Here is a 57,671-nt window from a genome sequence, read left to right as displayed (position 1 = left end):
CGGCCGCTGTTGGTGATATCGCCGGTGGTGATGCTCAGGTCGCCGTCGCTGAGCAGTTCACCGCCGTTGTCCAGGCTCGCCACATTGAGGATCAAGCCCTTGGCGCTGGCCATGCGATCGCCGGCCTTGAGGGCCAGTGCTTGGTCGCTCTTGTAGGTGAGTACTTCGTTGAGTTGCACACGGCCCAGGCCATCGACTTTACCGAATGCCCAGTCGGCGCTGCCCATGCCCTGAATATTGCCCTGGCTGCCGGAGAGGCTCGCGGTGTTGAGGTGGAACAGGCCGGTGCCAGCGTGTTGCAGCATCCCGTTCTGGTTGTTGACGCTGGCTGCGTCAAGGCTGAAGGCCTGGCTGCCGAATTCGAGGGTGCCGTTCTGGTTGTTCAACGCACCGCTGAGGTTGACGCGGCTGCTGGACCCGCCCAGCACACGCAGTTGCCCGTTGGCGCTGTTATCCAGGTTGCCGCCAGTGAAAGTCAGGCCCTGGTTGGCTTCGATCAGGCCGCCCTGGTTGGTGAGGGTGTCACGTGAGGTCAGGCTGATCTGGTTGCCGCTGAGCTGGCCATTGGCGCTGTTGTCGAGAGTGGCGCCGCTGACGGTCACTTGTTCTTTGCCGAACAGTTTGCCACCACGATTGTTGAGGGCTTCGACGGTCAGTTGCAGATTGCCGACCAGGCTCGCCATCAGGCCGCCGCTGCTGTTATCGGCAGTGTTGGCGGTGACGCTCAGGCTGTCACCCTGCACGGTGCCGCCCTGGTTTTGCAGGCGGCTGGTGGTCAGTACGGTAGGGGCGCCGCTGCTGAGGATCAGGCCCTTGCGGTTGCTCAGGTCCTGGCCGCTGTAGCTCACGCCTTCGGCACCGGCCAGCAGTTGGCCGTTGTCGTTGTTCAGTTGCTGTGCGGTGATGTCCAGGCGCTTGCCGCGCAGGGTGCCGCCAGTGTTGTTGAGGGTGGTGAGTTGCTTGACCAGCACGCTGCGTTCGCCCGCGTCGATCTGGCCGCCCACGTTGGTGAGCAGGTCGCTGACCTTGAGCACCACGTCGCCGCCATCGCTGACCAGCGCGCCTTTGGCGCTGTTGTTGAAGGTCTGCGCGGTCACGTCAACGGTCTGGCCCAGCAGGATGCCGGCGCTGTTGTCGAAGCGCTCGCCTTGCAGTTGCAGCAGGCCTTCGCTCTGGATACGGCCTTGGGCGTTGAGCAATTGGCCCGGGCCTTTGAGCAGCAGGCTGACGCCTTGGGCGCCACCAGCCAGCAGGCCGGCGTTGCGGTTGTCGAGGCCGGAGGCGCGCACGTCGAGGTGGTCGCCCAACACGCGTCCGGCGCGGTTGTCGATGTCGCCACCGGCCACGTCGAGCAGCAGTTGTTTGCCGACGATCACACCGCTCTGGTCATCCAGGTTTGCCGCGTGCAATTCAATATCGCCCTGCCCGGCCTGCAGGCGACCCTGGGCATTGCTGAGCTGTTGCGCGGCGGTAAGGGTGAGTTTGCCGGTGTCGGCGCTCAGTACGCCGCCTGCGTTGCTGCTGAGGGTGCCGGCGGTGACGTTGAGGTCGGTGCTGGCCTGGGCGAAACCCTGGTTGTTATTGAAACCGTTGGCAACGTTCAGGTTGAGCGCGCCGCCGTCTGCCTGGATCAAACCCTTGAGGCTGTTGTCGAGGGCGTTGGCCTTGACGGTGGTGGTTTTGGCCACCAGCACGCCATTCTGGTTGTTCAGGTTGCCGGCGTTGACGGTCAAGTCGTTGGCGATGACTTGCCCGCCGCTGTTGTTCAGGTCGGCACTGGTCAGCACCAGGCTGCCGCCGGCCATTTCGATACGGCCTTGGCGGTTATCCAGGGATGCGCTGTTGAGCGTGGCGGCCTGGCCTTCACCGAAGCGAATCAACCCGCCGAGGTTGACGATGGCCGGCGAGTTGAGCGCCAGGCTCTGCTCGCCGAACAGGCGTGCGCCGGCACCCTGGTTGGTGAGTGTGGCGCTGCTGACGTCGACGGTCTTGGCCTGGATGATCGCGCCCTGGTTGGTCAGCGCTTGCGCGGCAGTGATCGCCAGCGCCCGGCTGGCCAGCAGGTTGCCGCTGGTGGTGACGGTTTGTGCGTTGACCACCAGATCGCCGGTGGCGTTGCGGCTGTTGTCGGCGGCGACACCGGCTTCGATGATGCCGGGGTTGGTGACGCTGGCCGCGTTGATTTCGATGCGCTGGCCGGCGGCGATGCTCTTGCGGTTGACCAGTGCCTGGGCGCTGGAGACCTGCACGTTGCCGTTGGCGTAGACCTTGTCGGTGAGGTCGACAGTCTGCGCGGTGACCTTGACGTTGCCGGTGGCCGCCGCCTGCGCCATGCTCAGGCGCCCATTGGCATCGAGCTGGATATCGCCGCCGCTGGCCGCCAGGGTGCCGTCGAGCTTCACGCCCACACCGGCTTCGGTGCCCACCAGTTTGATCGCGCCGGCGTACATGCCGCCCAGGGCCGAGGAGTCAATCGCCAGCTCGGGTTTGGGGCTGCCGTCGTCGGCACGTGCGGTGGCTTTCAGGCTTTGGGCGTCGACGTCGTTGCGCCCGGCAACCACGGCCAGCTCGCGGGCGTTGATTTGTGCGTTGATCTTGGCCGAACGGGTGATGATCTCGAAGCGGTCGACGTTGCTGGCGTTCAAGCCTTGGCCATCGATGGTCACGGCACCGCCGTCGACTTGGTAACGCTGCAGTTGGCCGTTTGCGTCGATCACCGGTTTACCGGTGGTCAGCGTGACATTCGGGGTGTTGATAAAACCGCAGCCGCTGCAGGTGACGCCATAGGGGTTGGCGACGATGACTTTGGCCGACTGCCCCGCCACTTCGGTGTAGCCGCGCAACTGGCTCGGGCTGCCGCCGTTGACTTCGTTGAGGATGACGTTCGCCGCGCCGCCCTTGAGGTTCGGGTTACCGACGATGTAGCCGCCCAGCTGGGTGTTTTGCACCGCGCCGGTGGCGTTGTTGAGGATGACGCCGTTGGCGCCGACGTTGTAGTCCTTGAACTGGTTATGGGACAAGCCTGCGCCATTGGGCGTGGCGATGTTCACCACGGGCACGCCATTGCCGGCCTGGCCGACGCTGGTGGCCGGGTTGCTGACCACAATGCCTTCGGCCTGGGCCAGCAAGGGCTGCCAGAACAGCGCGTTGGCCAGGATCAGCACCAGGCCGCGCTTGGGCAAGCCAAGGAACGAATCGCGCGGCTTCAGCGCAGCGGAAGGTTGGCGGGCCAGAAAGGCAAAGTGGCGAACATCCATTGTCAAATTCTCGATGTAACGGGCGTTGAATTACAGGAAGAAGTCCATGCGGAAGTAGATCGGCGCTTCGCGCTCGGTCACTACTCCCGGTCTTTCCAACGAGTGGGCAAAGGTCACGCTGGTGCTGACGTATTTGCCACGGGCGAACAGTTCCACGGAGTTGCTTGAGACGCGGCCGTGGTTGTCGCCGTTGTATCGGTCGTTGCGAATCACGCCCTGGTCGTAACCGAGGCTGGTGCCGTATTCGGCGAAGGCCGGGCGCAACCATTCAAGGGTGACCGGGCGCGCCCAGCGCACTTCATTGCGCCAGTAGCCGCCGCTGTCGCCGGACAGTTGCTGGTCCTTGAAACCGCGCACCGACGACGAGCCGCCGAGGCTGATGCGTTGCGGCGAGAACAGCACGTCTTCACTGCGCTGCCCGGTGGCCAGGCTGGTGAAACTGAACGACTCGCCCCACAGGCTGAACGGCTGCAAGTAGCTGACGGTGGCCGTGTATTTGCGGTAATCCGGGGTAGGCGTGAGGTTGCCGAACTGATCGCGATGCTGGTCGTCGCGCTGAGCATCAAAGGCGCCGATGCCGTTCTGCACGCCCAGGTCGACGTTGACGAAGGCGTTGCCGATGCGTCGGCCGTGGTTGATGCCAAACTGCAACTCACTGAGGCGGTTGCTGCTCACGTCGACACGGCTATCGAGGATGTAGTTGTTGGTGCGCAGGTGAGCCAGGCCGACGTTGAGCGAGGTCTTGCTGACGTCATCGCGGTGGATCACCCGTTCGGCACGCAATTGGTGGTTTTGGCTGTCGCCCGACTGCTTGAACTTGAAGGTGTCGGAGTAACCAATGGTGCGGTAATCGCTCTCGCTGTAGGTGTAACTGAAATTCCACCAACCCCACGGCACGTTGTAATAAAGCATGCTGTTTTTCGAGGTTTTCTGGTGGTCGCTGATGGCGTCGTGGCCGCCGCGCAGCACCAGTTGGTCGGCCAGGCCCAGCGGGCTGTCCCACTCCAGGCCCGCGCCCCATTGCTGTTCACCGGTGCTGCGTTGCCCGTCGTTATTGCGCGACAGGCTGGCGCGCCAGGGCTTTTGCGGGGTGTTTTTGACCACCACGTCGCTGCCGCCGATCTGCTGACCGGGGGTCAGTTCCATTTGCGCCTGTTTCGACGGCAGGCGGTTGAGCTGGTCCACCAGTTGCTCGACTTCGCGCAGGTTCAGCGCTTGACCGACCTTTCCGGGAAACGCCATGGCCAGTTCGCGGTCGGTGACGTTGCTGCCGGCTGCGCTTCGCACCGCTTCGAGTTTGCCTTCCACCACCAACACCTGGAGGTGGCCGCTGGAGAGGTCCTGCTGCGGCAAGTAGGCGCGACTGGTGACGCGGCCTTTGGCGATGTAATAGTCAGTGATGACCTTGAGCAATTCATTGAGCTGCGAGACGCCCAAGCATTGGCCGACATAGGGTTTGACCAGCAGTGTGCGGTCGCTGGCGGACAGGCTGTCGGCGCCCTTGAGTTCGATGTCTTTGATCGGGAAGCAGCGGGTGTCCGCAGGCGTGGCCGGGGCCTGGGGCTTGGCCTCTTTGCCGGGCAGGTCCTTGAGTTCTTCAAGGCGTCGCTGCTGCTCTTCGAGCAGGCGATTCTGCCGGTCGCGGATCAAGTCTTGATCGCCCGGCGTGGGGGCGGCGGTGGCGCTGTTCAGGCTCAAGTAGGCGAGCAAGACAGTGCACAGTAAATACCGAGTCCGTGGTAACAAAGACATGTTCGATCCATCGAAAAATCAAGGGGCGGCAAATTAACATCGAACTTCCAGCGTTCAAAGACACTGGGCTAGTTGCACATTCGCCCGCGTTAAACCTGCAACCCATTGATTAATAACAATTAAAACCAATAAAAAATCAAACATGCCGATACCGTGAAAGATTATTCCGACAGGTGGCTGATCTTTTGATGGCGATAAGGCGAAGAACCGATTAGTTGCCATTATTAGGCCACTAAGCTCTTGGCGCGTTAGGTTAGTGCGAGGGTTTTGGGAAAAGTTCGCGGGTATAGTGTGAATTGGATCCCATTTATCGGACTCACCCACCGACTGCCCCCACCGCTTTTTTGTAGGAGCGAGCTTGCTCGCGAAAAACTCACAGGCACCGCGCCCCTTCAGGAAGCACGCGTTATCGTTGACATTTTTCGCGAGCAAGCTCGCTCCTACATATTACCGGCGCCTTGGTCTTTTGGCTGGCCGGGCACCAGGGTCAGCGGCGGGCGTTCCACATCACGGGAAACGTGGGGCTTCACTTCCCCCACGCCACCCTCTTCGTCGTTGTGGATCACCAGCACACCCGGCTTGCGCAATTGTTCCAGGTCGCCTTCACCCAACTTGAAACTCTCAATCAGAAGCTTGTCGCTCAGGGCATTCGCCTCGGCGCGGCGCTGGGCGAATTTGCGGCCCTTGCGTTGTTGGTAACGCGCCCAACTGATCAGGATCAGCGCGTTGAACACCGCGATCCACAGGTACACCTGCAAGGTATTGAGTGCGGCGAAGATCGGCGCTTCCAGGCGTGGGCCGCCATGGGTTTCCAGCATGGCGCTCATGCCGCGCGCCAGCAGCCAGACCAACCCGGCCCAGGCCGCCAGGGTCAACAGCACATCGATGAACCACATCACGGCGTTTTGCCGGGTTCTGACCAGTTTCATGCTCACGCCTCCTCTGGGCTGGGTTTGATGCCGCGATCCGGGCTGACCCAGCGTGCGCGCTTCTGGTGTTGCTTGAACAACACCTTGGGAAAGCTGACCAGCGTGGTCAACAAGCTGACCAGCCAGAACACCATCGGGTACCACACGGTCCAGAACAGGGTCTTCCACAGGTCTTTTTCATAACGCCGGTCAATCAGGATGCTCACCGCAAACTGCAACAGGCACACCATCGCCAGCACCAGGCCGGTAAACGCCGGGGGCACCAGCGAGTCCACGGCAATCGCCGGTGGCAGCACGATGAATTTACCCACGGCCCAGAAAATCACCGAGAGCAGGAAGGTGAAGGCCCAACCGGTGGACAGGCAGTATTCGAACAGCAGCGGCCACAGGTAACGATGGCGCCATTGCCAGATGCCACGGATGTTCTTGAACAGCACTTCGGCGCCGCCCTGGGCCCAACGCAAGCGCTGCTTCCACAGACCGCCGACGGTTTCAGGCATCAGGATCCAGCACAGGGCACGGGGCTCGTAGAAGATGGCCCAGTGGTCGAGCTGCAGCTTCCAACTGACATCGATGTCCTCGGTGATCATGTCGGTACTCCAGTAGTCGATGCGGTCCAGCGCCTTTTTACGGAACGCCACCACCACCCCCGACACGGTGAAGATCCGCCCGAACACGCGCTGGGTACGCTTGATCAAACCGATGATCGAAGAGAACTCGCCCACCTGCACCCGGCCAATCAAGGTGGAGCGTGTGCGGATGCGCGGGTTGCCGGTCACGGCGCCCAGGCGCGGGTTGTCGAGCATTGGCGCAACCATGTAGGCGGCGGCATTTTTGTCGAGCAACGCATCGCCGTCGATGCACACCAGGTATTCACTGCGGGCGGCCACGGCGCCCATGCGCAGGGCCACGGCCTTGCCTTGGTTCTGCGCCAGGTGCAACACGCGCAGGCGCGGGTTTTCCAGGGCGAGTGCGTCAAGCACGGCGGCGGTGTTGTCGCTAGAGCCGTCGTTGACCGCGATCACTTCGATATTCGGGTACCGCTGGTCCAGCGCCGCGTAAATGGTCTCGGCAGCGTTATCGCCCTCGTTGTAGCAAGGGATGATGATCGAGATCATCGGGTTGCCGGCCAGGGTCGGCGCCGGGGTGTCTTCCTCCCAGGCCCAGTGGCGCTCCCAATGCAGCCAGAAGTACAAGCCACCGGCAATCCACAGCCCCGACATGAACAACGGGTAGAAAAACACGAAGTCCATCAGGAACTGCCCGGTGACCAGGAAGATCAAGCCCAGGGGCACGCCCAATACCAGTGCCAGGACGAATAAAGCCAGGATTCTGTCGAACATGATCAAGGATTCCACTGGTTGGAAAGGGCCGGACGCACGGTTTTCAGGTCCGGTGAGTTTTCCAGGAAGTTGTCCGGGTAATAGCCGAAGCTCTTGACCCCCTGGCGTTTGAGTACCCCCATCCATTCAGCCATTTGCGCACCGTTGATGTCGGTCGCCTCTTTAGTGCGCCAGTCTTTGGCTTGCAGCTCGAACACCGTGCGTTCAAGCGCGCCGGGGCGGGCTTTGACCGTGGCAACCAGTTTCTCCAGCCAGGCATTGGAGTTTTTCTGCGTTTGGCCTTCCATCAACGGCATGGCCATCGGCGCGGTCCAGTCATAGGTCTGGAGGAAGTCGTCGAGGTTCTGCGCAAACCAGGCTTCGCTTGGCGGGTTAAGCATCGGCTCGGCGAAGATATTGCGCGCGGTCAGCACCTGCGGCCCGCCAATGGCGCGGACCTTGGCCGTCAGTTCATTGGTGAAGTCAATCAGGTAGCGGCTCTTGAAGCGGGTCCAGCGTTGCATCACCGCAGGGTCGGCGCGCAGGGCCGCGATGCTGCCGGGCAGGCCGTTGGCGGCATAGGTCTTGAGCGCAGCGGGGCTGGCGTCTTCGAAATCCGACAGCACCGCATCATCGTGGTACAGCACGCCGTCGATGGCACTGTTGCGCGCCAGGTCCTCATAGAGCTCACCGATGACCTTGCGCACCTGGGGATCAAACGGCGACAGGCGCTTGTATTGATCCGGGTCGAGATCGACCTTGCCGGTCTGCGGGTCCCAACGCGTTACGCGGGGCAACTTGGGGTCGAGGGCGAAGCTCAGCACCGGCATCCACGCATAGACGCTGGCATGGGCGCGGGTATGCAACTGCCAGGACACGCGGTTGAACAGGTCGGCGCGCACCGGCAGGTGACGGTTGGGGAAGTACAGCGAACGCACCAGGCCGTCACCCTTGGGGTCGGCGAAGGCTTGCAGGAAGACGGTGCCCGCGCCCATGTCCACCACGCGCTGCACCAACTGGTCGAGGTTGCGCGCTTGTTGGGCCGGGTCCGGGTCATACACGTTATCCAGATCCACGTGCAGCACGCGCAACGGCGCCGGGGTTTGTACCGCGACGATGCTGTTGGCGAAGTGTTCGCCATCCGGGTCGGAGGCGACGAGGAAGCGCGGGCTGTTCATCAGCTTGCCGAGGTCATCGATGCCGTCGTCCAGGGTCAGCGCCATCTGGTAACCCTGCTCTGCGACGAGCGCCAATGTAGTGCCCTTGGCCGCACCGTACGGCCACACCCAGACCCGTGGCGCCTTGCCGGTGACGGTCTGGATTTTTTTCGAGATGGCGGCGATATCGGCACGCATCCGCGCATCGAACTGCGCCTGGGTTTCATAGCGGCCCGTGGCCGGGTCAAAACGCAGGCTGGTCGCGGCCGGCTCCAGGTTGCCCTGAGGGTTGGCCAATATGCCTGTGTGGCTGGCGTCAGTGTGTGCGGCAATCTCCACCAGCCCGGACTGGGATACTTCCCGGATTTGCTGCCAGGTGAGGAATTCTCCGCGCGGCCGTGGCATCCCGGCGAAATCCACCGGCTGATTCATCGGCGTATCAATCCAGTAGCCTACCGGCGCCAGCAACGCCGGCCAGTGGTAGGCGCGCAGGATCGGCATGACCCGCGTGTAAAAGCTGGAATAACCATCATCGAAACTGAGCATGACAGCCTTGGGCGGCAGTTCGGGGCCGCCCCGGCGCGCCGCCAGGATCTGGTCGACGGAAACCGCCTGATAGCCATTCTCGCGCAACCACGCCAACTGCTCGATCAAACGCTCGGTACGCACCGCCACCACGGCCTGGTCGGGGTCGCGGTCGTTAACGTCGTGGTAGGCAATACCCAGGAAGTGGTTTTTCGGCCACGGCGCTTCGTTGGGCGCTATCGGCCGTTCGGCGGGCGGGGTGTAAGGCGCGGGTTGCTGGGCGCAGGCGCCGGCCAGCATTACACCCAGGATCAACAAGCAATGGCGGAGGACGGTCATGGTCGGCTCTTTCTAGAATCGGTAAGTGAGGTCGACGAGCAGACGCAGATCGCGTTCTCGGTCGCCGTCGTAAGGGCGGCTGATCAGGCTCAGGTTGGCACCGACCTCCAGCACATCGTTCCAGAGCAGGCGCTGGCCGTAGCCGATCAAACCGATACCGCCGGTGGAATAATCGCGCTGGCTGTAGGTACCGACACCGACCTGGAATTGCTGGCTCCACTGGGTTTCATAGCGGTGGTAGAGCACATGATTGACCGTGACCGTGGGCAACACGGTGAAGTCCGACTTGGGGTTGAAGTACACCGTGTCGCTCTTGGTGTTATGGCTGGCGCCGACTTCCAGGCCCAGGTCGACTTGCACATGGGGCGAGCGGTAGAGGCCCTCGCGGCCCGTGAGCAAGGCTTCGAGACGGTCGTTGCCGTCACTGAAATGGGACGGGCTCACGGCCAGCTTCCACTCACGGCTTTCGTTGGCACGCCAGCGGATGAAACCGCTGCCGCCATTGGCGGTGATGTCGGCATTCAACGCCCGCAGCGGCGTCGTGGCCAGGAGGTAGCCGAGGCTGCCGCCGTATTGCCAGTTGTCGTTGATGTCGCGAGCAATCGACACGCTCGCGCCTTGTTTGGAACCAAAGCCGTAGGAGTGGTTGGACACCTCGGCTTGCAGGGTCATGTCGCGGGTACGCCGCTCCACGCCGACACGTTGCCAACGGTGTTGGCCGGTGCCTTCGCTGAAGTCGGCAGTGGCGTAGCCGGCCCCTGCAAACAGGCGCCAATCCTCATCGATGGGCGGCGTATAGATCACGCTTTCGATGCCCCAGTCGCGGCTGCCGGTCACGGCGCCAACGTCGCCATTATTGCCGCCGCCGTAGCTTTTGCCGGTGTAGGCTTCCACGCGCAGCTCGGCCATGTGGTGCACATTACGCAGACGGTCAAGGCGCTGTACCTGGCGGTTGTCCGGGTTGCGCGCCAGCACGTCGTCGGTCAGCGCATCCATTTGCCGCCACTCTTGCAGGTCCATGGCGGTATAGGCCTGGGACACTTCCAGGCCGATATCTCGCGGCGCCTGGGCTTCGGTTTCCTTGAGCGCCGCCTCGGCGCGGCGCGGCCAATCGCGGGCACGGTACATATTGGCTTGGGCCAGCTGCAGGCTGACGTTGCCGGGGGCTTTTTGCACCAGTGCTTCAAGGCCGGCTTCGCTGTCCGGCAGGTTGCCGGTGAAGGTGCTGGCCTGGGCGGCCAGTTGTTGCGCGTCCATCCAGTTGTCGTTGGGGTTGCCGATGGGCAAGCCTTTGAGTTCCTGGCGAGGGCTCTGGCTCTTGGCCAGGTTGTTGGCGACGTCGCGGGCCTCCAGGGCTTTGTCACTTTCCACCAGGGCGTAGAACAGCGCGGTGCTGTCTTCGACACGGTCGGCCGGGTCGGCATCCGGCGCAGCCAGTGCCTGGCGGTACAGCGGCTCGGCTTTTTCCGGCTGGCGCTGGTCGAGGTAAGCGGCGGCGACCCAACGGATGGCGTACGTCGGCAATTGCACGCCCTCGCCTTGCAGGGTTTGGTACTCGCGGATCACTTCGGCGGTGCGTGCCCGCGCCTTGAGGGCTCCCAGGCGGTCGATGCGCCAGCCCACCACATCGTCATGGGCACTGGCGTCCGGCGTCCAACGGGCCAGCAGTTGGTCGTAATCGTTGAGGGCACGGTCAGCGATCACATAACGCTCTTTCTCGCTGCGCGTGGCGAACTCGGCCATCCGCACGCGCTCGGCGGCGAGATCACCTTCCAGGCGACGCTGGGTCACCGCATCCAGCACCCCCGGATGCTTGGCCGACAGGCGCAACGCCGGCTCCGGCAAGCGGGCCCTTTGCAGGGCAACCATGTATTCGCGGATCACCTCAGGCTTGCTACCTGCGAGCACGAATGCCTTGTCGAACTCATTCAGGGCATCGTAGTTCAGGCCGGCGCGGGTCAGCGCGTAGCCCAAGGCCATGCGCCGGTTGGCGTCATCCGGCTTGGCGGCCACCAGCGCACGGGTGCGCAACAGCGCTTCGTTGGTTTGGCCGGCGTCGGCCTGGGTCAGGGCCTGGCCCAGTTTCAGGTCGACATTATTCGGCTCGCGCAGCAGCGCCTGCTGGTAGACCGCCAGGGCCTGCGGCCACTGCTTCTGGTTGCGATAAGTACGGGCCACCGTGGCCAGTGCCTGGGTCGTCAGGTTGCGATGTTTGCCTTGGGCTTCGTACACCTTCAGCACTTCGGCGTCTTGCCCGGCCCAGCCGGCGATGACCAGGTGATCGCTGATCTGCCCCGGCGTCTGTCGCTCGACGGGCAGTTGGCGCAGTTGGGTCAGGGCGGGCGTGAAGTTGCCGTTACGCGCTTGGATGATCAGCGCATCGTAGGCCGGATCGGCGAATGCGCAGGCGGGGGTGAGCAACTGGCTGCACAAAGCGGCGCCGATAAGCAGACGTAGACGGCCTGGCGCACTGAGAGGGAGGTTTCGCAGCATGTCGTGAGCTTCCTTACACACGGAAAGCTACAACGATAGGTGGTCCTGAGCGGTTTGCATCAGGGTGTCGGCGTCTAGTGACCCGACCTAGCTTTCCTGTAGGAACTATCCATCAGAAATGTAAGGAAAAGACCTGGCAGGAACAATTGTTCAGAATTAGCCGTGCAGGTGGGAGGGGGCTTGCTCCCGATAGCGGTCCTCCAGTCACCAATGCACTGGCTGAGCTACCGCTATCGGGAGCAAGTCGAATCGTCGCACCGCCCCTCCCACATTTTTTTTACCGTGCTCGCAACCTGTAAGGTTATTGAGCGCGGTTGACGGTGCCGAATTTAGCCATGACAAAGCCGATGAATTGCTCGACGGTCATCTTCTGGCCGTTGAAGGTCACTTCATTATTGGCGTAATGCAGCTTGGAGACTACGTCGCTACCGACCACAGTCGCCAACTGAAACCCAACGGCCGCGCCACTGACCGTTTCGGCCGTCATCTGCGATTGCTGTTCGATGGTTTGCGGGTCAGTGACACCGCCCAGCTGGGCCTGCAACGCCGCCACGTCCGCCACCATCGGCTTGGAGAGGGTCAGGTTGGCATCCAGCAAGGCCACCATCTGCTTGCCCAGTTCAACCGGCGGCAGTTCCATGGAGGCCGGTTTGGCCAGGTCCACGACCAGGTTGAATTTGCTTTCGCCGTGGGTGGTTTTCAGTGACAGGTTTTCCACCGCCAGTTGTGGCTTGGCGGCGAGCACCTGGTTGACGTTGGTTTCAGCCAGGGTCTGCTCGGCTTCGGTCAATTGCAGTTCAGGCACTGGCTGGCCGGCAGCGGCGGCGGCTTGCACCGGCTGCATCTTGTCCTGGTAGAGCTTGGTCAGCACCAGCATCGCCGGGATATCGACGTTCTTCATACTCAGGGCCATGGCCGCCGAACCAACAGGTTTGCCCTGGTAACCGATCTCGTCGATTTTGTAGTCGACACGGCCGGCCAGGTTGTTGTCCTTGGTTTCGCTGGTGTCTTTCTGCTCGAAGCCCTTGAGGGTCAGCACGGCTTTCTGCGGGCCGAAGGTGACTTTGGTGTCGGTCAACTCAACCGTGTTTTGCCCGGTGTAGAAGCCGAAGGTGGACTTTTGCAGGTTGCTGGCCACGGTCAGGCCGGCCAGCTCGGCTTCGAACGGCTCGCCATTGCCGTCGATGGCGCTGACCTTGAGGCTGTTCATGTAGCCGTTGGCCTTGACCTTCTGGCCTTCGGCGGTGCTGTCGAAGTCCAGGTTGGCGCCGGAGAAACTCACCGAGGACTTGTCGTCCTTGATCTCCAGTGGCAGCAACTCGAGGTTACCGCTGACCGAACGGCTGTAGCCGATATTGGCCACGCCTTTGAGCGGCGACACGTCTTTGCTGGCAGCGAACCATTTTTCAGTGGTGGCGTTCTTTTCCAGAGCGTAGTGACTGGTCGCCATGACCGGCAGCCACTTCAGCGTGACCAGGCGCGAGAACGGCAGGGGGCCGTGTTCGATATGGTCAACGAACAGCAGCTCGGGGTTCGGGTTGTCCTGGCCGAATACCGTGCCCTGCCCCTTGAGGCGGTAGTGCGCGGTGCTGCTGAACACGCCGCGCTCCAGCGACACCAACTCCAGGCTCACGTTGCCGTCGACGCCGGCCATGGCGGTCTGCAGTTCCTTGTTGGCGTTCTGGATCGCGGTTTGCAGCACCGGCTCCAATTGCTTACCGGTGTACCAGGCACCGCCTGCACTGACGGCACCGATCGCGACAACAAGACCCAAGAAAACAACGGCTGGCTTATTCATGAAGTGACCTGATCAAATCCTGTGAGAAGTGGGCTGTCTTCCTTGAACCCCGCAGGGGTTGGCTCAAGCCCGCCGAAAACGGGGGAAGATTAGCACTGGCGGCCGCGCACGGCCCAGTTTTCTCAGAGCGATCAAGTCCGCACTTGGTTCAGGAGTACTCCATATCGATCTCATCGAGTTGGTGATCAAAGCTCTTCAGGCGCGCCGTCCAGGTGTAGACCAGCACCTCGAATTCACGGTGGATCACAGCATTGCCCGGGGTGTCGACCTTGGGATCACAGAAGTCCAACTGGTAGCGCTCGCGGGCCATCTGGTTGGCCACGTCCGATAGTTCCCGGGCGTTCTTCAGCCAATGCCTGCCGTCGGCGACCTGCCGGTCGAGGACCACGCACTGTTTTTTCAGGGCTTCGAGGCTTTTTTCCAGGGGCGTGCCGGTGAGTTCGCCCATGACTTCCTGGAAGGTGCGCCCAGGCTGCCAGTAGCTGCCCCAGAAATAGCGGTCGAACACGGTTTCGACGCGGCGCAGGGCGACTTTGGTGTCCCAGATCGCCACGCGGGTCTTACCCTGTTCGAGCAGTTTTCGCTTCACCCGTTGGCCTTGGTACGACGCCCAGGCCACCACGCCGATGGACAACGTGCCGATCACCAGGCAGGCGCTGTCGAGGAACACCATGGCCTTGTCGAGTTGATGCGCGAGCATGACACCGTAGAAATAGGCAGCCGATAACAGCACCAGCGCGAAGAGCACGCACCAGAAAGCGGGAGCATAAGGGTTTTTCATTATTGGAATCCCCATGAGCAAACGCGAGCAGTGAGCCGCGGACGCCCCTGGTTGGAAAACCACGGGGGCCCGCCTGTCAAAGCATAGCTATTTGCTCAGGGTTTGCTGGCTGGCGCCGCTTGCGTTCGTCCGCTTTCCCAACCACCGCCCAAGGCCAGGAACAGGTCGATCTGGCTCATGGCAACTTGAGTGTTCGCCGCCGCCAGTTGCGCCCGCACGTCGGTGTAGGTACGGGTGGCTTGCAGGTCCGCGAGGAACGATGCACGACCGGCCTGGAAGAAGCGGTGTGTCTGCTCCGAAGCCACCTTGGCCGACGCGCCGGCATCGGCCAACGCGTCGCGGCGTTGCAACTGCGCCGTGTATTGCGCCAGGCCGGTCTGGGTTTCGCGGATGGCGTTAAGCACCACACCGTCAAAGTGCGCAAGAGCGCCCTGGGTGGCGGCTTCGGCCTCGTGAATGCGCGCCCGCGCGCCGTTGGTCGGTACCGTCCAACTGATCAGCGGGCCAAAGCCCCAGCGGTTGGTGGGCGCCGTGCCCAGGTCATCCAGAATACCCACGGTGCCCACGGTGGCACCGATGCTGATGTCCGGGTACAGCGCGCCGGTGGCCACGCCGATCCGTGCGGTGGCGGCGGCCAATTGGCGTTCGGCCTGGCGGACATCCGGGCGACGCTTGAGCAGCGCGGCGCCGTCGCCCACCGGGAGCAACTGGGCGATGTGCGGCAGCTCGGCGCACGTGGCGGTGCCGGCCGGCAATTGGTCCACCGGCTTGGCGAGCAACATCGACAAGCGGAACAAGCCCGCCTGCCGCGCTGCGGTATAGCGCGGCATGTCGGCGCGCAGGGATTTGTATTGGGTCTGCGAACGGGTCACCTGGGTTTCATCGCCACGCCCGGCGTCGCGCAGGCGCTGGGTCAGCTGGGTACTTTGGCCCTGCAGGTCGAGAGATTCGTTGGCAATCGCCAGCTCTTCGTTGGCGGCACAGACCTGGGTGTAGGAACGCACCACGTCGGCCACCAGGGTAATGCGCGCGATATCGGCGGCGGCTTGGGCCGCGTCGGCGCTGGCTTGGGCGCTTTCGATGCCGCGTTGCAGAGTGCCGAACAGATCAAACTGATACGAGGTGGTGATACCGACGCTGCCGATGTTCGACACCGGGACTTTTTCCGGGAGCAGAAACGCCTCGCCGGACTCCTGCAAGCGCTGTGCCTCGGCCTTGACCCCGGCATTCCAGCCACCGGCGGATTCAGCCTCCTGGGTCTGGTAGCGAGCACGCTGCAGGTTGGCGGCAGCCACCCGCAAGTCGGTGTTGGAGGCCATGGCCTGGCGCACCAGCTCATCCAGGCGCGGGTCTTTGTAGAGTTTCCACCAGTCGGCCGGCACCGGCGCCGACACCACGTTGTGCCCCTCTCCCGCGAGCGGTCCTTGCAGGTCGCTACGGTTGACGGCCGATTGTTCCGGCAGCTTGTAATCCGGGCCTACCGCTTGGCAGGCCGACAGCAGCACCCCCAACGCAGCGGTTGCCAGAAGCTGCTTCATGGCTTGGCTCCGTCTTGAGGTTTGTCACCGATGATCGACACCGTGGCCGTACGCCCGGCGATCATGCGGAAATCCGCCGGTACGTCATCAAAGGCAATCCGCACCGGAATTCGCTGGGCCAGGCGCACCCAGCTGAACGCCGGGTTGACGTTGGGCAGCAGGTTGGAGCCGCTGCTGCGGTCGCGGTCCTCGATCCCGGCGACAATGCTCTGCACATGTCCGCGCAGACGGGCGTTGTCGCCAATCACGCGGATATCCACGCCCATGCCGACGTGGATGCCGTCGAGCTTGGTCTCTTCGAAATAGCCATCGATGTGGAACGAATTGCTGTCCACCACCGACAGCACCGGGCGCCCGGCGGTCACGAACTCCTGGGTGCGTGGCGCCCGGTCGTTGACGTAGCCGTCGACCGGGCTGCGGATCACCGAGCGGTCGAGGTTGAGCTGTGCCGCGTCCACGGTCACTTGAGCTTCGGCCAGGGCCGATTGGGCGCGGGCGACGCGGGACTGGCTTTCTTCCAGTTGCTCGCTCGGCACCAGGTTGCCCAGGCCGCGGTTACGTTTGTACTCGCGCTGGGCCTGGGCCAGGGTCTCCTGGCGGTCGGCCACGGCCGCCTGGGCCTGGCGCAGAGCCAGTTTGAAACGGTCCTGGTCGACAGCGAACAGCACCTGGCCCTTGGTCACCAGTTGGTTGTCGCGCACGTCGACTTGCTGGATCAGCCCGGACACGTCCGGAGCGATCTGCACGATGTCGGCACGGATATGCCCGTCACGCGTCCAGGGTGCAAACATGTAGTACATGACCATGCGCCACACAACGACGACCGCAAACGATACGATCAACAGCGTCAGGACTACACGGCCGATGGTCAAAAAAGGTTTTTTCATGTCATCAGGTATCGACTGAGTGAGTCCACGGCGCCCAGCAACAGCGCGTAGAGCCCCACATTGAACAATGCCCGGTGCCAGACCAGGCGATAAAAGTGGACACGGTTCAACAGCCCGTGCACCACCAGGAACAACCCATAGGTAATGCCCATCAGCACCAGTAGCGTGGGCAGAAACACCCCGCTGATATCCAGATCACCGATCATAAAGGCGCTCCATCAGGCAACGGCGCTTGCATTTCGCTGCCCCCAATAAATTCCACGCCAGGCAGCAACGACAGGCGCAAGCCGGCCAGTGCATGCAGCAGATGCAAGCGGGTGTCGTCTTCGTCCTGCAGGCCCTGGCCGTTGAGGGCGCGGCGCGTGCGGTCCAGGGTCATCAGCAGACCGCTGGGCGCGGGCAAGCGTTCACCGGCCTTCAGGCATGCCTTGAAGTAACCGCCCACGCCTTCCACCACCTGGTTGAGCAACACCCGGGGTACGCCATAGACACGCGGTGCGTAGGCCAACAGGTCGAGCAGGTTGAGGGCCACGCGCAAATCGCGCAGGGCGGTGCCGGTGTCCTGGTTGATCAGGGCCAGGCGCGGCAAGTGCTGCATCAGGCGGTCGAGCATTTGCACGGCCATGTGCCGGTGTTCGGCCAGGGTCGCAGGCTCGGTCAGGCTGACGATGTCGCGCCAACTGAAACGGGTCAGGCGCTTGGCCGCCAGTTCGGCGCCGAAGGGCCGTGCGATCAGCGTCCACACAAAGGCGAACAGCAGGCCCACGGGCCCGGCCAGGTTGACGTTGGCGAAGTTGAGGAAGTCCGCATCATAGGCGCCCTGGATGCTGATGAACGACGAGGTGTTCACCAGCGTCAACAACATGCCCAGGTAGAAACGCGGTTGCACCGTCAGCGTGCCGATGCAGATGAATGGCACGGCAAACGCCAGCACCAGCATCGGGAAATCGTGCAGGTTGGGCAGTACCAGAAACAGATAGAGGCTGGCGAACAGCACCGACATCGCAGTCCAGAAAAAGAACCGGTAGATCTGCGGCGCCGGGTCGTCCATCGAGGCGAAAAAGCTGCACGCCACGGCGGCCAGAATCACCGCGCTGCCGCCGTCGGTCCAGCCCAGCAAAATCCACAGCACAGAAGCGACGATGATCGCGGTGACAGTGGAAAACGCCGAGTAAAACATCAGGCCACGGTCCAGAAACGGCGTGAGCCGGCCCAGGCGCCAGTGGCGGTACACGGCGCGCCAGGGCTCCTGGCTTTCGCACTGGATGGCGGCTTGCAGGCTGCGGCAGTCCTGCCACAGGTCGACCCACTCGGCCAAACGATACAGGGCGTTGGAGAACAACAACGAGTGCCGGTCATCCAGCGCGTCACCCTGGGGTTGCTGAGCGTCGATCCGATCACGCAGGGCGCGCCAGCTTTCCATGGGCGCGCTTTGCTGGGTGGTTTCCAGCCATTGGCGGGCCGCTTCAAGCACGGGCGTGAGGCGCTCGAGAAACTCCGGGGCGCGATGTTCGATGGCATACAGCGCGTCATCCAGGGCATCCACCACCGGCAGCAGGTGGATCATGCGCCCACGCAGCTCCTTGGTGTTGCGCACCGTCTGCGGCCGCGCGCCTTCGTGGGGCAGCTGGCCGATCATCAATTCAAGGGTGTTGAAGGTGGCAACCATACCGCTGCGCAAAGTACTGATCTGTTCGGGATCCACGTTGCGTGTCAGAAAACGCTGGCTATAGACCTGGGCGTCGGCAAACCACTTGGCCACCGAACCATCGAACACCGGCATCAGGCGACGCGGCCAGAACATCGCGCCCACCACCGCCGCCACGGCGATACCGAGGAAGATTTCTTCGGTACGCGCCTCAGCCACGTCCCACACCGCCAGCGGGTTATCCACGACCGGCAAGGCGATCAGCGGCAAGGTGTAGCCGGCGAGCATCAACGCATAGTTATTCGCGGTACGCAGGTGCATGGACAGGAACAGCAAAATGCCCGTCCAAAGCGCAATCACCACCACCAGCACATAGGGCGACTGCACGAACATCGGCACAAAAAACACGGCCGCCGCGGCCCCCATCAAGGTGCCGATGGCGCGGTACAAGGCTTTGGAGCTGGTGGGGCCGACAAACGGGCTGGAGACGATATACACCGTGGCCATCGCCCAATACGGACGCGGCATTTGCATGAGCATGGCGATATACAGCGCGATCATCGATGCCGCGAACGTACGTACCCCGTAGAACCAATCGCGGGCCGGCGGCATGCCAGTAAAAAATCCGTTCAAAGCGACGCCGCCTCAAAGGCGCGCAGCACTCGCAGCGCGGCTTCCAAGTCACTGTGGGGAATATCGGCCAGTACGTCATGGCGCAGGCGAACCAGTTGCGCTTCCACGGCTTCCACCAACTCACGGCCACGCTCGGTGAGGCTCAACGCCTTGGCGCGGCGGTCGTGGATGTCTTCGGTACGGCACACATAGCCGCCGCTGCACAGCTGGTCGAGCAGGCGCACCAGCGACGGGCTTTCCATACCGGAGGCCTGGGCGACTTTGACCTGATGCACACCGTCACCCAGGCGGCCGATCATCAACAGCGGCACGGCGCAGGCTTCGGAGATGCCATAGCTCACCAGCGTGGTCTGGCAGATTTTGCGCCAATTACGGGCGCCCACCACCATGCTGCTGCTGAGGTTCATCTGGAGTTGTTCGAGGGCTTGGGACACTGGATAGTTCGCATACTGTTAGTTTGCTAACTATCAATATGGTGGATCATTCGAATGTCGTCAAGTTTTGATACAAATTTGCGGATGGGTGGCGAGCCTGGTTTTTCACGTTACTCAGTTTTCTGCACCCATCGCCCACCATGCAGCAGAACGTTCAACTCATCCACCACCTCAGCCCAATCCGCATCATCCAGAATTTCGCTGCGCAGAAATTGCTTCTGGTTGTCGGTCCAGAAAAACGCATCTTCCAGTCTCTGGTCGCGCTTGAGCGGCGAATGCACCGCCACGAATTTCTCGATACTCACCGGGTCATCCGGTAGCCCAAGTTGTTTGAACAGTGACGGCAAGCTGTGCACTGGCGATTCCATGGGAGCCTCCTAAAAAGACGATTCCCCAGAGTCTAGTTCAGGCGCAAGCCACGCCAACAGCCGCTCGACGCACTGTTGCGCCGACAGCACGCCGGTATCCAATACCAACGAGGCGTGCAACGGTTGTTCGTACGGCGAGCCAACCCCGGTAAACCCAGGCAACTCCCCACGCCGTGCACGGGCGTAATGCCCTTTGGGGTCACGCCCTTCGCACACCGCCAGCGAGGCGCTGCACCAGACTTCCCGATAATCGGCAGCCAGGCGTTCGGCAAACACCGCACGCAGTTCGGCCAGAGGCGCGATCATCGCAAGGATCACGATTTGCCCGTTGTCCACCAGCAGCGCCGCGAGTTCGCTGGCGCGGCGGATGTTTTCCAGGCGGTCGCTGTCGGTAAAGCCCAGGTCTTGGTTGAGGCCACCGCGCAAAGCGTCGCCGTCGAGCACCAGGCTTTGTTTGCCTTGTTCGAACAGCGCCGCTTGCAGGCCCTGGGCCAAGGTGGATTTACCCGATGCCGGCAGGCCGGTGAGCAAGATCGCCACACCGCGATGCCCATTGCGCGCCTCACGTTGACGGCGCGTGATGCTCGCCGTCGGCGCCACCAGGTTACTGGGCGACGGCACGCGGCACCGGCGTCGTGATGTTGCCCGCAGCCCAGGCTGACTCACGGCTGGCCAGTGCCGTAGCGATGGTTTGCACGCGGTCGGAGTCCAGCTGCTCAGGCAGCGGGTCAAGCCCGGCGCTGGCGAAGATCTGGCCGTAGGCGTTGCGCAGGTCAGCGTAGGCCAGGTCGCGACGCAGGTCCGCCTGCAAGGTGTTGAGTTCGCCCTGGATCAGGTCAAGTTCGCCCAGCCCTGCGGCCTCATGTCGGTTGCGCAGCTGGGTGAGGATTTGCCCATCAATGTTGGCCAACTGTTCGTTGGTCTTGAACTGGCGTACCGCGTCCTGATAGTTGGCATTGGCCACGTAGATCTGCGCCAGCACCGCGATGGACATGGCCTGGCGTCGTGCGGTGGCGACTTCCTCACCGGCCTTGGCCACATCGATGGCGGCAGGTGCGGAGATCACGTTGAACAGATTCCAGGTGACCTTGGCGCCGTAGTCAGCCCAGCGGTTGTCGGTCAGGAACGAGTTGCTGTCGTAATGCCCCCCGGCTGAAAACTCCAGGCCCGGCAGCAGGCGCAGCATGGCTTTGCGGGTTTCGGCGGCGCTGATACGGGTCTGGTAGTCCTGCTCGCGCAGTTCCGGGCGGTTGGCCAGGGCTTCCTGTTCCAGGCTGGCCAGGTTGACCTTCAACTGCGGCACGCTGTAGTCGTCCGGTGTGGCCAGCTTGAGCTCGCTGCCCATGGGCAGGTTGATCAGCGTCGCCAGTTCGGTCTTGGCCAGCGACAACGCGCGGCGCTGCTCCTGCAACTGGCGCGTGGCTTCGATCAGCGAGCGCTGGTAACCCAGCGCCTGCACCGGGTCGCCGATACGCTGTTCGCTCATGCTCTGGCTGTTGGTCTGGGCCTGGTCGACGCGTGCCATCAGGCTGTCGATCTGGGTCAGCAAGCGTTCGGCCGCTACCGCGCGCCAATAGGCCGAGCGCACATCCTGCACGATGGTGTTGATCACCTTGCGCCGACGCTCCTGGATGATCAGGCGCTGGTCGCCCTGCTGCTTGGCGCTGATATAGCTGACGCCAAAGTCGAGCACGTTCCACACCATGGTCAGGTCGGCTACGCGGCGGTCGCGGTCCTGGGAAGTCGACGGCTCCAGGGATTGGGTGCCGGTGCGCACACTCTGGCTGCTGGAGGCGTTGGTGTTGTTGCGCCCGGCATAGCCTGCGGACAAGGCCATGCGTGGCAGCATGTCGAAGCTGGAGAGGTCGGATTGGCGTTTGGCCAGCGCCTCTTCCATCACCTTCAAGCGGCCTTCGAGGTTGTATTTAACCGCACGGGCCATGGCCTGGTGCAGGGTAAGCGGGCCATTCAGCGGCTCCTGGCCTTTGTACATACCTTGCAGATCGCTACGGGCTCGCTGCTCACTGACACTGCGTTCAATCGGTTCACTGGTGACTGCACAACCGCTGATCGCCAGCGCCAGCAGGCTGGCGCCGAACAACTTATGACTTGTTTTCATCCTTGGACTGCCCCTGTTACTGCGCCTGGAGTTAAGTATGTTCAAGCCTGCATTTCGCTGATGCCGACTTGTTGCAGTGCGTGCGCCAGGTCCATCACCTGGCGCTGTTCTGTGTCTTTGAGCTGCTGCAATTGCTGGCCGAGGCTCGGCGCGCCAAACACGCCGCGCAGCCCCTGGGCCGGGTCGCCCTGGCCGTTGATCGGTTTGCTGTCGAACGCTTTGAGTGTGCTGTCATCGCCGTGGGTTTCATGGCTGAACAGGCTCGACAAAGTGCTTGAGCCGAATACCCCACCATCGCCGCCGCCAAAACCCAGGAAACCGTTGGCGCTGCCGTCACCGGCACCATCGGTGCCGAACACCTGGGCGATATAGCTGGGTGCCAGCGCGCCGTTGTGGATAAAGATGCTGCCGACCGGTGGCAAGCCTGCACCCAGCTGACGTTGCTCGAACAACGGCGGGAAGCCGATAGGTGAGCCGAGGTTGCCCAGCGGCGCGCCAAACACGCTCGGCTGCAACGGAGCGTTCGGTGCGCCTTGAGGCGGTGCCGGGTTGGTGACGCGGAACAGTGGGTCGCCAGTCAATGCCACGGTATTGATCGCGTAGTTATTGGAGTTGGCAAAACCACTGCCCACGTTGCCCGAAAGGTCACTCACCAGGCGGTTATCGAGGGTAATGAAGTTGCTCGGATCGTTGAGATTGGCCGTTGGCGTCAGTGTCGCCGTCCAGGTCTTGCCGCCGTCGCTGGTCGCCAGGTTGGACAAGGCGCCGTTGGCCACACTCAGGTCATCCAGGCTGAAGCCACTGACTTTCTCGCTGAAGGTGAACGTCACGACAGTGGTCTGGCCGACGGTCAGGCTTGGGTTGGCAATACTGATGGTCGCAGTGGGGCGTTCGCCATCGATCGCGTAGTTATTGGAGATCGCAATACCGCTGCCGGCGTTACCGGCGGCGTCGTTGACCTGGCTGGCATCCAGCACGATCAGGTTGGTCGCGTCGGTGATAGCGGCCGTCGGCGTCAGGGTGGCGGTCCAGGTTTTGCCGCCGTCCTGGCTCGCCAGGTTGGACAGCACGCCATTGGCCACACTCAGCTGCGAGAGGTCGAAGCCCGTCACGGCTTCACTGAAGGCGATGGTCACCGTGGTGGTTTGCCCGATGTTCAGGGCGCTGTCGGCCACGGAAATAGTCGCGGTGGGGCGCTGGGTGTCGATGGCGTAGTTGTTGGAATCGGTGGTGCCGCTGCCCGCGTTGCCTGAAGCGTTCTGCACGCCACTGTTGTCGAGGGTGATCAGGTTGCTGGTGTCGGTGATGTTGGCCGTTGGCGTCAACGTCGCCGTCCAGGTCATACCGCCATCACTGGATGCCAGGTTGCTCAGGGTGCCATTGGCCACGCTCAGATCGGCAGTGGTGAAACCGTTGACCGCCTCGGAGAAGGTGATGGTGACTTGAGCCGTTTCACCCTGCTTGAGTGCGCTGTGGTCGACCACGATGTTCGCCGTCGGCCGCACTGTATCAATGCTGAAATTGCCCGAAAGGGTGACACCTGTGCCGGCGTTGTTGGCCAGGTCGGTGACGCCCGTGTTGTTCAGGGTGATCAGGTTGGTGGTGTCATGAATGTTGCTGGTCGGGGTGAAGGTCGCGGTCCAGGTGATACCGCCGTCCACACTGCTCACCGCCGACAGTGTGCCGTTAGGGACGCTCAAGTCGTTGTTGTCAAAACCGCTGACCGCCTCACTGAACGTAATGGTCACCAACGAGGTTTGGCCAATGGCCAACGTCGGGTTGGCAAGCACAATGCTGGCGGTCGGCGCCTGGGTATCGACGCTGTAGGCATTCGACTGGGTGATACCCGCGCCACTGTTACCCGCAAGGTCATCGACTCCGGTGTTGTTCAGCGTGATGACGGCTGCAGCATGCGTCACACCAGCGACAGGTGTCAGGATGGCGGTCCAGGTGATACCCCCGTCGGCACTGCTCACGTTGCTCAACGTGCCGTCGGCGACGGTCAGGTCGGCGTTGCTGAAACCGCTGACCGCCTCGCTGAACGTAATGGTCACCAACGAAGTGGCACCGATGTTCAAGCCGTTATTGGCAACGACGATGGTCGCCGTTGGCCGCTGGGTGTCGATGGCGTAATTGTTGGAGTCGGTGGTGCCGCTGCCGACGTTGCCCGAGGCATTCTGCACGCCGCTGTTGTCCAGCGTGATCAGGTTGGTGGTGTCGGTGATGTTGTTGGTCGGCGTGAAGGTCGCCGTCCAGGTAATCCCTCCGTCGCTGCTGCTCACCGCGGTCAAGGTGCCGTTGGCGATGGTCAGGTCGGCGTTGGTGAAACCGCTCACCGCCTCGCTGAAGGTGATGGTCACCAACGAGGTATCACCGATTTTCACCGCGTTGTCCGCCACCACGATAGTCGCGGTCGGCCGTACGGTATCGATGGTGAAGTTGGCCGAGTTGGTGATGCCTGAGCCCGCGTTGCCGGCCAGGTCGCTGACGCCCGCATTATTCAGGGTGATCAGGTTAGTGGTGTCGCGGATGTTGCTGGTAGGGGTAAAGGTCGCCGTCCAAGTCACCCCACCATCGGCGCTGCTCACGGTACTCAGAGTGCCATTGGGCACGCTCAAGTCGCTGTTGTCGAAGCCGCTGACGGCCTCGCTGAAGGTTATCGTCACCCCAGAAGTCTGGCCAATGGCCAAAGTCGGGTTGGCGACCACGATCGTGGCGGTGGGCGCCTGGGTGTCGATGTTGTAGGCATTCGACAGCGTACTGCCTGCACCACTGTTCCCGGCCAGGTCGTTGACGCCCGCGTTGTTCAGCGTAATGACGTCGCCCGTATGGCTTACACCCTGGGTGGGCGTCAAGTTGGCGGTCCAGGTGATACCCCCGTCGGCACTGCTCACGTTGCTCAAGGTACCGCCGGCGACGGTCAGGTCGGCGTTGCTGAAACCGCTGACCGCCTCGCTGAACGTGATGGTCACCAACGACGTGGCGCCGATGTTCAAGCCGTTATTGGCAACGACGATGGTTGCCGTTGGCCGCTGGGTGTCGATGGCGTAATTGTTGGAGTCGGTGGTGCCGCTGCCGGCGTTGCCCGAGGCATTCTGCACGCCGCTGTTGTCCAGCGTGATCAGGTTGGTGGTGTCGGTGATGTTGTTGGTAGGCGTGAAGGTCGCCGTCCAGGTAATCCCTCCGTCGCTGCTGCTCACCGCCGTCAAGGTGCCGTTGGCAACGGTCAGGTCGGCGTTGGTGAAACCGCTCACCGCCTCGCTGAAGGTGATGGTCACCAACGAGGTATCACCGATTTTCACCGCGTTGTCCGCCACCACGATGGTCGCGGTCGGCCGTACGGTATCGAGGGTGAAGTTGGCCGAGTTGGTGGTGCCTGAGCCCGCGTTGCCGGCCAGGTCGGTGATGCCGGTATTGTCCAGGATGATCAGGTTAGTGGCGTCCCGGGTGCCGACGTTCGGGCTGAAGGTAGCCGTCCAGGTCACGCCGCCATCGGCACTGCTCACGGCACTGAGCGTGCCATTGGGCACACTCAGGTCGCTGTTGGTGAAGCCGGTCACCGCCTCACTGAAAGTGATAGTCACCAGAGACGTCTCACCGGCTGTCAGCGCCGAATCAGCAACCACAATGGTCGCGGTCGGCCGTTGACTGTCGACGGCGTAGTTGTTGGAGTCGGTCGTGCCGCCGCCGGCGTTGCCGGCCAAATCGGCAATGCCGGTGTTATCCAGGGTGATCACATTGCTGGTATCGGTGATACCGGCCGCCGGGGTGAGCGTCGCGGTCCAGGTGATGCCACCATCACTGCTGCTCACCGCCGTCAAGGTGCCGTTGGCAATCGTCAGGTCGGCATTGGTAAAGCCGGTGACCGCCTCGGAGAATGTCACCGTCACCAACGAGGTCTGGCCGATACCCAGGGCAGTGTCCGTCACCACGATAGTTGCGGTTGGGCGCTGGGTATCGATAGCGTAGTTGTTGGAGCTGGTGGTACCACTGCCGGCATTGCCCGAAAGGTTGCGTACGCCGCTGTTGTCGAGGGTGATCAGGTTGGTCGCGTCGGTGATGGCGCTGCTCGGCGTGAAGGTCGCCGTCCAGGTGATCCCCCCATCGCTGCTGCTCACCGCCGTCAAGGTGCCGTTGGCAATCGTCAGGTCGGCATTGGTGAAACCTGTCACCGCCTCGCTGAACGTGATCGTCACCGCAGAGGTTTCGCCAATTTTCAAAGCGCTGTCCGCAACAACGATGGTCGCCGTGGGCAGCACGGTGTCGACCGTGTAGTTGGCCGAACTGGTGGTGCCCGAGCCCGCGTTGCCGGCCAGGTCGGCGACACCGGCGTTGGCCAGGGTAATGACGTTGGTGGCATCGCTGACACCGACCGTCGGCGTGAGGGTAGCGGTCCAGGTGATACCGCCGTCGCTGCTGCTCACCGCCGTCAAGGTGCCGTTGGCGATGGTCAGGTCGGCGTTGGTAAAACCGCTCACGGCCTCACTGAATGTGATGGTCACCAACGTGGTTTCACCGGCGCTCAGCACTGGGTCGGCGATGACAATAGTCGCCGTCGGCCGCTGGGTGTCGATGGCGAAGTTATTGGAGTCTGTCGTGCCGGTGCCGGTGTTGCCGCTCTGGTCGCTGTAGCCGGTATTGTCCAGGGTGATGTGGTTGGCGGCGTTGGTGGTACTCGCCGACGGGGTGAACGTTGCGGTCCAGGTGATCCCGCCGTCACTGCTGCTCACCGCACTCAGCGTGCCGTTGGCGATAGTCAGGTCAGCATTGGTGAAACCCGTGACGGCTTCGCTGAAGGTCACTGTAACCAGCGAAGTCTGGCCAATCGCCAATATCGGGTTGGCGACCACTATCGTGGCCGTCGGGCGCTGGGTGTCGATCGCCACGTTATTGGAGTTGGTCGTGCCGCTGCCGGCGTTGCCTGCCAGATCCTGCACGCCCGTCTTGTCCAGCGTGATGTGGTTGGTCGGGCTGGTGATACTGGCTGTCGGGGTGAAAGTGGCGGTCCAGGTCACACCGCCGTCACTGCTGGAGACAGCGCTCAAGGTACCATTGGTAATCGTCAGGTCGGCGTTGGTGAAACCGCTCACCGCCTCACTGAAGGTAATCGTCACCAGGGAGGTCTGACCGATAGCCAGGGTAGTGTTGGAAAACACAATGGTCGCATTCGGCCGCAGCGTGTCGACGGCATACGCGTTGGAACTGGTGGTGCCACTGCCGGCGTTGCCTGCCAGGTCGGCGACCCCGGTATTACTCAAGGTAATCACGTCACCGCTATGGCTCACCCCAGCGCTTGGCGTCAGGGTGGCGGTCCAGGTGATGCCGCCATCGCTGCTGCTCACCGCGCTCAGCGTGCCGTCGGCGACGACCAGGTCGGCGTTGGTAAAGCCGGAGACGGCTTCGCTGAAAGTGATGGTCACAAGAGAAGTGCCACCGATGTTCAGCGCTGGGTTAGACACCACAATGCTTGCGGTGGGGCGCACGGTGTCGACGCTGTAGTTATTGGACGTGGTGACGCCGGTGCCGGTATTGGTCGAGGCGTCGGTGTAAAGCGTGTTGTCCAGGGTAATGACGTTGGCACCACTGGTGATCCCGCCCGTCGGTGTCAGGGTCGCTGTCCAGTGGATGTTATCGCTGGTGGCCAGGTTGCTCAGGGTTCCGTTGGAGGCCGTCATGTCGGCCAGGCTGAAGCCGGAGACCGCTTCGCTGAAGGTGATGTTCACCACGGAGGTGCCGCCGATATTCAAACCCGTGCTGGCTACCGCAACCGTGGCGGTCGGCCGTACCGTATCGACGGTGTAGTTATTGGAGGTAGAAGTCCCGCTGCCCGCCAGGCCATTCGACACGCCGGTGACACCGGTATTATCCAGGACGATATGGTTGGTCGCGCTGGTCACGCTCGAATTTGGGGTGAACGTCGCCGTCCAGGTGACGCCGCCATCACTGGAACTGACAGCGCTCAAGGTGCCGTTCGACACGGTCAGGTCGGCGTTAGTGAACCCGTTGACCGCCTGGCTGAAGGTAATGGTCACCAACGAAGTGCTGCCAATGTGCTGGGCCGTGGTGGTGACGACAATGGTTGCTGATGGCGTGGGTGAGTAGGCGGTGTTCAGGGTGCCGCCATCGTTGAAGATATTGTTTACGGCCGCCACGGAAGCGCCCGTGGCACCTCCGCCCGCCGCCTGGCCGCCGGAGCCGCTGCCACCAACGTTACCGCTCAGGGCCGCGAAGTTGGCGGCGGTCATCAACAGCGTGCCTTTGTTCCAGATCGCGCCGACGCCTTTGCCGCCCGCACCGCCCGGGTCAGCACTGCCACCACTCCCTCCACCGCCGCCGCCGCCACCGCCGGCCGCGATGTTATTGGAAATCACCGAAGTGCCGACAACGGTCAGGGTACCGCTGGTGGCGTTGTAGATACCGCCACTGGCCGAGGCACCGGCACGACCCGGCCTGTCCCATCCAGAGCCGCCACCACCGCCGCCGATACTGATAGTGCCGTTGTTCGCCGTGCCGCCGCTCCCACCGTTACTGTAGCCACCGACGCCTACAGCACCGGCTCCCCCTACGTTGCTGCCACCCTTGCCGCCCATATAGGTGGGGCTATAGGAGCCGCCCGTGCCACCGGTGTTGGCGCTACCGGAGGTCCCGGCGTATACCCCCGTACCAGTACCGGCGATACCGCCGTGGCCTCCGACCTGCCCACCAAGCGCACCGCCGCCACCGCCACCACCGCCGACCGGGCCACCGGCATAAGGCGCGGTCACCCCGCCACCGCCACCGCCACCCGAGGCGGCATTACTGGTCACCGTGACATTATTCAAGGTCAGGTTACCGAAGTTGACGATACCGCCGCCCATCGCAGCTGTGCCGTCGACACCTGCCTGCGCGCCATTCCCGACCGCCAGCCCTTGGGTGATGACCAGGCCATCGAGTGTCGCGGTCACCCCATTATTAACTCTCAGCACCTGGGTCTTGTACTGCCCGCTGAGGGTAACGTCCGCCACGCCGTCGTGGTTCAAATCACCCGCAACCGTGACATTCTTCGTGATCACCAGTTGAGAGTTCAGGTTAACCGTCATGCTTGAGTTGAACGTCACGGTATCGCCCGTCACCGAATCGCTCAGGGCTTGGCGCAATGAACCGGCGCCACTGTCGCCGTTGTTGGTCACCGTAATCGTGGCCAAGCCGTACTGGTACGCCGACATCGCCTGGTACGACAACGCGGTGTGGCTCTCGATGGAGCCGGTGGCAATTTCCAGCGTCCAGTCGCCGCCCCCGCCGGTGCGGTTGGTGGATGCGGCAATATCCCGGCCCGTCAATTGCGCGAGTGAGTCGACAAAGTTCAGCCCCTGGGTGCCCTGCGCCGTGTTGCAGGCATAGATCAGGATGTCGCCACCCACATTCATGTCCTGGCCGATCTGCGCCAACACTTCGCTGCGAGCCGCAACGTTGTCGGCCGACAGATAGGTACTGCCCAGCCACAGATCACCGGTGTTGCCGTGAGCGATAATCTGCACCGAACTCACGCCCTGATGGCTGCCCAGGTAGTCGGCCATCTGCTGCAGGCCGTCCTTGCTCGCATCCAGTTGCACGATCTGAGTGCCGGGGGCAGCCCCCTTGAGCAGGTCGGCGGAGTCCTTGACCCGGGCGTCGACGAACACCACGGTCTGCCCCGGTACCGCCACGGGTGCCGGTGTCGCCGGCGCATCGGTTTGCCCGTGGGTGTCTTTACTGACGGAGGCATGTTCGGCCGTCGGTGCCTTGGCCGCCGCATCGGCGGTGGCGTGGCTGTCAGCCTGGGCGGCATCGGCCACGGTGGCCGCGACCGCACCGTCAAACAACATGCGCGGCTCCAGGAACATGATCATCGGCGTCGCCAGGGTGTTGGCGCCTGTCGTTGCCTGCCGTGCCTTACCTTTGCTCCACCACATGTTGCTCACCCGCTTGTCGAATGCAGATACCCGCTATGGAAAAACCGCGATCAATTGATCACGGCATCGGCTTTGGTGCGAATCACATTGGCGGCGCTCAGGCTCCCATCCCGCCAGAAATCCATATGCGCGAACTGCTCGAAGAGGTCGGGCGGCAGGATCGTACGTCGAGGTTGCAGCGCGACCTTGGGCTTGACCCGGTGCAACCCACTGACGCCCAGCGCCTCGTCGAAGTCCGGTGCGTCGTAGCTGAGGTTGTCGAAGTCATGCTCGAACCACGGCTCGCCGATGAATTCGTAGACCAACCGCATCACGCGCTCCGGCGCCTGGGACAGCAGGTCGTAGTCGACGATCAGCATGGAACCGGCGTTTTCGCCGTAGTAAGCCTCTTTGAGGGCCGACCAGGCATAACCCACCAGGCGATTGCGCTGGCCGAGGGTTTCGACGCGGCTGTACACGGTGTTGCGCTCGATATCGTCGTTGAACAGTTTGGTGTTCTCAAACGGATTGGCGCGGTAGAGGCGTTCCAGGCTGTCCATGATCCACGCGACATTGCGCACGCAGGCGATGACCTTGGCCTGGGGGAACAGGTCGTGCAAGGCAGGCATGCGCGCGCACCACTGGCGGTTGGTGTCGAACACCACGGGGGTGGAGGGTTTGTCGCCGTAGTAAGCATCAAACAGGCCGCGCAACAGGCGACGGCGGGTGTCCGGGTCAATAACCGAGCCAAACTCGCTGCCGGCGCTGCACTGCGCCAGCACGCCATTGAACAGCGTCCCTACGGGGCTGCTCATGCCCGCGCGAAAACGGGGGTTCTGCAGCAGGATCGCAGAAAGTAAGGTCGAGCCGGAACGCGGCAGACCGGAGATAAAGTGATAGCGCAATCCTTTCACCACTTTGTAGGACAAATCCATTTATGCCCGAAGCGTAGCTGAGGATTGCGGTGCTCACTAGTGGTTATTTGCCACTATTTCGACATTTTCCTAATGCCGATTCGCAATTAGCGACAGCCCTCAGGCTGCGAAGGCTCTGGCCCGCGACACAGGACAAACAGGCGCGCCCTTGCGCCACCGCCATCCTGACGCATGAGTTCGCGCCAATCGGCGGGTATCGGGGCGAAATCATCCGGCGGCTCGGCACTGCTGATCAGCCACACGCGGCGGGTATCCGCCGGCAATGCCGACAGACGGTCGAGATAAATGCGCCCACCGTCCTGGTCAACCAGGGTGCCAAAGCCGTAGGCGGTCGGCCGAGTCGGCGTACCGTCGGGTTTGGGTGGCGTGTAGAGCTGGAGTTGGGCGTCGGTCTGGTCGTAATACACGTAGCTGAGGTACCACAGCATGTCACTGAGGACGATGCGGTCGTCTTCCTGATAGTTACGGTTGACGAACTCCACCGGCACGTTGAATTGGTCATGCTCGTCCACGGTGGCGTTGTTCTTCACCCCCAGCAGTTCCACGCTGACAAACAGCACCAGGAACGCGACGCCCCAACGTGACAGCCGCTTGGGCAAACGGTCGATGGCCAAGGCCACTATGATCGGCAAGCCGAGGGCATACACCGTGAGGTAGCGCTCGATAAAGACCGGGGAAATAAACGACACCGCGTACACCAGCAACAGCGGCAGCAGGAAGAACAGCGCCAGCAGGCCGGCCGGCCGATGGGCCTCACGATCACGCCAGGCGGTCGCAACCACGACGCCAATCAGCAACAGCGGAAACAGCCAGAACAACGGTTTCCAGAAGTCGATGCCCTCATCCTGGAGCATGAACTGCCAGACCATCGACGGCACGGAGATCAGCGTGACCGGGTCTTCCCAGCCGATATCGCCGCCGACCTTGAGCTGTTCGACGTGTTGGATCAGGTCCAGCAGGTTCGGCAACCAGGGCAGGTACAGCGCCACGATCAGCGTATTGGCGCACCACCACGAAGGGCGCAGGATCAGACGCTGGCCCGGCGCCTGGGACGCGCACAACAGCCCCAGGTAGGCCCAATGCACCAGCACACACAAGGCTGTGAAGTAATGGGTATAGAACCCGGCCACCATCAGCAGCACGTAGGCCGCCAGGTAGCGCGTGCGCTCGGGCCGGCGTACCCAGTACACCAGCGCCAGCGTGGCGGCCAGCAGCCACACGGCCAGCAGCGAGTACATGCGCACTTCCTGGCTGTAGCGCACGGCAGTGGGGAACAGCGCCAGCAGCACACCCGCCATTATCGCGGCGCGCCGGGTGGACAGTTGCCGCGTCAGCCAGATCCCCAGGCCCACCGCGACCACGCCGGGGATTGCGCTCATGCCGCGAATCGACCAGATGCCATCGCCAAACAGCCCGATCCAACCGCGCAACATGAAAAAGTACAAGGGCGGGTGCACATCATGGGCCGCGTGAAACCACAGGTCGTCGATGGCGTATTCGCTCAACAACAGGCTCGAACCTTCGTCGCCCCAGATTGCCGCGGCCGTGAGGCCATAGAAACGCACGGCCATGGCCAGCGCCAGAATCGGCACCCACCATAAACGGCTGAGCCAATCGGCACCTTCCCAAGCCGCCGACAGGCGATTGACTGCGGGAAAAACCCCCACTTTGTTGTCTTGTTCTACCACAGACCGTCGCACCTCAATTCCCCTGATACTGCCCGTTTCCCGGGCAAACCCCGCCGTTGCGTCAACATGCGCCACTCTAGGCCAAAAGCCCCGGTTTCGCTCGCGGTTTCGCGACCGCCGGGCGCCGCGCATCAGCGGCGTCTACGCTCTGCGATGACGCCAGATCAATTGGCGTCACACACCCATAGAGCCATAAGCAAGGATGAACGATCCATGGAAGTATTCATCGGCACTATTCAACCGTTCGCGTTTAATTTCGCCCCTAGAGACTGGGCCTTGTGCGCCGGTCAAACCTTGTCCATCAGCCAGTACCAGGCGCTGTTCGCCCTGATCACCACCACGTACGGCGGCGACGGGGTGCAGTCCTTCAAGCTGCCGGATTTGCAGGGGCGCCTGCCCATCGGCCAAGGCAACGGCGCGAACCTGTCGCCGCGAGTCATCGGCGCGTTCGCCGGGGTAGAGAACGTCACCGCCACCCTGGCCAACCTGCCGACCCACACACATGGCACCGCGGCCTTCACTTCCACCACCACCGTGCAACTGACCAGTGTCACCAGCAACCCGGTCACGGCCCCCACTGCCGCCAACGCGTTTATCGGCGCTTCCGGCCCAGGCCCGGGCAGCGCGACGATCTACTCGGACCAACAGGGCGCCAACCCGGTGACGCTCAAAGGCGTCAGTACCACCTTGACCGGCACCATCGATCCCGCCGGCCAAGGCCAGGCCATGGCCACGATGAACCCGTTCCTGGTGATCAACTTCAGCATTGCGCTGAACGGCATCTTTCCGTCCCGCAGCTAAGCCCCTGGCCGAGGCCCACGGGCCTCGGCATTTCTCAAGTGGAGCCGCCTTATGCTGAACCTGATGACCCTCAATCATTTCCAGCCTTTGTTGAACCAGACCAGCGTGCTTTACCTGCCCGATGGTTCTGCATTGCCCATCCAGATCCAACGTCTCACCCACGCCCCCAAGGCCAGCCTGCCTGGCGGCTCACGCACGGCGTTCAGCGTGTTGCTCGAAAGCCTCGTACCGACCGATTTCGTCGACGGCCTCTGCCGCCTGCCTCTGGGGGACAGCTGCCTGGAAAACGTGTTCGTATCCCGCGAACCCGCGATGGGCCGCGACACCCAGCGCGGCTATTTCTGCATCGTTTTCAACTGAGACGGGTACCACACCAGGCGCTGCGCGGCGGGTGTCTGTTCTTCCACCTCAAACCCCAGCGCCAGATAATGCTGGCGCGCATGGGGGTTACTCGCCCACACCACCGTCGCCACCGGGCAACACACCTGGGCAGCGGCCTGCTGCACCCCTTGCAACACCGCACGACCAAAGCCTTGCCCTCGCGCGGTAGGGACAAAAGCCAGGTACAACACACGGATTTCAGCAGGCCCGAAGTCGGCGCTCAACGCACCGATGGGCGTGGCCAGTTTCTCGATCACATAATGCAGGGCGCCGGGAAAATGCTCGTCCATCCCTCGTTCCTGCACCTGGAACTGCTGGGCAATCACCGCCTCCACCAACGCTTGCTCGCCATCGATCCATTGCAGATCCGCACGCGCCGAGCGGTAGAGGCTCTGCAAAAACGGCCCATCGCTGCAGCGTGACGGGCGTACCACCAAGCCCTGCGCCAGGGCGCCATCCTTGTTCAACATCGTTCAACTCCTGTCAGAACCCACTTTCCCGCACCCCCAATGCTGCCGCCCGACGCCAGGCGACGCCCAGCACCGACTCACTGCGCCCTTGCAATACCACCACACCGCGCAGGGGCTGGCGGGGTGTTTGGATCGGCTGCACGCTTTTCAACCGCGCGCCGTACTGGGCCTGCACCGGCTCCGGGCGCTGGTTTTCATCACGGCGTACGGCGATCGGCCCATGGTGGTCGGAGGTGAGTGCCTCCTGGTCCAGGTAGGCCACGCCATTGGTGTCGATATCAGTCAATTCGACGGGGATAGCGGCATGCATCGGGTCGTCGGCGATAAAGCGCCCGGTGGCGCCCGGGGCCACACGCCACAACTCTGCCTCGGCCAGGTAACCCCGCAGGCGTGCCCCCTCTTCCACCACTTGCGCGAGCGAATCCTTGGGCGACAGCCAACGGCCCACGTTCAATTGCGGCAATACATCGCGCACCGTGCCGGCATGGGGTGCGCGCAACAGCAACCGCTCGCGCTGGGCGGCCAGGCCTCGGTATTCGGCCAGGGCCTGGGACAGACGCTGATCGTTGATCCCCGCATCCGCCGCCGTTTCAGTGCGCCCGGCCTGGCGACGCATCTGCAACTGCAGAATCTCCACTTCACGGCGCACGATGCTTTGTCGCGCCTCCAGATCCGGCGACTCCAACTCGAACAATACCTGGCCTTGGGTGACGGCTTCGCCATCGGCCACCCGTACCTGCTTGACCCGCGCCGCCACGGGCGCATGCAATGCGCTGGCACGTCCGGCTTCGAGCATGGCCGGCAACTCCACGGCGCTGCGCCACGGCACCACCAGCGCCAGCAGCAGCAACAGCAGGCCCAGGCTGCTGAGCAACACCCGGGGGGCATGGGCCTGGGTGCGACGACTCCACCATTCGCGCCACTCCTTGAAGATCGGCAAGCCGATGAACCACACCAGTTCCACCAGCATCAGGAAGATCCCGAGCAGCTTGAAAAACAGGTGATACACCGCCAGCGCAATCCCAAGGAACAGCGCCGCCCGCCACAGCCACGCCAGGTAACCCCACCCCAGCAAGCGTCGTTGCATCGTCGGCGACCAGGGCTCCGGCGCCGGCTCGCCATAACCGAACAACAGTTCGCGCAGGCGCCAACGGCACAGTGCAAAAGCGCGGCCTTGCAAGTTATCCACGCCCCACCAGTCACTGATCAGAAAATAACCATCAAAGCGCATGAACGGGTTGAGGTTGATCGCCAACGTGGTCAGCCAAGTCGCGCTGGCCAACATGAACGCCGCCGTGCGCGCCGGACCGTCGGGCAACAACGACCATGCGAGCAGGGCAATGCACGCCAGCAACAACTCGGCCATCACCCCGCCGGCTCCGATCATCAACCGCGCACGGCGATCATTGACCCGCCACGCGTCGCTCACATCGGTGTAGAACATCGGCAGCAACACCATGAACGCCACGCCCATGCTCTGCACCCGGCACCCGGCGCGCTTGGCCATGAAGGCATGGCCGAATTCATGGCACAGCTTGGCGAAAAACAACGCCACACCGAATGCCAGGGCGCCGCCGAGGCTGAACAGGTGCGGGAAGGTCGCCAGGAAACGCTGCCAGTCGCGTGCGACCAGAAACACGCCCAAGCCCAGGATGATTGGCAAGCCGTAACGCAACAATCCCGGGCCAAAGCGTGCCAGCCAAGGCCATACACGGTTGAGAAACGCATCCGGGCGCCACAACGGAATGCGGAAAAACAGGTACTGATGCAGCAACACCTGCCACAGGCTGCGCTTTTGCGCGGCCGCTTTATAGAGGTAACTCGCCCGCTGCTGCGGGTCGAAGGCGGCGATCAGGTCATGGGCACGCAAAAAGCTCAGCAGCTCCTCCACTTCGCGACCCTCCAGGGGCAAACCCGGTTCGCGGTTGGCGGCCTGCAGGACTTTTTCCGGATCGCCCAGCGACCAGTGACGCAACAAACGAATCGCGCTGGCGCCAAGTTTGAAATAACGCCCACGTACCGGGTCGGCCAGGGTCCAGCGCGGCGAGCCGTCCAATGCGGCGCCGGCGGCGGACAGTTGCAGGTCTTCGCGCAGCCTGGGCAGGCTCATCACAGACCCACGCTCTGGCGTAAGCCCGCCAGCGGCCGGCGCAGCAGGTACAGGGCCAGCGGCGCCCGCTCTCCATAGAGTTTCGCGGTACCGCGCAGGCCGATACGGGGCGGCGCATCATCGAATTGCGCATCGAGGCGATAGGCCAACTGCCCACCCGGTGTGGGCTGCGCTTCATAGGCGACCCGTTGCAGGGTCGCGAGGTGCCGTTGCAGCGGGTCGCTGTCGAGAAACAGCGCGACCTGGGCATTGGGCGCCAAGGCAATCGCATCGCCTACCGCCAACTCAATGCGTAACTCCGCCTGGGCCGGATCGGCGATCTGCAACAGCCGCTCGCCGGTTTGCACCGGTTTGCCGGTCCAGCGATCGGCGTCTGCAAATACGGCGATCCCGTCGCGTTCGGCGCGGACTTCGCTGCGTTTGAGCAGCTCACGCGCATAGTCACGTTCAGCACGTTTTTGCTCGACGCGGGCGGCCAGCAGGTCAATCTTCGAGCTGGACTCGGCATCGGCAAAGGCACGCTGGGAATTGGCCTTGAGCTCCGCCTCGGCCACGCCCAGCGCACGCGCGGCCACATCGGCCTGGGCCGTCAGCGTGGTGCTTTCAAAGCGCAGCAACAGGTCGCCGGTTTTCACCGTCTGGTTAGGTTTGACCAGGAACTCCGCGATCACCCCATCCAGCGGCGCCGCGACGACTTGCCCGGCCAGCGGCACCACTTCGGCGGGCGCCAGCACCGACTGATGTACCGGGATCAGCAGCGTCAGCAGCAACGCCACCACCGCCGCTATCTGGCGTTTGCGGGTCAGGCGCAAGCGCCACGGCTGGCGCGGTTGCAACGCATGCCAGGCATGGCTGCAAGTGTCGCCCAGTTGCGCCAGCAGTACTTGCTCGGCCGGGCTCCACGGCGTGTCCCGCGCCAGCCACAGGCCGCCGAACACTCGGCCCTGGGGGTCAACCAACGGCAGCCAGAACACATGCCCGGCCGACAGGCCCTGCCAATCGGCTTGCACCGCGCCACTCAATTGCTCAGCCGGCACCACCCGTGCGGTCTGGCTCAACGCCAGCTTGTGCAACTGCGCCACCGCTTGTTCGACAAAAGCCACGAACGGCGCGTTGGGGTCGACGCTGCTCACCGCCGTCACCGCCCGCACCTTACCGGCGATCAACAGGGCGGCATGGCGATAGCCAAACAGTGGTTGGCCATCGTTGACCAGGCTGTAGGCCAGTTGCTCGGTGGTACGCGCCGCACGAATCTGACGCTCAAGATCGAGAAACTGCGCAAACACGCGCTCGGCGTGGCCCGCCATCGGTGCGTTCATTGCAGTTGCGCAAAGCGGGCAGTACCGCTCATGCCTGCCAGCAGCCCGGAAGCGTTCGGCAAGGTGGCGACCAGCAGCAGTGTCTGGCTGCCTTCATCAATACGAGCACCCAGGCGCTTGACCGTGGCCGTGAATGCCTGACCGGTTTCGTCGGGAGTGAAATTGAAGGTTTGCCCGGGCTTGAGTTTGCCCATCCAGCGCGACGGCACCCGCAGGTGGATTTCCAGGCTGTGGTTATCGACGATCTCCAGCAACGGCGCCCCGGCCGATACGCTTTCGTAACGCTGGACCTTGCGCTGCACCACTTGGCCGTCATACGGCGCCAGCACGCTGCAGCGTTTGACCTGTACTTGATAAACCTGGGTTTGAGCCTGGGTCTCGGTGAGTTTGGCTTCGGCGCGGGCCACTTCAAAACGCCCGACGGAGTTGAGTGCGGCCAGTTGTTTGTTGTGGGCAAGCTCCTCACCGGCGCCACGGCTGGCGGCCTGGGCGGCATTGAGCTGGGCCTGGTAGGCCGAGCAGTCGAAGCGTGCCAGAGTGTCGCCCTTCTTGAACGATTCGCCCTCGCTGAAGGGCAACTCGACGATCCGCCCCGACAGCTCGCTGGCCAGCATCGCCTGGTCGCGGGCACGCAACACGCCACGCGCCTCGTCGGCGCCGGTCGCCGCCGCAGGGGGGTGATCCAGCAACGGGTCGTCCGCCATGGCCAGTTGCGTCAGGCCCATCAGACATGAAACTCCAAACACCCAACTACGTAACGGCTCCATGCGGTAACTACTCCCTGATGATGTCGGCAGTCTAGGGCAGGCAAATCAAATTGCCACTACCGAAAACGGATAAATCTGAATTTATTGTAGGGCGCTACCGACGTCTTCGCAGGCGTACGTTATGATTGCGACCCTCCAAGGACTCAGGATCAAAGGACACGTCATGCGCATCGGTTTTCTGCCTCCTCTGGGTCTGGCGTTGCTCGCCGGCCTTTCCTTCCAAGCCCAGGCCAGCGGCGATGATTCGTGCTACCCCGACTGGCGGGTATCACGCGACAGCCTTGAAGGCTGCAGCAACCTGCCCTTCCTGAGCCCGGGCAATGACAGCCGGATCAACCTGCGCCTGTTACTGGCAGATAAACAGGCGATGCCCCTGACACCCAACGCACTGAATGACACCGACCTGGAGCAAGGCTTCGGTCCAGTGCCGTTCCCGGTGTATCGCCTGACGTCCAATGACACCCCGCCCGCAGAAGCAGACGACTCCTCGGCCCCCGGGCTTGACGAACTGCTCGCGCCATTGGGCATCCAGCGCGGCGATAGCAAGGCCGCCGGCGAGGCTTTCCTCAGCGGTGAAGGCAGCCGTTGCCGCAGCAATGATGACGACAGCGCCGCGGCGTTTATCGGCCAAGTCGTCAAGGCCGACATGCCGGCGGCCGAGCGCGACGTGCTGGTCAAAGCCCGTGTGCAGTTGCTCGCCACCTGCGATTGGAATGGCCAGGTCGTGGAGCCGCAACAGATTCAGTCGCCCGAAGGCCAACTGCTGCGTGCCTATCTGCAAGCAGCCGCCGACTTCTACAGCGGGCGTTTCAGCGACGCCGAACGCGGTTTTGCCGCTGCCAGCAGCAGCACCCTGCCCTGGCTGAAAGAAACCGCGCTGTACATGACCGCCCGCACATCGCTGAACCAGGCACAGGCCGAGGCCTTCGACGAATACGGCATGCCGAAGCTCGAGCGTGTGGACAAGTCGGCCCTGAGCAACGCCGAAGAGGGCTTTCTCGGTTACCTGAAAACTTATCCACAGGGCGCTTACGCCACCTCGGCCCGTGGCCTGCTGCGCCGGGTGTACTGGCTGGCGGATGATACCGACAAACTGGCCGAGGCCTATGCGTGGCAACTGACCCAGGCGACGGATACACAGCGCAACGCGTCGCTGGAAGAACTGGTGGAAGAAGCCGACCTCAAACTGTTGATGGTCAATCGCAGCACCGTGCAAAACCCCATGATTCAGTTGGTCACCGACCTGATGGCGATGCGCGCCCATACCCCGCCGGAACTGACTCGCGAAGAGCTCGACGGGCAGAAAGGCGTGTTTGCCAATGAGCCGGCTCAGTTCGACTACGTACAGGCGGCCTACGCGCTGTACGTCGAGCATCAGCCCGACAACGCCTTGAAGCTGTTGCCCAAGGAAGTGCCGTCGAGCCTGGATTATTTCGCCTTCAGCCAACAGACCTTGCGCGCATTGGCCCTGGAGGAGAAAAAAGACTGGAAAGCCGCCGAGTCGCTGTGGCTGCAATTGCTCCCGCTGGCCAAGCTGCCACTGCAACGTGACCAGCTGGAATTGGCCCTGGCCATGAACTACGAACGCAGCGGCCAATTGGCCAAGGTGTTTGCCGCCGACTCGCCGATCAGCGCCCAGCAAGTGCGTTACATCCTGCTGCGCAACGTGGCCGGGCCGGACCTGCTGCGCCAACAACTGGCCAAGGCCAGTGACCCCGTGGAGCGCAACACCGCGCAATTCGTGCTGCTTTATAAAGACCTGTTGCACAGCCAGTTCGCCGACTTCGCCGCCGACTTCAAGCAACTGCCGGCCCCGACGCCCGAAGACAAGCTGGGCACCAGCCTGGGCTACGTCTATACCTCAGGCCAGAGCCTGAAAATGTTCCAGTGGAACGGGGACAAAGCCGAATCCGGCTATGCGTGCCCGAGCATCGCGCAAACCGCAGCAACCTTGCAAAACGACGCGAAAAACCCGCAGGGCCTGAATTGCTTCGGCGAGTTCATCCTGCGTAACGGCCTGGACGGCATGCCGCTGGAACAAGCCCGCGCCGCCGGCAGCCTGGGCAGTACGGCGTCGGACTTCAAAGGTGAAACCTTCTCGCGGCTCGACGGCTACAAACTCGTCATCGCCAACGCCAAGGCTCCGAAGAACGACAAGGCCTATGCCCTGTTCCGCGCCATCAACTGCTATGCGCCGTCAGGCTATAACAGCTGCGGTGGCAATGAAGTTGAACCGGCCGTGCGCAAGGCGTGGTTCCGCCAGCTCAAAACCAGCTTTGCCGACACCGAGTGGGGCAAGTCTCTGCAGTACTACTGGTGAAGCACCTGTGGCTCGGCTTGCTGCTGTTGGCAAGCCCGGCCTTTGGCGCTGTTGACGCCCGCGACTATGACACCTTCTGGCTATGGAGCGGCGTCACGCCGCAGCCGGTGCTCAAGCAGGCCAAAACCCTGTACGTCCTGCAGGGCCAGATCAACTCCACCCGCCGCGCGCCACAGCGCGGCGTGCAATTGATCGCCCAGGGCATCAGCGTACCGCGCCTCACCCAAGGCAAGGTCTGGGTGGTGTACCGTGCCCACACCTTGCATTGGCCGGAGCAGATCTACACCCAAGTGTTCGGCCAGGTGCAACGCTGGCGCGACGCCGGCAACCCGGTGGTCGGGATCCAGATCGACTTCGACGCCCGCACCCAATACCTGCACGAATACGCAGCCTTCCTGCGCGACCTGCGCCAACGCCTGCCCGCCGACCTGCGCCTGAGCATCACCGGCCTGATGGACTGGAGCAGCAACGCCGACCCGGCGGCCATCGCCCAGCTCAAGGGCGTGGTGGATGAGGTGGTGGTGCAGACCTATCAGGGCCGCCATAGCATCCCGGATTACGCGGCGTACTTACCTCGGATGAATCGATTGGGATTGCCGTTCAAGGTGGGGCTGATTCAAGGCGGGGAATGGGAAGCACCGGGGTATTTGCAAGGGAATGAGTGGTTTCGAGGGTATGTGGTGTTTTTGCAGAATCCCTGAAGGACACGCCGGTGCACTGCAACACGTAGGTCTTGTTGGTGAGGGACTGACAAAACTCTTTGTGATTCAGCGCTTCGCGGTTTGCAGCGGGTACACCGATTCCCAACCACCGCCCAAGGCTTTGTACAAGCCAACCATCGCCAGCGAAACGCCGGTGGAGCTTTCCACCCATTGCTCCTGCGTCGCCAACAAAGCGCTTTGCACGGTGAGCACGTTGACGAAATCCACCACGCCTTCAACGTACTGCTGCTGTGCCGTGGTCAGTGCGATCTGGTTCTGGCGCACGGCTTCGGCAAGGCTGTCGCGCCGCAATTGGCTGGCGTTGTAGCGAGTCAACTGGTCGTCGATTTCGTGCCAGGCCCGCAGCACGGTTTGCTGATACGCCAGCGCCGCTTCCTGCTGCTGGGCTTCGCGCAAATTCAACATGCCTTGCAGGCGCCCGCCATTGAACAGCGGCAAGCTCAATTGCGGACCGAAGGCAAACGCGCGAGAGCCCCAGGAGCCGAAATCGGCGAGTTGCATGGCCTGCGAACCGAGACTGCCGGACAGGGTGATACGCGGGTAGAAGTCGCCCTTGGCCACACCGATGTTGGCGGTGGCTGCATGCAAACGGGCCTCGGCCTGACGAATATCAGGGCGACGCTCCGCGAGTTCCGACGGCAGGCCTATAGCGACCTGCCGCTGGGTTTGTGGCACGGCGGCGTCCTTGGACAATTGCGCATGCAGCGCCTGTGGCGGCTCGCCCATCAGCAGGCTCAGGGCGTTGATCAGTTGGTCCTGGCGTTGCTGCAACTCCGGCAGGCGCGCTTCGATTGCCGCTACCTGGGCAGCGGCTTCGGCGACGTCCAGATCCGTGGCCACACCATCGGCCAGGCGCAATTGCGAGAGCTTGAGGCTGTGGCGAGCGACGTCGAGGTTTTGCTCGGTGACGGCGCGGGTGTTCTGCACGCCACGCAGTTGGATGTAGTCCTGGGCCGTCTCGGCAAGCACCGAAAGCAGCACAGCGCGGCGGTCGTCTTCAGCGACTTGCAGCGTAGCGTCGGCAGCTTCGGTTTCGCGTTTGACCCGGCCCCAGAAGTCCAACTCCCAAGCGGCGGAGAAGCCCGCATCCCACTGGTTGAACGCTGCGCGACCGTTCTCGCCGGACGGGTCACTCAAGCCTTTGCCGCTGTTGCGTTTGCGCTGATAGCCGCCCGCTGCAACGAGGTTGGGATAACGCTCAGCGGTGGTCACCTGGCGCACGGCGCGGCTTTGTTGCAGGCGGCTGCCGGCCAGTTTCAGGTCAAGGTTGTCGGTGAGCGCACGCCGGGTCAGCGCCGACAGTTGTGCGTCGTGAAACACGTCCCACCAGCGCTCCTGCAACGGGTCGGTTACTGCACGGCTGGCAGCCTGTCGCCCCTGGGGTTGGCTCCATTGCGTGACGTGTGGACCTTGGGGCCGTTGGAAGTCCGGGCCAACGGTACACGCGCTCAGGCTGATAAGGCTCAAGGTAAGCCAGGCCATCTGTCTCATTGCTGTGCCACCTCACGCGGCTGCGCGACTGCGTGTGTGTCGACGCTGGCTTCCACCGACATACCGACGCGCAGGCGCTCGGTCAGCGGCTGGTTGGGTTCGAGGACAATCTTTACCGGAATCCGCTGCACCACCTTGGTGAAGTTACCCGTGGCGTTATCCGGTTTGATCGAAGCAAAGGTCACCCCGGTGGCGGGCGCAAGGCTTTCCAGATGCCCCTTGAGCAATTCGCCGTCGAGGCTGTCGACACTGACCTGCACCGCCTGGCCAGCCTGCATATGCGACAGTTGCGTCTCCTGGAAATTGGCCACTACATAGGCCTCGGCCAACGGCACCACCGCCAGGATCTTGCTGCCCGGCGTCACATAAGCGCCCACCCGTACCGCACGCTCGCCGACCATGCCATCCACTGGCGCAACAATGCGGGTGTAGGACAGCTGGTAACTGGCCATTTCCAGCGCGGCCTGGGCACGTTTGAGTCCACCTTCGGCGGCATCACGCTGAGCGGTGAGAATCTCCACCTGCTTGCGCTCGGCCGCCAACACCGCCGTGGCTTTGGCCAGACGCGCGGTGGCCTGATCGATGCGGGTCTTGGCTTGCTGGGCGTTCTGCACCGTGCCTGCGCCGACACCAGCAAGGTGGTTGTAGCGATTCAACTCGTGTTCGGCGAAGGCCATTTCGGCGCGATCAGCCGCCACCGTAGCCTGGGCCTGGGCGATCACCGAGCTTTGGCGCTCCAGGGTCGCGTTGGCGTTTTTCAATTGGGCCTGGGCCACCAAGGTATCCGCATCAGCCGCTTGGGCGGCGGCGCGAAAATCGCGATCGTCGATCAGCGCCAGCAGTTGGCCGGCTTTGACGCGCTGGTTGTCTTCCACCAGCACTTCCTTGATGAAGCCCGCCACGCGCGGCGCAACCAAAGTGAAGTCGGCGGCGACGAAAGCGTCGTTGGTGGTCTGGCGCTTGTTGGCCAGAAGCTGCGGCACGGCCAGGTAAACCAGCACACCCACGGCGAACACCGCAATAACGGAGACGGCTATTTTGTCTTTGCGTTTCATGAGAAGTCCTTTGGGCTAGGTCGGTGCGCGAGGCGGAAAGATCCGCGTGGGCATCCAGAAAATCAGCAGGATCAACGCCACCGCGACCGCGGCCATGACGTAGTAGAGATCTGAAGACGTGAGCACCACGGCCTGTTCGTGCAGGCGCCGGGCCAGGCCCGGTGAGTCGCCGTCGGCCAGGGGCGAGTTGCCCAGGCTGTCTACCAACAGGGTCGAGTGAAAATGCAGGCGCTGTGTGGTCAAGGTATCCAGCACGGCGGTGGCGACCACGGCGGCGAGCCCCTTGATGGTGTTGAACCAGGCCGAAGCGTACGGCCCGTCCATCGGCTGGATGCTGCCGGTGGAAAGCATCAATAGCGGCAGCACCGCCATCGGCTGACCGAATATTTGCAACAGGTACCAGCCATAGAAATCGTCACGAACCCACGCCGAGGTCAGGTGCGAACTGCCGACGCAACACAGCACCAACAGGCTCAAACCGATCCCCAGCACCCACCGGCAATCGACCCCGCGCAGGTTGCACAGCGCCGCCACCAACGGCAGCGCGATCAACTGCGGCAGTGCCATCAGTAGCATTACCGGCGCGGTTTGCAGTGGGCGATAACCCTGGACCTGGGCGAGAAAACTCGACGGGATAATGATCACCGACGTCAGCACCACCAGCACGCCAGCCAGCACGATCAGGGCAAACGCCAAGTTGCGCAGGCCGAGCATCTGCAACTTAAAAAACGGTACCGGGTGCGACCATTCATTAAGCATGAACAGCACCAGCAACAGGCTGCCGCCACTCAACAGGAAGGTGATCAGGCCCGACTCGAACCAGTCCAGGCGATTGCCCTGCAACAGGCCGATCACCAGCATGCAGATCGCCGGGAACCCCAGCAGCAAGCCGCGCCAGTTGAACTGTTTGAAGCGCTCCAGGCGTAGCGGATCTTGCGGCAAGCCGTAAGCCACCGCGGCCATGGCCAACAGGCACGGTGCGACTATCTGCCAGAACGCCCATTGCCAGCCGACGTATTCGGTCCACAACGCCGCCAGTGGCGTACCCAGGCTCGGGCCGAAGGTAGCGGTAAGCGCATACCCGGCCAAGCCGTACAGCTTGACGTTGGCCGGCAGGAAGCGCAGCGCCACGGTCATCAACATCGGCGGCAGCGCACCACCCGCCAGGCCTTGAACCGTGCGCAGCACCAGCAGGCTTTCGTAGTTCGGTGCAAACGGGCACAGGATGCCCAGCACCGTAAACAAACCGATCGCACACAGCGTGAAACAGCGCAGGGAAAACGTCACCGAGCACCAAGGCGCAAAGGCCATCGCCGCCACGGAGGTCGCGGTGTAGGCGGCGACCAGCCAGGTGCCTTCGTCAAAGCCGAGGTACAGCGCACCCCGGATGTCGGCGAGGGCAACCTTGGTGACCATCTCGTTGAGGCCAGATACGAGTACCGCCAGCAGCACGCCGACCAGGCCGATGATGATGCGCGGGCCGAACGCCGGTGGCGTAAGCGCGGTCGGTTTGGCTGCGGCCTGGAGAGCGGGGGCAGCGAGGGAAGTCATGAACAGGCAGCTCGGCATTAGAAATACCGGAGCAGTCTAATTAGGCAAATCCATGACAAAAAGTTACTTGTTGGAAGGTTATAAGTGTGTCAAACGCAATCCATTGTGGGAGGGGGCTTGCTCCCGATAGGCCGCGCAGCGGCCTCGAAATGGGACTGCTATGCAGTCCATCGGGAGCAAGCCCCCTCCCACAGAAGCCCCCTGCCACTGTTTTACCCCTCCCGCCTCAGGAATCAGGTCGGCTGGGCCTCCAGCCACGTGGCATGGCAACTCGCGCGCATGGTCTCGCGCAGCCATTTGTGGGCCGGGTCTTTGTCGAAGCGAGGGTGCCAGGATTGAGCCAAGACCAAGGTCGGCAGTGAGATCGGCAGCGGGAAAGCCCGCAGAGGCAGGTTCAAGCGATTGGCGCTGTAGAGCGCTTCCTTCGGCACCGGCAGGATCAGGTCGGAATCGGGCAACATGAACATTGCCCCATGGAAACCAGGGGCGATCATCGACACGCGGCGTTCCAGGCCCTGCGCATTCAGCGCCGTATCAATCGGGCCACGGGAGATGCCGCGCCGCGAAATACTGATGTGGGAATAGCTGGCAAAGCGCGCAGCGGTGATCTCTTCGTCAAACAGCGGGTGACCTTCCCGCGCCAGGCCGATGAAGGTGGTGGAGAACAGGTTCTGCACTTTCACTTCAGGACTGGCGGGCATGGTGTTGCTCACGCGCAGATCCAGCCGCCCCTCGCGTAGCGCTTCGTCGTCGGTGTCGCCCTCGGGCACAAAGCACAGCTCGCACAACGGCGCCATGCGTTCCATGGTGTCGAACAGCCGACCGCCATACACGCCGATAAAGAAGTCATTGGCACGCACGCTGAAACGGCGGCGCAAGGTGCTCAGATCCACTTGATCCGCCGAGCGGAATAGCAGCGCCGCCTGCTCCACCACGTTGCGCACTTGGCCTTGCAGCTCAATAGCCTTGGGCGTCGGCACCAGGCCACGTCCGGCGCGCACCAGAATCGGGTCGCCCACGGCCTCGCGAATACGTGTCAGGGTACGGCTCATGGCGGCGGGGCTGAGGTTCATCCTGCGAGCGGCACCCACTACGCTGCCCTCGTCGAGCAAGGCGTCGAGGGCGACCAGCAGGTTCATATCCGGTAGTTGCATGCCAAGCACTCGTGATCAGTGGGGAGTGAATGGGGTGCAATCCTAGCAGGGTCAGGAGCGCTGCATGCCCCAACGCTTCACCGTAAGCCGTTCGAAGGTGTTGAACACCAGGTTTTCCACCAACAGGCCGATCAAGATCACCACGGCCAACCCTGCAAACACCTTGTCGGTGTACAGCTCATTGCGGTTCTGGAAGATGTACCACCCCAACCCGCCCTTGCCGCTGGTGGCGCCGAACACCAGCTCGGCGGCGATCAGGGTGCGCCAGGCAAATGCCCAGCCGATCTTCAGGCCGGCCAGGATCGAAGGCAGCGCCGCCGGGATCAGGATGAACAGCACGAAGCGCATGCCCTTGAGCCCATAGTTGCGTCCAGCCATGCGCAGGGTTTCGGAGACACCGAGAAAACCGGAGTAGGTGTTCAGCGCCAAGGCCCACAACACCGAATGCACCAGCACGAAAATCAAGCTGTTCTGCCCCAGGCCGAACCACAGCAGCGCCAACGGCAACAGCGCAATCGCCGGCAGCGGGTTGAACATCGAGGTCAGCGTGCTCAGCAGGTCGCGACCCAGCTGGGTCGACACCGCCAGCGTGGTCAGGGCAAACGCCAGTACGATGCCGATCAGGTAACCCTTGATCAACACCGCCAGCGAGATGCGGACCTTACTCAGCAGTTCACCGCTGAGCAGGCCGTCGAACAGCGCCTGAGCCGTTTGCAGAACGCTGGGCAGTAACAGGTCGTTGTTCTGATAACTCGCGACAGCTTCCCAGAGGATCGCCAGCACGACCAGGATCAAGCCTTTGCGCAGCCAGCCTTGTTGCCACAGGCGTTGACGCAACGGCAGCTCGCGCTCCACGGGAACGCTGAGCAGCGGTTCGAGGTTGATTTCAAATTCCTGACGCATGGGCAGCCCCTTTCAGTAAGCGATGCGGATATCGGCGAAACCCAACTCGCGCTCGGCTTCAGGCGCTTCGTCGAACAGCAGGCGATGAATGCGCTGCGCCGATGCCTGGAATTCCACACCGCCAAGGCTGTGCAGGTCGTATTGATGGCTGTGGACTTCAGCACGCACCCGCCCGGGGTGGGGCGACAGCAACAGAATGCGATTGCCCACCACCAAGGCTTCTTCGATGGAGTGCGTTACGAACAGCAGGGTAAAGCGCACTTCTTCCCACAGCCGCAGCAATTCTTCCTGCATCTTGCGGCGGGTCAGGGCATCGAGGGCGGCAAAGGGTTCGTCCATCAGCAGGATTTTCGGCTGCATGGCCAAGGCGCGAGCAATGGCCACGCGGGCTTTCATGCCACCGGACAGGGTGTGCGGATAAGCCTCGGCGAACGCACTGAGGCCGACTTTGTCGAGGTAGTGCAGCGCCCGTTCTTCGGCTTCGCGACGCTTCAGGGTTTTAGACGCCAGCAAGGGGAACATCACGTTCTGCTTGACGGTTTTCCAGGGCGGCAGCTGGTCGAACTCCTGGAACACCACGATACGGTCCGGGCCTGGTTGTTCGACTTTTTGCCCCAACAGGCGGATCTCACCTTCACAGGGTTTGATAAACCCGGCGATGGACTTGAGCAACGTGGATTTGCCGCAGCCCGATGGCCCGAGCAAAACGTAGCGGTCGGCCGGATCAATCTCGAAACTGACTTGGTGAGTGGCTCGCACCACACGCTCAGGCGTGCGGTATTCGAGGCTGACGTTGTCCACCGCCAACAACGGTTGAGCCGTATTCAGAGTGCTGGCCGCGTGGCCTTGCAGGGGCGCGTTCATTTCATCTCTCTTGCCGGGAATAGGATTCAGAACGGCGCATCGCCCTGGATAGTGGTGCGAAACAGCTTGCGCCGCAGGTGGCTCGGGCAGCCGGCGGCGAGGTGAATCAACGAGCGGTTGTCCCAGAACACCATGTCGTGGGGCTGCCACTGGTGACGGTAGATGTGTTGCGGCAGCACGCTGTGGGCGTACAACTGGGCCAGCAGATCGCGGCTTTCGTCTTCCGGCAGGCCGACAATGCGCGTGGTGAAGCCTTCGCTGACAAACAACGCCTTGCGCCCGGTTTCCGGGTGGGTGCGCACAATGGGGTGCACTACTTCGGCAACCTGGGCGAGTTGCTCGGGGGTCAGGGTCGGGCGCCAGTTGCCTTCGAATTTGGTTTCGCTGTAACGCGCCGTGTATGAGTGGGCAGCGCTGCGGCCCTCCACCGCTTTGCGCAAATGTTCAGGCAGTTGGTCCCAGGCTTTGTGCATGTCGGCAAACAGCGTGTCGCCGCCTTCGGAAGGCAACTCCTGGGCGTGCAGCATCGAACCCAGGCTAGGCAGTTCCTTGTACGACAGGTCCGAATGCCAGAACTTACCCGCATCGCCCAGGCCGATGGATTGGCCGTTTTCGATGATGTTGGAAACAATCAGGATTTCCGGGTGATTGGCCAGCAGGAATTGTTTGAGCACATGGATCTGCAGCACACCGAAACGGCGGCTGAAGGCGATCTGTTGTTCGGGGGTGATGCGTTGGTCACGGAACACGACGACATGATGGTCCAGGTGCGCGCGGTGGATGCGGGCGAAGTCCTGGTCGTTGACCGGGCGCGACAAGTCCAGGCCGATGATCTCGGCGCCGACGCTGCCAGGGAGTGGGCGGATCTCGAAGAGCTGGGCGGTTGAGGTCGCTGTTGGAACAGTAGAGGTGGCGGACATGTGGGCACTCCCGGTCGGACTGGGGAGTGACTTTATAGATATAAGAACTGGCGATTAAATACCGTTAAAGAATATCTATATGCATTAGGTGCGGGGTTGTGTGGTGAGGCTGATGGCCCTATCGGGAGCAAGCCCCCTCCCACACTTGACCGAGTTCCAGCATAGGAATGCGGTCGAGTGTGGGAGGGGGCTTGCTCCCGATGAGGTTCGTACAGGCGATACAAATTACCGCTCGTGCAACGCCTCTGCCCGCGCCTTGATGATCGGCTTGAGCAGGTAGCTCAGGATGCTCTTCTTGCCGGTGATGATGTCCACCGACGCGACCATGCCCGGGATGATCAACAACGGCTTCTCATCGGTTCCCAAGTGGCTGCGGTCGGTGCGCAGGGTGATCATGTAGTAGGTGGTTTTCTTGTCTTCATCGGTGATGGTGTCGGCACCGATGCGTTCGAGCTTGGCTTTCAGGCCGCCGTAGATGGTGTAGTCATAGGCGGTGAATTTGACGATCGCTTCCTGCCCCGGGTGCAAGAAGGCGATGTCTTGCGGGCGGATCTTGGCTTCCACCAGCAGCGTGTCGTTCAGCGGCACGATCTCTACCATGTCGCTGCCCGGCTGGATCACGCCGCCGACGGTGTTGACCAGCAATTGCTTGACGATCCCGCGCACGGGCGAGGTGACCAGGGTACGGCTGACCCGGTCTTCCAGGGCGCGGCCGGTGGACTCGGCCTTGTTCAGTTCGGTGCGGGCTTCGTTGAGCTGGGTCAGCGCTTCGCTGCGGAACTTGCCACGGGTTTCGTCGATCTTGCGTTGTACTTCCTTGATCGCCGATTCGGCCCGGGGGATCGCCAGGGTAGTGGCGTCCAACTGGCCGCGGGTTTCCATCTCGGCACGCTTGAGGCGCAGCACTTCCACCGGCGACACCGCACCCTGGGCCACCAGCGGTTCGGACATGTTGATTTCCTGGCGTTGCAGGGACAACTGGCTGCGGTACTGGCTTTGTTTGGAGGTGAATTCACGCAGTTCCTGCTGGCGTTGCACCAGTTGTTCCTGCAAGCCGCCGACTTCGTCCTTCAACTGCTGGCGGCGGCTGTCATACAACGAGCGCTCGCTGGCAGCCTGGTTGGGCGCGGCCTTGAGCACATCGTCGGGGATGTTCAGCGGGCGGTCATCCACTTGGGCACTCAGGCGCTCGACGCGCAGTTGCATGGCCAGGCGCAGGGCTTCGGTTTCACCGGCATTGGAAACAAAACGCGTGTCATCGAGGCGAATCAACGGCGCGCCGGCTTCCACCACCTGGCCTTCCTTGACGTACAACTCGGAGACGATACCGCCTTCCAGGTTCTGGATTTTTTGCAACTTGGACGAGGGGATTGCCTTGCCGTCGCCACGGGTAACTTCGTCGATACTGGAGAAGCCCGCCCACGTCACCAGAAAGATGAAGAACGCGATGATCGCCCAGATGGTCAGGCGGATAACCCGCGGCGCATCTTCGACCAGTGCTTTGTTGACTTCGGGCAGGGGCTGACCCTGCAGCGAATCAGAACCTTTGAAATAGCGGCCGACCGCGCTTTTGATGGAGTTAAGCAACACTGATCTGCCCCTTTTTCAACGCTTCCATGACCACGGCTTTCGGGCCGTCTGCGAGGATCTGCCCACGGTCGACCACCAGCAGGCGGTCCACCAGCGAGAGCAGTGAGGCACGGTGAGTGACCAGCACGATGGTCTTGTTTTGCACCACGGCTTGCAGGCGCTGTTTCAGGCGCTCTTCACCGGTGTTGTCCATGGCGCTGGTGGGTTCGTCCAGCAGCAGGATGGGCGGGTTGAGCAACAATGCACGGGCCAGGGCAACGTTCTGGCGCTGGCCGCCGGAAAGGTTTTGCCCGCGCTCGCCGACTTGCAGCTCATAACCCTGCGGGTGCAGGCGGGCGAATTCGTGCACGCCGGCCAGTTCGGCGGCCTGCAGGACCATTTCGTCTTCGACATAGCGTGCACCGCACACCAGGTTGTCGCGCAGCGTACCGGCGAGCAGTTGGATGTCTTGGGCCACGTAACCGATGTTGTGGCGCAGTTCGCTGACGTCGATCTGGCGCACATCCACACCATCCACCAGCAAGGCGCCGGAGTCCGGCTGATAAAGGCCGACGATCAGTTTGGCCAGGGAGCTTTTGCCCGAGCCGCTGCGGCCGATGATGCCGATTTTCTCGCCGGGCTTGATCACCAGGTTGATGTTTTTCAGCGCGGCGTTCTGTTGATTCGGGTAAGTGAAATTAAGGCCCCGGCATTCGATGGCGCCTTGCAGCGTGCGGCGGCTCATGGGGCGCTCTTCGAAATTGCGCTCCTGGGGCAGCTCCATCATCTGGTCGGTGGACATCATGGTGACCTTGGCTTGCTGGTAACGGGTCAGCAGGCCCGACAGCGAAGCCAACGGGCTCAAGGCGCGGCCGCTGAGCATGTAGCAGGCGATCAGGCCACCCATGCTCAGGTTACCGTCGATGATCTGGTACACACCGAACACGATCATGATCACGCCGGCCAGTTGCTGGATCAGCAGGGTCATGTTCATCGACAGGCCCGACAGCAACTTCACCCGCAGTTCAAGGCGGCTCAAGGTGCCGATGGTCTGTTCCCAACCGTACTGGCGCTCGCTCTCGGCGTTATTGACCTTGACTGCGTCCAGCCCGGCGAGGGTTTCGATCAGGCTCGACTGACGCTCGGCGGCCAGGGCCATGGTGCGCTCCATGGTCGCAACAAGTGGTTTCTGCAGGGCATAGCCGATGCCCAGGGCAATCGGGAACGCCAGCACCGGAATCCACACCAGGTGCCCGCCGAGAATGGCGATGACCAGAAAGATCAGCAGAGTGAAGGGCAGGTCAATCAGGCTGGTGAGGGTCAGTGACGCGAGGAAATCGCGCAAGCTCTGAAACTCGTGGATGTTCTGCGCGAAGCTGCCGACCCGTGCCGGGCGGTACTTCATGGACATGCCGACAATACGCTCGAACAGCGTGGCCGAGATAATCAGGTCGGTCTTTTTACCGGCCAGGTCCAGGCACAGGCTGCGCAGGCTTTTGAGGATCAGGTCGAACAGATAGGCACCGCAGATGCCCACTGCCAGCACCCACAGGGTGGCCGTGGCCTGGTTCGGCACCACGCGGTCGTACACGTTCATCACGAACAGCGGCGCGGCCATCGCAATGATGTTGATCAGGAAGCTGGCGGCAATGGCGTCGGTGTAGAGCCAGCGCGAACGCATCAGCGTGTCCCGGAACCACGAACGCGCACGAGGAATCAGGGTGCCGTGGTTGACGTCGAATTTGTGCTGCGGTTGGGCGAAGAAAACCTTGCCGGCATAATCGCCAGCCAGTAACTCGCGCTTGATGATGACTTCACCACCGTCGCTTTCGCTGAGCAGGATGCGGGCTTCGTCTTCGCCTTGCCAGCCTACCAGCACGGCACTGCGCCCCTCTTTGAGCAGCAGCAACGCCGGCAGGGCAATCGTTGGGATCTGTTCCAGCTTGCGTTGCAACAACCGCCCTTGTAGCCCCGCCCGCGCGGCTGCACGGGGCAGCAGCTCGGCACTCAACCGCTGCGAAGGCAGCGGCAGGCCGGTGGTGAGCATGGCCGCGCTGGCCGGTTTCTGGTGCAGGGCACAGAGCGCAAGCAACCCGTCGAGTAACGGGTCGTCGTGCAGCGTGCGTGGATCATGGTTGAGATGAACTCGACTGACTTCGGATTCCACGCGGTGCACTCTCGACTAACAGATGGGGCTATGGGGACGACTCAATTCATCCCAGGCAGTTGGACGTTAGGCTTCACGTCGGTCTGCACGACGGAGGCCATCGGTGGGACCACTCCCTGGCTCTTGAGCAATTCGCCCATGGTCGCCTTGATTCGATACTGAGTAAATAACTGAATGTTCTTGATCTCTTCCAGACGACGGGAAGCGGTGAATAATTCGTTCTCACTGTCGAGCAAATCGAGCAGGGTTCGTTGGCCGAGGCTAAACTGCTGCTGATAAGAGGTACGCACCCGGGTGCTGTGGTCCACGTACTGCTGGGCCACCGGCAACTGCGCGTTGGCGTTGTTCAGGGCGTTCCAGGCCAGGCCCAGTTCTTCGTTGAGCTGGCGCAGGGCGTTGTTGCGGATATCCAGGGCCTGGTTGGCCTGGTACGACTTGGATTGCAGGTCAGCCTTGTTGCTGCCACCGGCAAACAGGTTGAAGCGCATGCGCACCATGGCTTCCCAACCGTTGTTGTGGCTGGCGTCACCCGAGACGTTGTTGTCGGCGTTGGTGCCAAGCTCGGCGTCAAAGCGCGGGTAGAAGGTGGACTTGGCGGCTTCGTACTGCTTCTCGGCGGCGGAGATATCCGACTCGGCCGAACGCAGCACCGGGCTGTTGTCGAGCATCTGGCGGCGTGCCTCATTCAGGTCTGCCGGCAGCATGGCCATGAACGGTGCCGGACGCTCCAGTTGGTCGGGCATCTGGCCAACGGCACTGAGGTAGTTGACCTCGGAGTCGGCCAGGTTGGTCTGCTCGGTGATCAGGTTGTTGCGGGCCTGGGCCAGACGCGCTTCGGCCTGGTCCTGGTCGGCGCCGTTGCCGACGCCGCGCTGGGTACGCAGTTTGATCTGATCGTAGATGCGTTCGTGGTTGCGCAGGTTTTCTTCGGCCAGGCGCACGAACTCACGACGGGTCAGTACATCCAGGTACACCTGGGCAACGGTCAGGCCGGTGCGCTCGGAGGTGCCGAGCAAGGAGTAGGCGCGGGAGTTGACGTTGGCTTGCTGGCGACCGACTTCGCTGGAAGTGGCGAAGCCGTCAAAGATCATCTGTTGCAGGCGCAGGCTGGACTCGCCGCGGTTGAGGGTGTCCCAGTGGTTGCCGTTGGGGCCATTGGCGGCGCGAGTAGTGGAGTTATCGGTGCCTTCGCGGCCGTAACCGGCGTTCAGGTCGACCCGAGGCAGATAACCGCCCTGGGCTGCACGCAGTTGGTAATCGGCGGCGATACGGCTGTTCACACCGGCTTGAATTTCCGGGTGCACGTCCAAGGCCTGCTGCATGGCTTGGGGCAGTGTCTGGGCTTGTACGAAACTGGCGGCGAGAACGAACGGTATTGCCTTGAACAGGTGCAGACGCATTAAAAAATTCCCCAGGACTTCTTGTCTCAAATCACAGCGATTCAGGCCGCTGCGTCGGATAATGGCTACCGTAATGACCGTACGTCGGAAAGTTCAAAAAGCGGAACTGCTTCACACATGTAGGACGGTTCGCCGCATAAATATCAATGTGACATTACGGGGCCAATTGTTTAGGATGGCGGTCATAAGGTCAATAGTTTGGCATAAACTAGATCGCGAATAAATCTAGCCAAATATTTGACGAAACCATCTTTACAGACTACGCCCCTCCTGTTTGGCCCTCCCCCCGAGCGGCCACATGGAAATCATCAGAAACGGATCGCCGGAGAAAATTTTAATGAGCAGTGTTGTTGCCATCGTCAAAAGCATTGTTGGTCAAGTTTTCGTTATTTCTCCGGAAGGAACGCGGCGTGTATTAGTAGAAGGTGACCGCCTGTTTGCAGGCGACCAGGTCGACACCGGCATGTCGGGCGCTGTGAGCCTGGAACTGGCCGACGGCCGCACGCTGGACCTGGGCCGGGAAACCCAGTGGAGCGCCGACCTGCCGGACTCCACCGTCGATCTGGCAGCTGCCGCCGAGAACGCGGCGCCCTCGGTTGCCGAGCTGCAACAAGCCATCGTCGCGGGCGCGGACCCGACCACCGACCTGGAAGCCGCTGCCGCAGGCCCAGCCGCTGCCGGTAATGGCGCCGCAGGCGGTGGCCACAGCTTCGTCGTGCTGGACGCGACCGCCGGCCGCGTTGACCCGACCATCGGCTTCCCGACCGCGGGCCTGGGCCAGGCCAACGCGGCACTGACCCAGAACGTCGGCGCCCAGCCTGGCGGTAATAACGGTGGCCTGACTCTGCAAACCGCCACGCTGACATTGGGCGCCACGTCGACCATTACCGAAGCCGGTGGCGTACTGACCTACACCGCCACCGTGACCCAGGCACCGATCGGCAACCTCAACATCACGCTGTCCAACGGTGCAGTGATCACCATCCCGTCGGGCCAACTGACTGGCACCGTCAACGTGCCCCTGGCCCCGAACGACAGCCCGTACATCGACCCAAGCCAAATCAGCGTCAACGTCACCGGTACCACCGGCGGCAACAACCTGGTGCTGAACATCGATACCACGCCGGCAGTGACCCAGGTCACCGACACCATCGACACCACCACCATCGCCCTGACGGCAGGCTCGACGGTCACTGAAGGCGGCCAGATCACCTACACCGCCACGTTGACCAACCCAGCACAGACGCCAGTGACTGTCACTTTGAGCAACGGCTCGGTGATTACCATCAAGGCGGGAGAATCCACTGGCACTGTGGTTGTTGATACTCCAGCCAACGACGTCTACAACAACGGCTCGACTGTCAGCACTACGATTACCGGCGCGACCGGCGGCAACTTTGAAAACCTGGTACCGAGCACGACTCCGGCCGTTACCACGATTGTTGACTCCGTTGACACCACCACCGTCGCCCTGACGGCCGGCTCGACCGTGACCGAAGGCGGCCAGATCACTTACACCGCCACGCTGACCAACCCCGCGCAAACACCAGTGACTGTCACTTTGAGCAACGGCTCGGTGATTACCATCAAGGCGGGCGAGTCTACTGGCACTGTGGTTGTCGATACCCCGGCTAACGACGTCTACAACAACGGTTCTACCGTCAGCACTACTATTACCGGTGCGACCGGCGGCAATTTTGAGAATCTGGTGCCGAGCACGACTCCGGCCGTTACTACGATTACTGACTCAGTCGACACCACCACCGTCGCCCTGACGGCCGGCTCGACCGTGACCGAAGGCGGCCAGATCACTTACACCGCCACGCTGACCAACCCCGCGCAAACACCAGTGACTGTCACTTTGAGCAATGGCTCGGTGATTACTATCAAGGCTGGAGAATCCACTGGCACTGTGGTTGTCGATACCCCGGCCAACGACGTCTACAACAACGGTTCTACCGTCAGCACTACTATTACCGGCGCGACTGGCGGCAACTTTGAGAATCTGGTGCCGAGCACGACGCCGGCCGTTACCACGATTGTTGATTCGGTCGACACCACCACTGTTTCGCTGACAGCGGCCCAAACCGTAACCGAAGGCGGTCAGATTACCTACACCGCTACGCTGACCAACCCAGCACAAACGCCAGTGACTGTCACTTTGAGCAATGGCTCGGTGATTACCATCAAGGCGGGCGAGTCCACTGGCACTGTGGTTGTCGATACCCCGGCTAACGACGTCTACAACAACGGTTCTACCGTCAGCACTACTATTACCGGTGCGACCGGCGGCAATTTTGAGAATCTGGTGCCGAGCACGACTCCGGCCGTTACTACGATTGTTGATTCGGTCGACACCACCAACGTTTCGCTGACCGCTACCGGAACGGTTGTCGAAGGCGGCCAGATCACCTACACCGCCACCTTGACCAACCCGGCGCAGACGCCAGTGACTGTCACTTTGAGCAATGGCTCGGTGATTACGATCAAGGCGGGCGAGTCCGTTGGCAGCGTGGTTGTCGACACCCCGCCGAATGATGTCTACGTCAATGGCAGCACCGTCAGCACCACCATTACCGGGGCGACCGGCGGCAATTTCGAGAGCCTCGTGCCGAATACGGCCCCGGCGGTCACCACGATTACGGACTCGATCGACACTACGACCGTGACGCTGACCGCGCCGACTGAGGCAAACGAAGGCGGACAGATTACCTACACCGCGACGCTTTCAAATAAAGCGGGCACTGATGTCACGCTGAAACTCGACAACGGCTCGACCATCACCATCAAGGCTGGCGATACCGTCGGCACCGTGACCGTCCCAGCACCGAGCGATGACGTGTTCATCGACAAGAGCACGCAGACCGTCAAGATCACTGACGCCACAGGCGGTAACTTCGAGAAGCTGGAAGTTGCCGGCAACGGCGCGACAACGACCATCAACGACACCATCGACAAGGTCGATGTGGTCCTGACCGCGACCAACACTGTGGGCGAAGGCGGCAATATCGTTTACACCGCCAGCCTTGTGGATAAAAACGGCGCGCCGGTAACTAACATCACCAACCCGCTGACCGTCACCCTGGATAACGGCCAGACCATCACCATTGGTGTAAACCAGTCGAGCGGTTCTGTCGCGGTAGTCGCTCCAAACGACGTCTATCAAGGCGACCAAACTGTCACTGCCGCCATCA

The 57,671-nt window shown here is 62.4% G+C and carries 38 protein-coding genes (1 of these 38 running past the window's edge); 5 read left to right on the top strand and 33 right to left on the bottom strand.

Features of this window, described 5'->3' with window-relative positions; translation table 11 throughout:
- The 19 genes from JBE38_RS07485 to JBE38_RS07395 all read right to left on the bottom strand — a co-directional run.
- Positions 1-3,257, bottom strand: the 5' end (the start) of a protein-coding gene (locus tag JBE38_RS07485) for a two-partner secretion domain-containing protein (protein WP_240202457.1). The gene continues 4,957 nt to the left of window position 1, outside the view; the window shows 3,257 of its 8,214 coding nt (coding positions 1-3,257); the start codon lies at positions 3,255-3,257; its stop codon lies off the left edge, out of view.
- A 30-nt stretch (positions 3,258-3,287) separates the two neighbouring features.
- A complete protein-coding gene (locus JBE38_RS07480; protein WP_205344040.1) occupies positions 3,288-5,009 on the bottom strand; it encodes a ShlB/FhaC/HecB family hemolysin secretion/activation protein in 1,722 nt (573 codons plus the stop codon).
- A gap of 440 nt (positions 5,010-5,449) precedes the next feature.
- A complete protein-coding gene (gene pgaD / locus JBE38_RS07475) occupies positions 5,450-5,938 on the bottom strand; it encodes a poly-beta-1,6-N-acetyl-D-glucosamine biosynthesis protein PgaD (protein WP_205344039.1) in 489 nt (162 codons plus the stop codon).
- A 2-nt stretch (positions 5,939-5,940) separates the two neighbouring features.
- A complete protein-coding gene (gene pgaC, locus JBE38_RS07470) occupies positions 5,941-7,281 on the bottom strand; it encodes a poly-beta-1,6-N-acetyl-D-glucosamine synthase (RefSeq protein WP_205344038.1) in 1,341 nt (446 codons plus the stop codon).
- A 2-nt stretch (positions 7,282-7,283) separates the two neighbouring features.
- A complete protein-coding gene (gene pgaB / locus JBE38_RS07465) occupies positions 7,284-9,281 on the bottom strand; it encodes a poly-beta-1,6-N-acetyl-D-glucosamine N-deacetylase PgaB (RefSeq protein WP_205344037.1) in 1,998 nt (665 codons plus the stop codon).
- Positions 9,282-9,293: 12 nt separating this feature from the next.
- Positions 9,294-11,774: a poly-beta-1,6 N-acetyl-D-glucosamine export porin PgaA gene (pgaA, locus tag JBE38_RS07460; protein ID WP_205344036.1), complete on the bottom strand. Its 2,481-nt coding sequence runs from the start codon at positions 11,772-11,774 to the stop codon at positions 9,294-9,296.
- 301 nt (positions 11,775-12,075) lie between these two features.
- Complete coding sequence (locus tag JBE38_RS07455) at positions 12,076-13,572, bottom strand: YdgA family protein (protein WP_205344035.1); 1,497 nt, start codon at positions 13,570-13,572, stop codon at positions 12,076-12,078.
- A gap of 148 nt (positions 13,573-13,720) precedes the next feature.
- Positions 13,721-14,353, bottom strand: a complete 633-nt coding sequence (locus tag JBE38_RS07450; RefSeq protein WP_060755500.1) for a hypothetical protein — start codon at positions 14,351-14,353, stop codon at positions 13,721-13,723.
- A gap of 95 nt (positions 14,354-14,448) precedes the next feature.
- Entirely contained in the window at positions 14,449-15,891 is a 1,443-nt protein-coding gene (locus JBE38_RS07445) for an efflux transporter outer membrane subunit (protein WP_198762854.1), read from the bottom strand.
- Entirely contained in the window at positions 15,888-16,778 is an 891-nt protein-coding gene (locus JBE38_RS07440) for an efflux RND transporter periplasmic adaptor subunit (protein WP_060755498.1), read from the bottom strand. The genes JBE38_RS07445 and JBE38_RS07440 overlap by 4 nt, the downstream gene beginning before the upstream one ends.
- Complete coding sequence (locus JBE38_RS07435; RefSeq protein WP_060755497.1) at positions 16,775-16,984, bottom strand: DUF1656 domain-containing protein; 210 nt, start codon at positions 16,982-16,984, stop codon at positions 16,775-16,777. The genes JBE38_RS07440 and JBE38_RS07435 overlap by 4 nt, the downstream gene beginning before the upstream one ends.
- Positions 16,981-19,059: an FUSC family protein gene (locus JBE38_RS07430; protein WP_205344034.1), complete on the bottom strand. Its 2,079-nt coding sequence runs from the start codon at positions 19,057-19,059 to the stop codon at positions 16,981-16,983. Before JBE38_RS07430 ends, JBE38_RS07435 begins: the two co-directional genes overlap by 4 nt.
- Positions 19,056-19,466 (bottom strand): MarR family winged helix-turn-helix transcriptional regulator, encoded by a 411-nt coding sequence (locus JBE38_RS07425; RefSeq protein ID WP_060755495.1) that lies wholly within the window; start codon positions 19,464-19,466, stop codon positions 19,056-19,058. The genes JBE38_RS07430 and JBE38_RS07425 overlap by 4 nt, the downstream gene beginning before the upstream one ends.
- Before the next feature lie 137 nt (positions 19,467-19,603).
- Positions 19,604-19,861, bottom strand: coding sequence for a DUF2789 domain-containing protein (locus JBE38_RS07420; protein ID WP_060755494.1), 258 nt, complete (start codon positions 19,859-19,861; stop codon positions 19,604-19,606).
- A 9-nt stretch (positions 19,862-19,870) separates the two neighbouring features.
- Entirely contained in the window at positions 19,871-20,482 is a 612-nt protein-coding gene (cysC, locus tag JBE38_RS07415; RefSeq protein ID WP_060755493.1) for an adenylyl-sulfate kinase, read from the bottom strand.
- Positions 20,466-21,980 carry a TolC family protein gene (locus JBE38_RS07410; RefSeq protein ID WP_090367642.1) on the bottom strand — a complete coding sequence of 505 codons (1,515 nt, stop codon included), beginning with the start codon at positions 21,978-21,980 and terminating at the stop codon, positions 20,466-20,468. The genes cysC and JBE38_RS07410 overlap by 17 nt, the downstream gene beginning before the upstream one ends.
- Before the next feature lie 41 nt (positions 21,981-22,021).
- Positions 22,022-29,911, bottom strand: a complete 7,890-nt coding sequence (locus JBE38_RS07405; protein ID WP_205344033.1) for an Ig-like domain-containing protein — start codon at positions 29,909-29,911, stop codon at positions 22,022-22,024.
- Between the two features lie 50 nt (positions 29,912-29,961).
- Positions 29,962-30,825 (bottom strand): sulfotransferase family protein, encoded by an 864-nt coding sequence (locus JBE38_RS07400; protein WP_205344032.1) that lies wholly within the window; start codon positions 30,823-30,825, stop codon positions 29,962-29,964.
- A gap of 86 nt (positions 30,826-30,911) precedes the next feature.
- Complete coding sequence (locus tag JBE38_RS07395) at positions 30,912-32,525, bottom strand: glycosyltransferase family 39 protein (RefSeq protein WP_205344031.1); 1,614 nt, start codon at positions 32,523-32,525, stop codon at positions 30,912-30,914.
- Positions 32,526-32,726: 201 nt separating this feature from the next.
- Here JBE38_RS07395 and JBE38_RS07390 point away from each other — a divergent pair, with 201 nt between their 5' ends.
- Together JBE38_RS07390 and JBE38_RS07385 are read left to right on the top strand one after the other, a co-directional pair.
- On the top strand, positions 32,727-33,314 hold the full coding sequence (locus tag JBE38_RS07390; protein WP_205344030.1) for a phage tail protein: 588 nt from the start codon (positions 32,727-32,729) through the stop codon (positions 33,312-33,314).
- A gap of 51 nt (positions 33,315-33,365) precedes the next feature.
- Positions 33,366-33,674, top strand: coding sequence for a hypothetical protein (locus tag JBE38_RS07385; protein WP_060755488.1), 309 nt, complete (start codon positions 33,366-33,368; stop codon positions 33,672-33,674).
- On the opposite strand, the gene JBE38_RS07380 is transcribed toward JBE38_RS07385, so the two are convergent.
- Genes JBE38_RS07380 through JBE38_RS07365 form a run of 4 tightly spaced genes read right to left on the bottom strand, consistent with a single transcriptional unit; the run spans position 33,650 to position 38,361 of the window.
- On the bottom strand, positions 33,650-34,165 hold the full coding sequence (locus JBE38_RS07380; RefSeq protein ID WP_205344029.1) for a GNAT family N-acetyltransferase: 516 nt from the start codon (positions 34,163-34,165) through the stop codon (positions 33,650-33,652). The two genes, JBE38_RS07385 and JBE38_RS07380, sit on opposite strands and share 25 nt — an antisense overlap.
- Before the next feature lie 13 nt (positions 34,166-34,178).
- Positions 34,179-36,275, bottom strand: coding sequence for an HlyD family efflux transporter periplasmic adaptor subunit (locus JBE38_RS07375; RefSeq protein ID WP_205344028.1), 2,097 nt, complete (start codon positions 36,273-36,275; stop codon positions 34,179-34,181).
- Positions 36,275-37,594 (bottom strand): efflux RND transporter periplasmic adaptor subunit, encoded by a 1,320-nt coding sequence (locus JBE38_RS07370; RefSeq protein WP_090367657.1) that lies wholly within the window; start codon positions 37,592-37,594, stop codon positions 36,275-36,277. Before JBE38_RS07370 ends, JBE38_RS07375 begins: the two co-directional genes overlap by 1 nt.
- Complete coding sequence (locus JBE38_RS07365) at positions 37,591-38,361, bottom strand: efflux RND transporter periplasmic adaptor subunit (protein ID WP_104995139.1); 771 nt, start codon at positions 38,359-38,361, stop codon at positions 37,591-37,593. Before JBE38_RS07365 ends, JBE38_RS07370 begins: the two co-directional genes overlap by 4 nt.
- A 163-nt stretch (positions 38,362-38,524) precedes the next feature.
- On the opposite strand from JBE38_RS07365, the gene JBE38_RS07360 reads away from it, so the two are divergent.
- Positions 38,525-40,681 (top strand): outer membrane assembly lipoprotein YfiO, encoded by a 2,157-nt coding sequence (locus JBE38_RS07360; protein WP_205344027.1) that lies wholly within the window; start codon positions 38,525-38,527, stop codon positions 40,679-40,681.
- Complete coding sequence (locus tag JBE38_RS07355) at positions 40,678-41,382, top strand: DUF3142 domain-containing protein (RefSeq protein ID WP_205344026.1); 705 nt, start codon at positions 40,678-40,680, stop codon at positions 41,380-41,382. The genes JBE38_RS07360 and JBE38_RS07355 overlap by 4 nt, the downstream gene beginning before the upstream one ends.
- A 66-nt stretch (positions 41,383-41,448) precedes the next feature.
- On the opposite strand, the gene JBE38_RS07350 is transcribed toward JBE38_RS07355, so the two are convergent.
- From JBE38_RS07350 to JBE38_RS07305, 10 genes are all read right to left on the bottom strand, one after another.
- Positions 41,449-42,894, bottom strand: coding sequence for an efflux transporter outer membrane subunit (locus JBE38_RS07350; protein ID WP_205344025.1), 1,446 nt, complete (start codon positions 42,892-42,894; stop codon positions 41,449-41,451).
- Positions 42,891-43,949, bottom strand: a complete 1,059-nt coding sequence (locus tag JBE38_RS07345; protein WP_161547545.1) for an HlyD family secretion protein — start codon at positions 43,947-43,949, stop codon at positions 42,891-42,893. Before JBE38_RS07345 ends, JBE38_RS07350 begins: the two co-directional genes overlap by 4 nt.
- Positions 43,950-43,964: 15 nt before the next feature.
- Positions 43,965-45,500, bottom strand: a complete 1,536-nt coding sequence (locus JBE38_RS07340) for an MFS transporter (RefSeq protein ID WP_205344024.1) — start codon at positions 45,498-45,500, stop codon at positions 43,965-43,967.
- A gap of 233 nt (positions 45,501-45,733) precedes the next feature.
- Positions 45,734-46,654 (bottom strand): LysR family transcriptional regulator, encoded by a 921-nt coding sequence (locus JBE38_RS07335; protein WP_060755475.1) that lies wholly within the window; start codon positions 46,652-46,654, stop codon positions 45,734-45,736.
- Between the two features lie 51 nt (positions 46,655-46,705).
- Complete coding sequence (locus JBE38_RS07330) at positions 46,706-47,557, bottom strand: ABC transporter permease (protein ID WP_205344023.1); 852 nt, start codon at positions 47,555-47,557, stop codon at positions 46,706-46,708.
- 12 nt (positions 47,558-47,569) lie between these two features.
- Positions 47,570-48,421: an ABC transporter ATP-binding protein gene (locus JBE38_RS07325; protein WP_060755473.1), complete on the bottom strand. Its 852-nt coding sequence runs from the start codon at positions 48,419-48,421 to the stop codon at positions 47,570-47,572.
- 26 nt (positions 48,422-48,447) lie between these two features.
- On the bottom strand, positions 48,448-49,341 hold the full coding sequence (locus JBE38_RS07320) for a TauD/TfdA dioxygenase family protein (protein WP_205344022.1): 894 nt from the start codon (positions 49,339-49,341) through the stop codon (positions 48,448-48,450).
- A 225-nt stretch (positions 49,342-49,566) separates the two neighbouring features.
- Positions 49,567-50,931: an HlyD family type I secretion periplasmic adaptor subunit gene (locus tag JBE38_RS07315; protein ID WP_060755471.1), complete on the bottom strand. Its 1,365-nt coding sequence runs from the start codon at positions 50,929-50,931 to the stop codon at positions 49,567-49,569.
- Positions 50,921-53,077 (bottom strand): type I secretion system permease/ATPase, encoded by a 2,157-nt coding sequence (locus tag JBE38_RS07310; protein WP_060755566.1) that lies wholly within the window; start codon positions 53,075-53,077, stop codon positions 50,921-50,923. Before JBE38_RS07310 ends, JBE38_RS07315 begins: the two co-directional genes overlap by 11 nt.
- 41 nt (positions 53,078-53,118) lie before the next feature.
- Complete coding sequence (locus JBE38_RS07305) at positions 53,119-54,477, bottom strand: TolC family outer membrane protein (protein ID WP_060755470.1); 1,359 nt, start codon at positions 54,475-54,477, stop codon at positions 53,119-53,121.
- A gap of 337 nt (positions 54,478-54,814) precedes the next feature.
- On the opposite strand from JBE38_RS07305, the gene JBE38_RS07300 reads away from it, so the two are divergent.
- A partial coding sequence (locus JBE38_RS07300) for a retention module-containing protein (RefSeq protein WP_205344021.1) occupies positions 54,815-57,671 on the top strand: 2,857 nt, incomplete at its 3' end.

This window comes from Pseudomonas sp. ICBG1301, assembly GCF_016918385.1.
GTDB classification, from domain to species: Bacteria; Pseudomonadota; Gammaproteobacteria; order Pseudomonadales; family Pseudomonadaceae; genus Aquipseudomonas; species Aquipseudomonas palleroniana.
Note: the sequence above shows the minus strand (reverse complement) of the source record. Positions and strands in the feature narration are given on the sequence as shown.

Coding starts and splice junctions, on each gene's coding strand:
- JBE38_RS07380 (WP_205344029.1), bottom strand. CDS start 34,165: ATGTTGAACAAGGATGGCGCCCTGGCGCAGGGCTTGGTGGTACGCCCG.
- JBE38_RS07390 (WP_205344030.1), top strand. CDS start 32,727: ATGGAAGTATTCATCGGCACTATTCAACCGTTCGCGTTTAATTTCGCC.
- JBE38_RS07385 (WP_060755488.1), top strand. CDS start 33,366: ATGCTGAACCTGATGACCCTCAATCATTTCCAGCCTTTGTTGAACCAG.
- JBE38_RS07440 (WP_060755498.1), bottom strand. CDS start 16,778: ATGAAAAAACCTTTTTTGACCATCGGCCGTGTAGTCCTGACGCTGTTG.
- JBE38_RS07405 (WP_205344033.1), bottom strand. CDS start 29,911: ATGTGGTGGAGCAAAGGTAAGGCACGGCAGGCAACGACAGGCGCCAAC.
- JBE38_RS07330 (WP_205344023.1), bottom strand. CDS start 47,557: ATGCGTCAGGAATTTGAAATCAACCTCGAACCGCTGCTCAGCGTTCCC.
- JBE38_RS07360 (WP_205344027.1), top strand. CDS start 38,525: ATGCGCATCGGTTTTCTGCCTCCTCTGGGTCTGGCGTTGCTCGCCGGC.
- JBE38_RS07410 (WP_090367642.1), bottom strand. CDS start 21,980: ATGAAAACAAGTCATAAGTTGTTCGGCGCCAGCCTGCTGGCGCTGGCG.
- JBE38_RS07420 (WP_060755494.1), bottom strand. CDS start 19,861: ATGGAATCGCCAGTGCACAGCTTGCCGTCACTGTTCAAACAACTTGGG.
- JBE38_RS07320 (WP_205344022.1), bottom strand. CDS start 49,341: ATGTCCGCCACCTCTACTGTTCCAACAGCGACCTCAACCGCCCAGCTC.
- JBE38_RS07365 (WP_104995139.1), bottom strand. CDS start 38,361: ATGGAGCCGTTACGTAGTTGGGTGTTTGGAGTTTCATGTCTGATGGGC.
- JBE38_RS07340 (WP_205344024.1), bottom strand. CDS start 45,500: ATGACTTCCCTCGCTGCCCCCGCTCTCCAGGCCGCAGCCAAACCGACC.
- pgaD (WP_205344039.1), bottom strand. CDS start 5,938: ATGAAACTGGTCAGAACCCGGCAAAACGCCGTGATGTGGTTCATCGAT.
- pgaC (WP_205344038.1), bottom strand. CDS start 7,281: ATGTTCGACAGAATCCTGGCTTTATTCGTCCTGGCACTGGTATTGGGC.
- JBE38_RS07345 (WP_161547545.1), bottom strand. CDS start 43,949: ATGAAACGCAAAGACAAAATAGCCGTCTCCGTTATTGCGGTGTTCGCC.
- pgaB (WP_205344037.1), bottom strand. CDS start 9,281: ATGACCGTCCTCCGCCATTGCTTGTTGATCCTGGGTGTAATGCTGGCC.
- JBE38_RS07455 (WP_205344035.1), bottom strand. CDS start 13,572: ATGAATAAGCCAGCCGTTGTTTTCTTGGGTCTTGTTGTCGCGATCGGT.
- JBE38_RS07450 (WP_060755500.1), bottom strand. CDS start 14,353: ATGAAAAACCCTTATGCTCCCGCTTTCTGGTGCGTGCTCTTCGCGCTG.
- JBE38_RS07480 (WP_205344040.1), bottom strand. CDS start 5,009: ATGTCTTTGTTACCACGGACTCGGTATTTACTGTGCACTGTCTTGCTC.
- JBE38_RS07305 (WP_060755470.1), bottom strand. CDS start 54,477: ATGCGTCTGCACCTGTTCAAGGCAATACCGTTCGTTCTCGCCGCCAGT.
- JBE38_RS07445 (WP_198762854.1), bottom strand. CDS start 15,891: ATGAAGCAGCTTCTGGCAACCGCTGCGTTGGGGGTGCTGCTGTCGGCC.
- pgaA (WP_205344036.1), bottom strand. CDS start 11,774: ATGCTGCGAAACCTCCCTCTCAGTGCGCCAGGCCGTCTACGTCTGCTT.
- JBE38_RS07370 (WP_090367657.1), bottom strand. CDS start 37,594: ATGAACGCACCGATGGCGGGCCACGCCGAGCGCGTGTTTGCGCAGTTT.
- JBE38_RS07325 (WP_060755473.1), bottom strand. CDS start 48,421: ATGAACGCGCCCCTGCAAGGCCACGCGGCCAGCACTCTGAATACGGCT.
- JBE38_RS07350 (WP_205344025.1), bottom strand. CDS start 42,894: ATGAGACAGATGGCCTGGCTTACCTTGAGCCTTATCAGCCTGAGCGCG.
- JBE38_RS07375 (WP_205344028.1), bottom strand. CDS start 36,275: ATGAGCCTGCCCAGGCTGCGCGAAGACCTGCAACTGTCCGCCGCCGGC.
- JBE38_RS07335 (WP_060755475.1), bottom strand. CDS start 46,654: ATGCAACTACCGGATATGAACCTGCTGGTCGCCCTCGACGCCTTGCTC.
- JBE38_RS07425 (WP_060755495.1), bottom strand. CDS start 19,466: ATGAACCTCAGCAGCAGCATGGTGGTGGGCGCCCGTAATTGGCGCAAA.
- JBE38_RS07400 (WP_205344032.1), bottom strand. CDS start 30,825: ATGGATTTGTCCTACAAAGTGGTGAAAGGATTGCGCTATCACTTTATC.
- JBE38_RS07435 (WP_060755497.1), bottom strand. CDS start 16,984: ATGATCGGTGATCTGGATATCAGCGGGGTGTTTCTGCCCACGCTACTG.